Annotated in this window: 38 protein-coding genes; 14 read left to right on the top strand and 24 right to left on the bottom strand. The window is 61.8% G+C overall.

Annotated elements, in window-relative coordinates; genetic code table 11:
- Window positions 1-392: 392 nt before the first annotated feature.
- The 6 genes from AADW18_RS01900 to AADW18_RS01875 form a co-directional block, all read right to left on the bottom strand.
- Complete coding sequence (locus AADW18_RS01900) at window positions 393-731, bottom strand: DUF190 domain-containing protein (RefSeq protein ID WP_337341648.1); 339 nt, start codon at window positions 729-731, stop codon at window positions 393-395.
- A gap of 16 nt (window positions 732-747) precedes the next feature.
- Entirely contained in the window at window positions 748-1,134 is a 387-nt protein-coding gene (locus AADW18_RS01895; protein ID WP_337341647.1) for a CrcB family protein, read from the bottom strand.
- Between the two features lie 17 nt (window positions 1,135-1,151).
- A complete protein-coding gene (locus tag AADW18_RS01890; protein WP_337341646.1) occupies window positions 1,152-1,535 on the bottom strand; it encodes a CrcB family protein in 384 nt (127 codons plus the stop codon).
- Window positions 1,532-2,908 carry a replication-associated recombination protein A gene (locus AADW18_RS01885; RefSeq protein WP_337341645.1) on the bottom strand — a complete coding sequence of 459 codons (1,377 nt, stop codon included), beginning with the start codon at window positions 2,906-2,908 and terminating at the stop codon, window positions 1,532-1,534. The genes AADW18_RS01890 and AADW18_RS01885 overlap by 4 nt, the downstream gene beginning before the upstream one ends.
- A gap of 211 nt (window positions 2,909-3,119) precedes the next feature.
- Window positions 3,120-3,743, bottom strand: a complete 624-nt coding sequence (lolA, locus tag AADW18_RS01880) for an outer membrane lipoprotein chaperone LolA (protein WP_337341644.1) — start codon at window positions 3,741-3,743, stop codon at window positions 3,120-3,122.
- A gap of 213 nt (window positions 3,744-3,956) precedes the next feature.
- A complete protein-coding gene (locus tag AADW18_RS01875) occupies window positions 3,957-6,320 on the bottom strand; it encodes a DNA translocase FtsK 4TM domain-containing protein (RefSeq protein WP_337341643.1) in 2,364 nt (787 codons plus the stop codon).
- A gap of 310 nt (window positions 6,321-6,630) precedes the next feature.
- Here AADW18_RS01875 and trxB point away from each other — a divergent pair, with 310 nt between their 5' ends.
- The 6 genes from trxB (at window position 6,631) to AADW18_RS01845 (ending at window position 10,923) form a co-directional block, all read left to right on the top strand.
- Entirely contained in the window at window positions 6,631-7,584 is a 954-nt protein-coding gene (gene trxB / locus AADW18_RS01870) for a thioredoxin-disulfide reductase (protein WP_337341642.1), read from the top strand.
- The gene (locus tag AADW18_RS01865) at window positions 7,584-8,015 is read left to right on the top strand and encodes a GNAT family N-acetyltransferase (RefSeq protein WP_337341641.1); all 432 of its coding nucleotides are present in this window, start codon (window positions 7,584-7,586) and stop codon (window positions 8,013-8,015) included. Before trxB ends, AADW18_RS01865 begins: the two co-directional genes overlap by 1 nt.
- 1 nt (window position 8,016) lies before the next feature.
- Window positions 8,017-9,180 (top strand): GNAT family N-acetyltransferase, encoded by a 1,164-nt coding sequence (locus tag AADW18_RS01860; protein ID WP_337341640.1) that lies wholly within the window; start codon window positions 8,017-8,019, stop codon window positions 9,178-9,180.
- Window positions 9,181-9,306: 126 nt separating this feature from the next.
- Complete coding sequence (aat, locus tag AADW18_RS01855; RefSeq protein WP_337341639.1) at window positions 9,307-10,068, top strand: leucyl/phenylalanyl-tRNA--protein transferase; 762 nt, start codon at window positions 9,307-9,309, stop codon at window positions 10,066-10,068.
- Window positions 10,069-10,153: 85 nt separating this feature from the next.
- Window positions 10,154-10,372 carry a translation initiation factor IF-1 gene (gene infA, locus AADW18_RS01850; protein WP_079726088.1) on the top strand — a complete coding sequence of 73 codons (219 nt, stop codon included), beginning with the start codon at window positions 10,154-10,156 and terminating at the stop codon, window positions 10,370-10,372.
- Between the two features lie 179 nt (window positions 10,373-10,551).
- The gene (locus AADW18_RS01845) at window positions 10,552-10,923 is read left to right on the top strand and encodes a hypothetical protein (protein ID WP_337341638.1); all 372 of its coding nucleotides are present in this window, start codon (window positions 10,552-10,554) and stop codon (window positions 10,921-10,923) included.
- A gap of 111 nt (window positions 10,924-11,034) precedes the next feature.
- Here AADW18_RS01845 and clpA read toward each other — a convergent pair whose 3' ends face one another.
- Together clpA and clpS are read right to left on the bottom strand one after the other, a co-directional pair.
- Complete coding sequence (clpA, locus tag AADW18_RS01840; protein WP_337341637.1) at window positions 11,035-13,314, bottom strand: ATP-dependent Clp protease ATP-binding subunit ClpA; 2,280 nt, start codon at window positions 13,312-13,314, stop codon at window positions 11,035-11,037.
- Between the two features lie 179 nt (window positions 13,315-13,493).
- Window positions 13,494-13,814 carry an ATP-dependent Clp protease adapter ClpS gene (clpS, locus tag AADW18_RS01835; RefSeq protein WP_337341636.1) on the bottom strand — a complete coding sequence of 107 codons (321 nt, stop codon included), beginning with the start codon at window positions 13,812-13,814 and terminating at the stop codon, window positions 13,494-13,496.
- Window positions 13,815-13,893: 79 nt separating this feature from the next.
- Between clpS and AADW18_RS01830 the strand changes: the two genes are divergently transcribed.
- The 4 genes from AADW18_RS01830 to hflD all read left to right on the top strand — a co-directional run bounded on the left by AADW18_RS01830 (window position 13,894) and on the right by hflD (window position 16,698).
- A complete protein-coding gene (locus tag AADW18_RS01830) occupies window positions 13,894-14,373 on the top strand; it encodes a hypothetical protein (RefSeq protein ID WP_337341635.1) in 480 nt (159 codons plus the stop codon).
- Between the two features lie 16 nt (window positions 14,374-14,389).
- Window positions 14,390-14,866, top strand: coding sequence for an NUDIX hydrolase (locus AADW18_RS01825; RefSeq protein ID WP_337341634.1), 477 nt, complete (start codon window positions 14,390-14,392; stop codon window positions 14,864-14,866).
- 102 nt (window positions 14,867-14,968) lie between these two features.
- A complete protein-coding gene (mnmA, locus tag AADW18_RS01820; RefSeq protein WP_337341633.1) occupies window positions 14,969-16,090 on the top strand; it encodes a tRNA 2-thiouridine(34) synthase MnmA in 1,122 nt (373 codons plus the stop codon).
- Entirely contained in the window at window positions 16,087-16,698 is a 612-nt protein-coding gene (hflD, locus tag AADW18_RS01815) for a high frequency lysogenization protein HflD (RefSeq protein WP_337341632.1), read from the top strand. Before mnmA ends, hflD begins: the two co-directional genes overlap by 4 nt.
- A gap of 131 nt (window positions 16,699-16,829) precedes the next feature.
- On the opposite strand, the gene acnB is transcribed toward hflD, so the two are convergent.
- The 3 genes from acnB to AADW18_RS01800 form a co-directional block, all read right to left on the bottom strand.
- Window positions 16,830-19,415: a bifunctional aconitate hydratase 2/2-methylisocitrate dehydratase gene (gene acnB, locus AADW18_RS01810; RefSeq protein WP_337341631.1), complete on the bottom strand. Its 2,586-nt coding sequence runs from the start codon at window positions 19,413-19,415 to the stop codon at window positions 16,830-16,832.
- Window positions 19,416-19,480: 65 nt separating this feature from the next.
- On the bottom strand, window positions 19,481-19,885 hold the full coding sequence (locus AADW18_RS01805; protein ID WP_337341630.1) for a type II toxin-antitoxin system VapC family toxin: 405 nt from the start codon (window positions 19,883-19,885) through the stop codon (window positions 19,481-19,483).
- Between the two features lie 5 nt (window positions 19,886-19,890).
- A complete protein-coding gene (locus AADW18_RS01800) occupies window positions 19,891-20,136 on the bottom strand; it encodes an AbrB/MazE/SpoVT family DNA-binding domain-containing protein (protein ID WP_337341629.1) in 246 nt (81 codons plus the stop codon).
- Between the two features lie 288 nt (window positions 20,137-20,424).
- On the opposite strand from AADW18_RS01800, the gene acnA reads away from it, so the two are divergent.
- The gene (gene acnA / locus AADW18_RS01795) at window positions 20,425-23,211 is read left to right on the top strand and encodes an aconitate hydratase AcnA (RefSeq protein WP_337341628.1); all 2,787 of its coding nucleotides are present in this window, start codon (window positions 20,425-20,427) and stop codon (window positions 23,209-23,211) included.
- A 201-nt stretch (window positions 23,212-23,412) separates the two neighbouring features.
- Here acnA and AADW18_RS01790 read toward each other — a convergent pair whose 3' ends face one another.
- A complete protein-coding gene (locus AADW18_RS01790; protein ID WP_337341627.1) occupies window positions 23,413-23,856 on the bottom strand; it encodes a nuclear transport factor 2 family protein in 444 nt (147 codons plus the stop codon).
- 144 nt (window positions 23,857-24,000) lie between these two features.
- On the opposite strand from AADW18_RS01790, the gene AADW18_RS01785 reads away from it, so the two are divergent.
- Both AADW18_RS01785 and AADW18_RS01780 read left to right on the top strand, forming a co-directional pair.
- Window positions 24,001-25,686 carry a long-chain fatty acid--CoA ligase gene (locus tag AADW18_RS01785; RefSeq protein ID WP_337341626.1) on the top strand — a complete coding sequence of 562 codons (1,686 nt, stop codon included), beginning with the start codon at window positions 24,001-24,003 and terminating at the stop codon, window positions 25,684-25,686.
- Window positions 25,687-25,936: 250 nt separating this feature from the next.
- Window positions 25,937-26,809 carry a crotonase/enoyl-CoA hydratase family protein gene (locus tag AADW18_RS01780; protein ID WP_337341625.1) on the top strand — a complete coding sequence of 291 codons (873 nt, stop codon included), beginning with the start codon at window positions 25,937-25,939 and terminating at the stop codon, window positions 26,807-26,809.
- 127 nt (window positions 26,810-26,936) lie between these two features.
- Here the strand turns inward: AADW18_RS01780 and AADW18_RS01775 are convergent, their stop codons facing one another.
- The 5 genes from AADW18_RS01775 to AADW18_RS01755 all read right to left on the bottom strand — a co-directional run bounded on the left by AADW18_RS01775 (window position 26,937) and on the right by AADW18_RS01755 (window position 34,352).
- Entirely contained in the window at window positions 26,937-29,129 is a 2,193-nt protein-coding gene (locus AADW18_RS01775; RefSeq protein ID WP_337341624.1) for a response regulator, read from the bottom strand.
- 3 nt (window positions 29,130-29,132) lie between these two features.
- Complete coding sequence (locus tag AADW18_RS01770) at window positions 29,133-30,218, bottom strand: two-component system response regulator (protein ID WP_337342101.1); 1,086 nt, start codon at window positions 30,216-30,218, stop codon at window positions 29,133-29,135.
- A 410-nt stretch (window positions 30,219-30,628) separates the two neighbouring features.
- Window positions 30,629-32,152, bottom strand: a complete 1,524-nt coding sequence (gene lysS, locus AADW18_RS01765; RefSeq protein ID WP_337341623.1) for a lysine--tRNA ligase — start codon at window positions 32,150-32,152, stop codon at window positions 30,629-30,631.
- 87 nt (window positions 32,153-32,239) lie between these two features.
- A protein-coding gene (gene prfB / locus AADW18_RS01760) for a peptide chain release factor 2 (protein WP_337341622.1) occupies window positions 32,240-33,365 on the bottom strand; the annotation gives its coding sequence in 2 pieces (ribosomal slippage) (window positions 32,240-33,289 and window positions 33,291-33,365; 1,125 coding nt in all).
- 108 nt (window positions 33,366-33,473) lie between these two features.
- Entirely contained in the window at window positions 33,474-34,352 is an 879-nt protein-coding gene (locus tag AADW18_RS01755) for a LytTR family DNA-binding domain-containing protein (protein ID WP_337341621.1), read from the bottom strand.
- A 153-nt stretch (window positions 34,353-34,505) separates the two neighbouring features.
- Here AADW18_RS01755 and AADW18_RS01750 point away from each other — a divergent pair, with 153 nt between their 5' ends.
- On the top strand, window positions 34,506-35,693 hold the full coding sequence (locus AADW18_RS01750) for an acyltransferase family protein (RefSeq protein WP_337341620.1): 1,188 nt from the start codon (window positions 34,506-34,508) through the stop codon (window positions 35,691-35,693).
- A 152-nt stretch (window positions 35,694-35,845) separates the two neighbouring features.
- Here AADW18_RS01750 and AADW18_RS01745 read toward each other — a convergent pair whose 3' ends face one another.
- The 7 genes from AADW18_RS01745 to carA form a co-directional block, all read right to left on the bottom strand.
- Complete coding sequence (locus tag AADW18_RS01745; protein ID WP_337341619.1) at window positions 35,846-36,139, bottom strand: hypothetical protein; 294 nt, start codon at window positions 36,137-36,139, stop codon at window positions 35,846-35,848.
- Between the two features lie 74 nt (window positions 36,140-36,213).
- Complete coding sequence (gene recJ, locus AADW18_RS01740; RefSeq protein WP_337341618.1) at window positions 36,214-37,941, bottom strand: single-stranded-DNA-specific exonuclease RecJ; 1,728 nt, start codon at window positions 37,939-37,941, stop codon at window positions 36,214-36,216.
- A complete protein-coding gene (locus AADW18_RS01735) occupies window positions 37,938-38,900 on the bottom strand; it encodes a phosphoglycerate mutase (RefSeq protein ID WP_337341617.1) in 963 nt (320 codons plus the stop codon). Before AADW18_RS01735 ends, recJ begins: the two co-directional genes overlap by 4 nt.
- 7 nt (window positions 38,901-38,907) lie before the next feature.
- A complete protein-coding gene (gene greA / locus AADW18_RS01730) occupies window positions 38,908-39,384 on the bottom strand; it encodes a transcription elongation factor GreA (protein ID WP_337341616.1) in 477 nt (158 codons plus the stop codon).
- 2 nt (window positions 39,385-39,386) lie between these two features.
- The gene (gene carB, locus AADW18_RS01725; RefSeq protein ID WP_337341615.1) at window positions 39,387-42,623 is read right to left on the bottom strand and encodes a carbamoyl-phosphate synthase large subunit; all 3,237 of its coding nucleotides are present in this window, start codon (window positions 42,621-42,623) and stop codon (window positions 39,387-39,389) included.
- A 7-nt stretch (window positions 42,624-42,630) separates the two neighbouring features.
- Complete coding sequence (locus AADW18_RS01720) at window positions 42,631-43,008, bottom strand: hypothetical protein (RefSeq protein ID WP_337342100.1); 378 nt, start codon at window positions 43,006-43,008, stop codon at window positions 42,631-42,633.
- Between the two features lie 154 nt (window positions 43,009-43,162).
- On the bottom strand, window positions 43,163-44,290 hold the full coding sequence (carA, locus tag AADW18_RS01715; protein ID WP_337341614.1) for a glutamine-hydrolyzing carbamoyl-phosphate synthase small subunit: 1,128 nt from the start codon (window positions 44,288-44,290) through the stop codon (window positions 43,163-43,165).
- Between the last annotated feature and the right edge of the window lie 273 nt (window positions 44,291-44,563).

Genomic DNA, 44,563 nt, shown 5'->3' with positions numbered 1-44,563 from the left:
GGTTAGCTTTTGTAGGAGCGGCGTCCCGCCGCGAGCTTTTCCCACCAGATCGCAATAGAAGCGAAGAGCTCGCGCCGGGACGGCGCTCCTACCAAGTCATGAGGCTTCATCCCTGCAGAAGGGGCGGTTAGCTTTTGTAGGAGCGGCGTCCCGCCGCGAGCTCTTCCCATTGCCGCGCAACAAAGCCAAAGCCCGTCCGTTCCCCATTGCGACGCGCTGCGGCGCGCTCGTGATCACTGGCACCGAAGGGCTACCGGGGCGCGGAGCGGCGTCCCGCCGCGAGCTTTTCCCATCAGATCGCAATAGAAGCGAAGAGCTCGCGCCGAGACGGCGCTCCTACCAAGCTATGAAGCTTCGTCCCAGCAGAAGCGCTTTGCATTGAATCATTATCGCTACCGCGATGATCCGCTGTACTTCACCACGCGAACGTTTTCCAGCGTCACCAAGCCATCGCCGACCATCGTTTCCAGAATCGGCAAAAAGGCTTCGATCTTCTCTTCGGCATCGACGATCTCGATCACCATCGGCAGGTCCTCCGAAAGGCGCAGGATCTTGGCGGTATGCAGCCGGCTGGATTGGCCGAAACCCATCGGGCCGCGTAGCACCGTGGCGCCAGCCAACTGCGCCTCGCGCGCTTTCAGCACGATCGCCTCGTACAAGGGACGATGTTCATGGCGATCGCTTTCGCCAATGTGGATGCGAAGCAGTACCGCTTGTTCGGGCAGTGCCATAACACGCCTCCTGTCTCTACCGCGGCATTCGGTTCCAACGCGCGCCGGTGGCGTATCCCAGCCAGACACCCAACAGCCACGCCGGCATCGAGACCAGGATTATGCTCCCAGCCAACCGGTAATCACCGCGCACAGCGCTTGCCAGCACCTCCGCGGTGAACAACGAAAAAGTAGTGAAGCCGCCGCATATCCCGGTCATGACGAATTGGCGATGTGCCGCGGAAGCCATCAACCGGCCATCGACACCGGTGAGCGCGGCATAGAGTCCGATGATCATTGAACCGAACACGTTGATGCCCAGCGTCGACCAAGGGAATAACGCGGTGTCCGCAGTGTCGAACAGTTGCCCAGCACCCCAGCGCGCCATGGCGCCCAGAGCGCTACCTGACGCGACCCATACCATCAGGGGGACGCCGCGCCTCATAGGCGGACCAGCCACCAGCCCAGCGCGCCCGCAGCCACGCCCGTGACCACCGACAAACCCACATAAGCCACTGCCACGCGCACCTGCCCTTCTCGAGCGAGCGACAACGTCTGCAGGCTCAGCGACGACACCGTGGTGTAGCTGCCGATAACGCCGACACCCAACAGCAGCCACGCGCCATTCGAAGGAGCACCGCTAAAAATGGGCGATCCCATCAGCAACGCCAGTAGAAAAGCACCGCTGGCATTGACGACCAATGTTCCCCAAGGAAATGTTTCGCCAACGCGCTGTGCCACCCACCCCGAAATCGTATAGCGCAAGGCGCCGCCCAACGCACCTCCAGCCGCCACCAGCAGCCATTGCTGCCAGTCGGCGCTCATGCGTCCTTGGTGCCTTTGCGCGATCTTTGCAGCGCGTCGCGGCGGGCCTGCCGCAGCCGGGCGAGCTTTTCCTTCAGCTTGATCTCCATGCCCCGCTCCACCGGCTCGTAGTAGACGCGTTCGCCCATGGTTTCGGGAAATGCCGGCTGGTCTAGCGCGATACCGCCTTCCGCATCATGGTCGTACTGGTAACCGGTGCCGTACCCCAGTTCCTTCATCAGCTTGGTAGGCGCATTGCGCAAATGCATCGGGACTTCCTGCGTACCGTACTCGCGCACATCGCGTTTCGCAGCATTGAATGCCATGTAACCGGCATTGGATTTCGCGGTGCTGGCCAGATAGATCACCAACTGCGCCAGCGCGAGTTCACCTTCCGGACTGCCCAGGCGGTCGTAGGTTTCCCAGGCCTCGATCGCCATTTGCAGGGCGCGCGGATCGGCCAGGCCGACATCTTCCACCGCCATCCGGGTCATGCGCCGCGCCAGGTAGATGGGATCGCAGCCGCCGTCCAGCATGCGCGTCAGCCAGTACAGCGCTGCATCCGGATTGGAGCTGCGCACGGACTTATGCAACGCCGAAATCTGGTCATAGAACTGTTCGCCGCCCTTGTCGAAGCGGCGGGTGCGGTCGGCCAGTACTTGCACCAATGTCTGTTGCGTAATCTCGCCGCCCTCGCCCGTTGCCAGTTCCGCGGCGATTTCCAATAGGGTCAGCGCGCGTCGCACATCACCATCGGCGGCGCCGGAGATTTCCCGCAGTGCCTCGTCGGATACGCGCAGACCCAGACCACCCAGGCCGCGCTCTTCGTCCTGCAGCGCATGGCGCAACGCCTGCAGGATGTCGTCGGCCGAAACGGCCTCCATCACGTGCACGCGACAGCGCGACAACAGCGCCGAGTTGAGCTCGAACGAAGGGTTCTCGGTCGTTGCACCGACGAAGATGATCGTGCCGCGTTCGATATGCGGCAGGAAAGCATCTTGCTGCGCTTTGTTGAAGCGGTGCACTTCGTCCACGAACAACACCGTGCGGCGTCCGGTGGCGAAACGCTGAGCGGCTTCGGCCAGTACCTGGCGGACTTCCGGCAATCCCGATAGCACAGCGGAAATCGCCTTGAACTCGGCGTCGGCGTACTTGGCCAACAACAACGCGAGTGTGGTCTTGCCGCAACCTGGCGGCCCCCACAGGATCATCGAATGCACGTGCCCGGATTCGACCGCACGGCGCAACGCGGTACCCGGGGCCAGCAGACGGCGCTGGCCGACCATCTCATCCAGCGTGCGCGGGCGAATGCGCTCGGCCAACGGCCGCAGCGCATCGCGATCTACGCTCAGTAGATCGTCTGGTTCATTGAAAGGCGTCTTGGCTTTGGCCACGCGTCATTCTACCGCCGCGGCGAGATTTCGCAGAGGCTACGCGGAGCGGAGATCCTATGTTGGCCCCATCAACCCTTCCTAGCGCCAGCATCCGCACAGCTTCCTTGTGGGAGCGACATAAGTCGCGACGTTGATGTCTCCGGTCGCGACTTACGTCGCTCCCACAAGGGATTCATCCGCCTTCACAGAGTGGAACTTGCCAGGAATACGGTTACAGATCACCGACTACATCGACGCCTGCCGCGGGCGTGTACTTGAAGGTATTGGCAGCGAAGGACGGGTTGCGCTTCCAACCGCTGAAGCTGATATCGGTGCGCTGGCCGACGGCGTCCACGACTTCCATTCGAGCCAACGTCTGACCCTTGAAGCCCAGGCGGGCGGACTGGAAGCTGACATCGCCTTCGTCCTTGGGCGTCAGTTCCAGCCAGTCCAGCCCATCCTGCTCACCGGTTTCCTTGACGTTGAATTGCTGGTCCAACTTGCCCGGGTCGATCAATGCCGTCAGCGGGCTGTTCTGTTCTTCGGTGCCCTGCTCGCGCACGGTGGCCTGCTGCAGATCGGGGTCGTAGATCCAGACTTTCTTGCCGTCGGCGACTACCAGCTGCTCATAAGGTTTGTTGTATTCCCAACGGAACAGACGCGGCGCCGACAGCGCGACGCGGCCTGTGGTGCTTTCCTTGAGCTTGCCGCCACCGTCGTAGACCTTCTGGACGAACTGCGCGTCCAGGCCCTTGAGGCCCGTGGTGAAAACCTTGAGGTCGTCGCGGGCGCCAGCGAATGCGGTGCTGGCAAACAATGCGGTAGCAAGAACGGCGTAGCGGGCGGTGCGAATCATGCAGGCAATCCGTAATAAGCAGATGGTGTGAGTTTGGCGGGCAAAAACTGAATGGGAGTGGAGGAAAGGCAGATGTGGGGGCGGTGTTCAGCGGGGCGTGAGGCCTGGATTGCTCTTGTAGGAGCGCCGTCCCGGCGCGAGCTCTTCGGGTCAGACGGCATTGAAGCGAAGAGCTCGCGCCGAGACGGCGCTCCTACGACGAGGCAAAGCCGGTCAATTTCTAGGCGGCGGTGGCGCCAGCACCTGCCGGTCGCCATTGTGTTCGGGCGGTGTGACCACGCCGGCGGCTTCCATCGCTTCGATCAAACGCGCCGCGCGGTTGTAGCCGATCTTCAAGCGCCGTTGCACCCCGGAAATCGAGGCGCGCCGGCTTTCGGTAACAATGCGGACCGCTTCGTCGTACAGCGGATCGGATTCGTCTCCCCCGCCACCGCTGGTTTCCGGCAGACCAGTGGGGCCTACCACCACGCCATCGCCCATGGTCTGGATTTCCTCCAGCACGCCTTCGATGTAATCCGCGGTGCCGGTGGCCTTCAGGTGTTCCACCACGCGGTGCACTTCTTCGTCGCTGACGAAGGCGCCATGGATGCGCTCCGGCATTGCCGTGCCCGGCGGCAGATACAGCATGTCGCCCATGCCCAGCAGCGTCTCCGCGCCCGATTGGTCCAGGATGGTGCGCGAGTCGATCTTGCTCGATACCTGGAACGCGATGCGTGTTGGGATGTTCGCCTTGATCAGGCCGGTGATCACGTCCACCGACGGACGCTGGGTCGCCAGGATCAGGTGCATGCCGGCAGCGCGCGACTTCTGCGCCAATCGTGCGATCAGCTCCTCCACCTTCTTGCCGACGATCATCATCATGTCGGCGAATTCGTCGATGAAGATGACGATGAACGGCAACGGTTCCAGCGGACGCGGCGCTTCCGCCAGATCGGGATTGGGTTTGAACAACGGATCCATCAATGGCTGGCCGGCGTCCTGCGCGTCCTTCACCTTCTTGTTGAAACCACCCAGGTTGCGCACACCCACCGCGCTCATCAGCTTGTAGCGGCGCTCCATTTCCGCCACGCACCAGCGCAGGCCGTTGGCAGCTTCCTTCATGTCGGTGACGACCGGCGCCAGCAAATGCGGGATGCCCTGATAGACCGACAGTTCCAGCATCTTCGGGTCGATCATCAGGATGCGCACATCCTTGGCGCTGGCCTTGTACAACAGACTCAGCACCATTGCGTTCACCGCGACGGACTTACCAGAACCCGTCGTACCGGCGACCAACAGGTGCGGCATGCGCGCCAGGTCGGCAACGGTGGGACGCCCGGCAATGTCCTTGCCCAAGGCGATGGTCAGCGGGCTGGGCGACTTGTCGTATTCCTTGGAACGCAGCAGTTCGCTGAGATAGATCATCTCGCGGCTGGTGTTGGGAATTTCCAGACCGATCACCGACTTGCCGGGAATCACGTCGACCACGCGTACCGATTTAACGCTCAGGCCGCGCGCGATGTCCTTGTCCAGCGAATTGACCTGGCTGACCTTGACCCCGGGTGCCGGCTCCATCTCGAAGCGGGTAATGACCGGGCCCGGATACGCGCCGACCACCTGCACATCGATGCGGAAGTCCTTGAGCTTGAATTCGATCTGCCGCGACAGTGTCTCCAGGGTTTCTTCCGAATAACCCTTGGTCTGCGGCTTCGGATCGTCCAGCAGCGACAGCGGCGGAATGCCGGAATCGTCGCCGCCTGTGCCGTGGAAAAGTGGAATCTGCTGCTCGCGCTTGGCGCGATCACTTTTCTCGACAATCGGTGCCGCGGGCGGTTCGATATGGACGGGCTCGCGCTTGGCGCGCGCCACTGCTTCGACCTTGCGGACGGTTTCCCGTTCTTCGCGCAGCACCCGCGTCTGCTGCCATTCGCTGGCCTGCTGGCTACCGCGCCGGAACAGCGCCGGCAGCGCCATTGTCCATTGGCCGATGCGCTCCATCACCGCGAACCACGACAAGCCTGTCGCCAGCGTCACCGACACCAGGAACAGCGCCAGCAGGAACAGATTGCCGCCCAACCCACCGAAACCACTCAGCAGCGACTTGCCGACGAGCGTCCCCAATATCCCACCGGGTCCAGCGGAGAAGTACGCCGCGGACATGCCACGCAAATACAACAAGCCGGTCGCGGAAATCAGGAAACCCACCATGCCTACCAGACGCAGCGCCGGGCCCAGATCGGCATCGCCGTCGCCATCGGTGTCCATGCCGAACAATGCGATCCAGGCGACAGCGCCCAGCACTACGGGCAATAGGAAAGCCACATAGCCGAACAGGTAAAGCAGGATGTCCGCCAGATAAGCGCCAACGCGACCACCCCAGTTCTGGATAGGCGCGGTCAGGCTGCCGGCTTGCGACCAGCCCGGATCTTGCGGTGAAAACGAGAACAGGCTGGCCAATAGATACAACAGCAGAGGTGCGATGGCGATAAGTGCCAGATCTCGCCACAACCGTTGACGACGCGGATTCACGGCCGACTGCTTGCGTGCCGCTGCGTTCGCGCCCTTGGACTTGCCGCTTTCCGGAAGCTGCTTTGCCACCTTCGACCAGACCTTAGAAATATGCCATTAGTAGTTGATAATAAACGAATCGAAGACGAATTTCAGTGACTATCTGCGACGGCTGCCATGATGCGGTCACTTTGGCTTTCCACAGAAAAAACGCCGCAACCGCGGCGCCGCTTTCCAACTGGTTTCGTCATGTCATGCATCAACAGCATTCCATCAGCAAGTCTTGATTCAACGTGACCGCGGCACCACTCTATGGCGTCTGCGATGACGATGGAACGATGTGGTCGCGGAGTAGTTTCTGCACGATCCCAGCACGATTCCTATCTTCCCGCGAGTATACATGAGCACTTCGAAGCACTGCCGCCTGTTGATTCTGGGCTCCGGCCCGGCCGGTTGGACCGCCGCCGTCTACGCCGCCCGCGCCAATCTGAAGCCCGTCGTGATCACCGGTCTGCAGCAGGGTGGACAGCTGATGACCACCACCGAAGTGGACAACTGGCCCGGCGATGCCCACGGACTGATGGGTCCGGACCTGATGACGCGCATGCAAGCGCATGCCGAGCGCTTCGAAACCGAAGTCATCTTCGACCATATCCATACCGCCGACCTCTCGCAGCGGCCGTTCAAGCTGATCGGCGACAACGGCGAATACACCGCCGACGCGCTAGTCATCGCCACCGGCGCCACCGCCAAGTATCTCGGCCTGCCGTCTGAAGAGGCGTTCAAGGGCCGCGGCGTTTCCGCCTGCGCCACTTGCGATGGGTTCTTCTATCGTGACCAGGACGTGGCGGTGATCGGTGGCGGCAATACCGCCGTCGAAGAAGCGCTGTACCTGGCCAATATCGCCCGCAAGGTCTACCTGGTGCACCGCCGCGACACGTTGCGCGCGGAAAAGATCATGCAGGACAAGCTGTTCGCGAAGATCCAGGCCGGCAAGATCGAACCCATCTGGCACCACACCGTGGACGAAGTGCTGGGCGATGAAGCCGGCGTCACCGGTATCCGGGTCAAGTCGATGCAGGATGGCAGCACTCGCGACGTGCCGGTGCATGGTTTCTTCGTGGCGATCGGCCACACCCCCAACACCAGCCTGTTTGAAGGCCAGTTGGCGATGAACAACGGCTACCTGACCATCAAGTCCGGCCTGGACGGCGGCGCCACCAGCACCTCGGTTCCGGGGGTGTTCGCGGCCGGCGACGTGGCCGACCAGCATTACCGCCAGGCCATCACCTCGGCCGGTTTCGGCTGCATGGCCGCGCTGGACGCCGAGCGCTTCCTCGACAAGGACGCCTGATGTTGCGGATCAGCGCCGATCCCACCGAGCTGGATATCGCACTGGTCCACGACTTTCTTTCCCGTCACAGCTACTGGGCGGCGGGGATTCCCAGGGAAACCTTGGAACGAGCGCTGGCCAACTCGGTCTGTTTCGGTGGCTACATCGAGGGCCGGCAAGTGGCGTTCGCGCGTGCGGTCACGGATCAAGCCACGTTCGCCTACCTGGCGGATGTGTTCGTCATACCTGAGCAGCGCGGCCACGGATACGGGCGCGCCATCGTCGAAGCGGTTCTGAAAGACACCCGTTTGCAAGGACTCCGACGCTGGCATCTGGTCACTCTCGATATGCAGCCGCTGTACCGCCAGCTCGGTTTTACCGAACTGGAACACGTTGAGCGGCACATGCAGAAGCATGATCCCGACGTATACCGCCGGGGCGCCGGCGGTTGACATGCCGGTCCGCCGAATAAGCCCCACGCTTTCGGCCATCGCGCCAGCACAGTGGGATGCCCTGCATGACGGCCGCAATCCTTTTGTCAGCCACGCCTTCCTGAGCGGGCTGGAGCAACATGGCTGCCTGCGGGAGGAATGGGGCTGGACGCCGCGTCATCTGACGTTGTGGGAAGGCGAAGAACTGGTGGGCGCCGCGCCGGGCTACCTGAAGACCAATTCGCATGGCGAGTTCGTCTTCGACCACGCTTGGGCGCACGCCTATGCGCAGTACGGGCGGGAGTACTTCCCGAAATGGTTGTGCGCGGTGCCCTATTCGCCCGTGACCGGTCCTCGCTTGCTCGCACCTGGCGAGGCGGTTCGCCGGCTTCTGGTCGACGCTATTGTCGAAGAGACGCGCCAGATGAATGTGTCCTCGGCGCATGTGAATTTTCATACCGGAACGGAACAGGCCGCCTTCGGCGAAGACTGGCTGGCGCGCTGCGATGTGCAATACCACTGGCGCAACCCAGGCGGCTGGCAAAGCTTCGATGATTTCCTCTCCGCGTTCGACCACAAGCATCGCAAGAACATCCGCCAGGAACGCGGCAAAGTGCAACGTGCCGGCGTGAGCTTTCGCGTCGTCCACGGAGACGAGGCCAGCGAAGCGGATTTGGCCGCCGGTTTCGGCTTCTACCTGCGAACCTTCCGCGACTACGGCAACTCGCCGGCATTGACCCTGGATTTTCTGCAACATCTGGCGCACACCATGCCGCGTGCACTGGTGATATTTCTGGCCGAACAGGAAGGCCGCCCTATCGCGGGAGCGCTGTGCCTGCGCGGCGGCGATACGTTGTATGGCCGCTACTGGGGGGCGGATGAGGCCCTGCCCGGACTGCACTTCGAAACCTGTTACTACCAGGGCATCGACTACTGCCTACGCGAAGGACTGACTGTCTTCGAGCCCGGCGCACAGGGCGAACATAAGCTTGCTCGCGGCTTCCTGCCTGCGTTTGTGCATAGCCGACACTGGATCGCCGACCCGGACTTCGCCGAAGCGCTAGGCCGCTGGTGCGCCGAGGAAACCCGTTCCATCCAGCGCTACGCCGCCACGTTGGCGGCGCATTCGCCGTTTAAGGGCGATCACGGTAAAAATTCGCACCATGGCAATGGATATTCCTCATAAGAGCGGCTTCCTGTAGGAGCGCCGTCTCGGCGCGAGCTCTCACTATCAGGTCGCGATAGAAGCAAAAGAGCTTGCGCCAAGACAGCGCACCTACACGGGCTCAGAGGGTTTGGATACGCTGGCGAGATGAGCCAACGCCCTTTCCTGCTTTCGCCAGATCCGAATGCGCCATTCCCTGCGGCGGAATTGGCCCTGCGGCAACCTGATGGCCTGTTGGCGGTCGGCGGCGACCTCTCGCCTACCCGTCTGCTTAACGCCTATCGCCACGGCATCTTCCCTTGGTTCTCCGCGGGCCAGCCGATCCTGTGGTGGTCACCGGATCCCCGCATGGTCTTCCGGACGGAGGGAGTCAAGCTCTCATCACGGTTCCGTCGCGAGTTGCGTCGGTCGCGGTGGTGGATGGCCGCCGACACCGACTTCGATCAAGTGATCCGCGCCTGCGCGTTGTCGCCGCGCGCCGGCCAGAACGGCACCTGGATCACCGAGGAGATGCAGGCCGCTTATCTTGAACTCCATAGGCTGGGCCACGCGCATTCAATTGAAGTCTTTGAGGAAGACGATTCCGGAGCGAGGCAATTGGTCGGCGGCATCTACGGCGTGGCGATCGGCCGCATGTTCTTCGGCGAGAGCATGTTCAGCGCAGTCTCCGGAGGTTCCAAGGTCGCGTTGGCGGCGCTGGCTTACCGGTTGCGTGAATGGGACTGGCCGCTGATCGACGCCCAGGTCGAAAATGACCATCTGATGTCGTTGGGAGCGGAACATTGGCCGCGGGCCAGATTTCTTCAGCAGGTCGCGGAACAGGTGGTGCAGGAAGACAGCCCCGGCCACTGGACGGAGCGATTCGGCCGGATGCCGGCATCATTGCTCTCAACAGCTCATAAAAATTAACGGTATTTTTGCAGCCGTGTGCTGACGGGCGTACAATACCCGGCTTTATGGCCCCGGCCATCCCCGCTGCACACATTAGGCATACATGTCGAAAGACGACTCCATTGAATTCGAAGGCACCGTCACCGAGACGCTGCCCAACACCATGTTCCGGGTCAAACTGGAGAACGGGCACGAGATCATCGCCCACATCTCCGGTCGCATGCGCAAGAACTACATCCGCATCCTGACCGGCGACAAGGTAAAGGTCGAAATGACTCCCTACGACCTGACCAAGGGTCGCATCACTTACCGCATGAAATAATGCTGATAAGTGTTTGATTAGAAAGCGGCCTATGGCCGCTTTCTGCGTTTCCAAGAAGTCTCGGCGGAAGCATGACCTTGGGCACTCTGCCTGTGGTCACTGTCACTTCAGGCAGATTCGGCCGTGCGGCAGCCCTCGTAGGCTGGGCCTGCCAATCCTGGCTGTAGCTTTGAAACCCCATGAAGACATATTTTCACATCGCGACAGCGCTGATGTTGAGCGCCTGCGCTTTCTCGTCGCAGGCCGCTGAGCAAGGCACCCCCCTCATCGATTGCGTCAGCCTGGGTGGTCAACAGGAAATCGTCCGCGCGGGTGGCGGCAACCGCTTCTTCCTAAAAGATGGCGACAGCCACTATGGCGTTGCATTCCGCCACAGCTGCGACTCCATGTCGACCACGTCCAAGGTAGAGATTTCCACCGCTGGCGAGGTCAACCGCCTCTGCTCGCAAGACACCAGGGTCAAGACTGACCGGGACATTTGCGAGGTCAGTGAGATCCAGCAAATCAGCGCGGACGAGTACGCTCGACGCAAGAAGCGCGCGCGACTCTAAAGACCGCATACAGCCTCCAGGCGCATCAATCGGCCGCGGCGGCAGTGTCAGTAGACAGGCGTAAAAAAGGCGGCCATGGCCGCCTTTTCTACCTATGCCTCTTCCAGCTAGCTAGACCGTAGCGGGCAGCAGCCGTTCCGGTTCGGCTTGCGAATCGACCACCAGTTCGCCGTCGCGGACGTCGATGCTCACGCGGCCACCGTCGATCAGCTTGCCGAACAACAGTTCGTCGGCGAGCGGACGCTTCACCTTGTCCTGGATCAGTCGCGCCATCGGGCGTGCGCCCATCAGCGGATCGAAACCGTGCTGGGCCAGCCAGTCGCGTGCGGCCGGGGTGGCCGACAGACTGACGTGCTTTTCTTGCAGCAACATTTCCAGTTCAATCAAGAACTTGTCGACCACTCTTAGAATGTGGTCGAAGCCCAGGCCCTGGAACTGCACCACGGCATCCAAGCGATTGCGGAATTCCGGAGTGAAGCTGCGGCGGATGACTTCCATCGCATCGGTGGAATGATCCTGGCGGGTGAAACCGATCGTCCGCCGCGATGCCTGGGTGGCACCGGCATTCGTGGTCATCACCAGAATGACGTTCTTGAAGTTGGCTTCCCGGCCGTTGGTGTCGGTCAGCACGCCCCGGTCCATGACCTGCAACAGGATGTTGAAGATATCCGGATGTGCCTTCTCCACTTCGTCCAGCAGCAGCACGCAGTGCGGCGTCTTGACGATCTTTTCGGTCAGCAGGCCGCCCTGGTCGAAACCGACATAGCCCGGAGGTGCGCCGATCAGCCGGCTGACCGAATGCGGCTCCATGTACTCGGACATGTCGAAGCGGACCAGCTCGATGCCCAGCTGCAGCGCGAGCTGCTTGGTCACCTCGGTCTTGCCCACGCCAGTCGGACCGGCAAAGAGGAAGTTACCAATGGGCTTGTCCGGATTGCCCAGCCCCGAGCGCGCCAGCTTGATGGAGGCCGCCAGCATCTCGATAGCTGGATCCTGGCCGAAGATCACCATCTTCAGGTTGCGCTCCAGGTGCTGCAACACGTCCTTGTCGGACGAGGACACCTGCTTGGCGGGGATCCTGGCCATCTTGGCCACGATGGTTTCAATTTCCTCGACGTCGATCAGTTCCTTGCGCACATCCAGCGGCAGCAAGCGCTGGCGGGCGCCGGCTTCGTCGATCACGTCGATGGCCTTGTCCGGCAACAACCGGTCGCCGATGTGCTTGACCGACAGGTCCACCGCCGCTTGCAGCGCGTCGTCGGCATAGGTGACGCCGTGGTGCGCTTCGTACTTCGGCTTCAGTCCCTGCAGGATCTCGAACGTCTCGCCAACAGTCGGCTCGACGATGTCGATCTTCTGGAAACGGCGGGCCAGCGCGCGGTCTTTTTCGAAGATGCCGCGGTATTCCTGGAAAGTCGTGGAACCGATGCAGCGCAACTCGCCCGAAGCCAGCGCCGGCTTAATCAGGTTGCTGGCATCCATGGTGCCGCCGCTGGCCGAACCTGCACCAATGATGGTGTGGATCTCATCGATGAACAGGATGGCGCCCGGCAGCTTCTTGATGGACGACAGCACGCCCTTCAGGCGCTTTTCGAAATCGCCGCGGTACTTGGTGCCCGCGACCAGCGCACCCAGGTCCAGCGAGTAGATGGTGGCGTCCAGCAATACGTCCGGCACCTCGCCATCGACGATGCGCTTGGCGAGGCCTTCGGCCAGGGCGGTCTTGCCCACGCCGGCCTCGCCTACATAAAGCGGGTTGTTCTTGCGGCGGCGGCATAGCACCTGGATGGTGCGCTCGATCTCGTCGGCACGCCCTACCAGTGGATCGATCTTGCCGTGACGGGCCAAATCATTGAGGTTGCTGGCAAATTCCGCCAGCGCATCGCCCTTGGCATCGCTTTCCCCGCCCTCTGCTTTGCTTTCGCCGTCGGGCTGGCCTGGCGCCTCATTGTCATCGCCTTGCTTGGCGATGCCGTGCGACAGGTAGTTGACGATGTCCAGGCGGGTGACGTCCTGCTGGGTCAGGAAATAGACGGCGTGCGAATCCTTTTCGCCGAACACGGCGACCAGGACGTTGGCACCGGTCACTTCCTTCTTTCCGGACGACTGTACGTGGTAGACAGCGCGCTGCAGAACGCGCTGGAAGCCCAGTGTAGGCTGGGTGTCGCGGCCGTCGTCTTCGGCCAGCCGGGAGACCGAGGCCTCGATGGCCTGTTCCAGGTCTTCGCGCAGGCGCGCCGAATCCGCGCCCGTGGCTTTCAGGACCGCTTGGGCGGATGGGTTTTCCAACAGTGCGAGCAGCAGGTGCTCAACGGTCATGAACTCGTGACGCGCCTCGCGGGCACGCTTGTAGCACTGGCCGATGGTTTGCTCGAGGTCTTTACTGAACATGATTGCCTCCGGGGCCGATGCCAACAATATGCGGCCTGGCGGGTGGATTTCCATCATTCTGACGGATTGCAGTGTTCAGGATACGTTGCCTTGCGAAGGGCGCGGATGCCCACACACTTTAAACCTATTCAGTCCTGCTGCGCTTGGCTCGCGACGGACCATGAGCAGGTTCTGCAGGCTCAGGATTTCTCCATCGTGCACAACAGCGGATGCTGGTTCATCCGCGAAAACTCGTTGACCTGGGCGACCTTGGATTCGGCCACTTCCCGAGTGTACACGCCGCAGACGCCACGGCCGCGCGTGTGCACATGAAGCATGACCTGGGTCGCCTTCTCCAGGTCCATGGAGAAGAACTGCTGCAGCACCAGGACCACGAAATCCATGGGTGTGTAGTCGTCGTTCAACAGCAGCACCTGATAGAGCGGCGGCGGCGCCACTTCGGGCTTGCCGGTCTCTACCATTACGCCGTAGTCGCGTTCGTTTTCGTTCTTGCGGGGCATCCCGCAATTATACGGATTGGACGGCTCGTGCGGCTTGCACGCACAATTCACTATCGCCGACATGAAGGATTCCATCTGTATGAGCCGCACTCTCTTGATCGCACTGGTCCTGCTCCTGGCGGCCGGACCACTGCACGCGGCGGACGCGGACCCTGCGATCGCGAAGCAACTGAAGGATCTGGAGTACGAATACGAGGTGGACGAAGATGGCGACTACAAATTATTGATGTCCGTCGGTGATACCGGGCGTAGCCAGATCGTGTTCATCCGTTCCGCGGTGGAGGCCTACGGCAAGCAACGGATCCGGGAAATATGGTCCTATGCCTACAAGGCGCCCGGCGACGCGCTGCCCTCAGTGGTCGCCAATCGGCTGCTGGATGCTTCGAATTCGCTGATATTGGGCGGTTGGGTGAAGCAAAGCGGCGCCGCCGTGTATGTAGCAAAGATTTCCGCCAGCGCGGATCTGGAAGAATTGAACGATGCCGTCGCCGCAGCCGCGAGTACCGCGGACGAGATGGAGCTCGAACTGACGGCCGACCCGGCCTCTGACGACTATTGAACAAGGCGAAAAGCACATGAGCTATCGCGAAGGCCGTTTCTGGCAGCCGGATGTGACCGTGGCCACCGTGGTGGTCCGCGATGGGCGGCTGTTGATGGTCGAGGAACGCGCCGGCGGCCGCTTGGTGTTCAACCAGCCTGCTGGGCATCTGGAGCCGGATGAAAGCCTGCAGGAAGCCGCGTTGCGTGAAACCCGCGAGGAAACCGGCTGGGAGGTTCACCTGACCGGTTTCGTTGGTGCTTATCAATGGACAGCCACGAACGACGACGGAAGCCCCGGCCGCCATTACCTGCGATTCGCATTCGCCGCTGAACCGGTCCGCCATGATCCGGATCAACCGCTGGACGACGGCATCGTGCAGGCCGTGTGGCTGACGCCAGCGGAACTGCAGCAGCAGGCGGCGCGCCATCGTAGTCCGCTGGTCTGGCAGGCGGTGCAGGACTATCTGGCGGGCCGTCGTTCGCCGCTGTCGATGCTGCAGCAGATCGCATGAACACGTTTTCCCCAGTGACGCTCGCCCCGTCCCCACATCTCCCGCGCGCGGGAGATGTGAGTTCGTGCCAGGCACCGGCTTCGAAGATGTTTCGGTGAGCGTATGACGTCGACGCCTCGAGTGATTGTCGGTGTTTCGGGCGGGGTAGACTCGTCCGTAGCCGCCATGCGTCTGGTGCAAGCAGGCGAGCCGGCCGCGGGATTGTTCATGCAGAACTGGGCGGATGACGGTACTGGCGAATGCCGGGCCGAAGATGATCGCCGTGATGCGGTGGCGGTGTGCGGCAAGCTGGGCATTCCTTTCCACTTCCGCGATTTTTCATCGGAATACTGGCAAGGCGTATTCGAGCACTTCCTGGCCGAATATGCAGCGGGACGTACGCCCAACCCGGACGTGCTGTGCAACCGTGAGGTGAAGTTCAAGCACTTCCTGGACGCGGCGCGCGAACTGGGTGCCGAACAGATCGCTACCGGTCACTATGCCCAGGTGGTCCAGTCCGGCGGACGCTGGCGGCTCTTGCGCGGCGCCGACCGTAGCAAGGACCAGAGCTACTTCCTCCACCAGCTGGGCCAAGCACAGTTGGCAGCGACCCGCTTCCCCATCGGCGACCTGCGGAAATCCGATCTTCGCCGCATTGCGCGCGAAGCCGGACTGCCGACACACGACAAGAAGGATTCCACCGGCATTTGTTTCATCGGCGAACGTGATTTTCGCGAATTCCTTGGCCGCTATTTGCCCGCCAAGCAAGGCGAGATGCGCGACCCGCAAGGCCAGAAGATCGGTGAGCATCCGGGTGTTTTCTATTTCACCCTTGGCCAGCGCGAAGGACTCCAGATCGGCGGCGTGCGCGGGCGACCTCAGGCGCCGTGGTACGTGGTCGGCAAGGATGTCACCCACAATATCTTGTACGTGGACCAGGACACGCACAGCCCATTCTTGATGTCGCAGCAACTCTGGTCCGAAACCGCCCACTGGATCGCAGGCGCGCCACCCGCGCGGGCTTTCGAGTGCATGGCACAAACGCGTTATCGCCAGGCCGACGAACCCTGCCATGTAACCGTGGCCGACGACGGCACGTTGTCAGTGCGCTTCCCTCACTCCCAACGTGCGGTCACACCTGGACAATCTTTGGTGTTGTATGACGGTGAGGAGTGCCTGGGAGGCGCTGTGATCGCCGCCACCGACGCCCCTCTTGAAAGACGTATCGCGGAGCAAGCTGCTTGAGTCATAAATTTTCCGATCGTGTGCTGGCCTTGGCCGGTTTGGCGCAGGCGCTGCAACAAGTCCGGCGCATTGCCGAAACCGGGCAGTCGGAGGTGTCTGTGGTCAGGGCTTCGCTCGACAGCGTGTTTCGCATTGATGCCGCCACGCCGCTGGATGTCTACGGAAGCGTCCCGGATGTCTCGGCCGGCTTACGGCTGCTGCGGGGTTACCTGGGCAACGAACCACGCGATGAAAGCCTGCTTCGCCTGGCAATGTCGGTGCTGCAACTGGAACGGCGCTTTTCCAATGAGACCGAAATGGTCGCCGCGGTTGGCGATGGCGTTACCGGCATCGCGTCGCAGGCGCGTGAGCTGGGCAGCATCCACCCCGACGTACTGTCCGCATTGGGTGGGCTCTACGCCGATACCATCAGCCATTTGCGGCCGCGCGTCATGGTGCAAGGCAATCCGCATTACCTTGGACAGCCCGGCGTGGTGGCGGAGATCCGAGCCATCCTGCTGGCGGCCGTGCGTTCGGCGGTGCTGTGGCGGCAGCTGGGCGGGAGTTACTGGGACTTCTTGTTTTCGCGCCCGGCCATGAAGGATGCGGTCAACGATTGGTTGCGGTGACATAGAGCGCTTTTCAGCAATTAGGGTCTTTTAAGTAGAACGGAGCTTGCTCCGCTCTACCAGAGCAGCCAAAGCAGAAACAAAAAAAGCCCGGCATTGCCGGGCTTCCTTTTTTTGGGGCCTGATGCGGATCAGGCCGCGACGGTGTCGGCCACGTCCTTGTAGTCCTGGATCTGGTCGAAGTTCATGTAACGGTAGATTTCCGCGCCATTGGCGCTAAGCACGCCCATGTCGGCCATGTACTCGGCCTTGGTCGGAATACGACCCAGACGCGAACAGATGGCGGCCAACTCGGCCGAACCCAGGTACACATTGGAGTTCTTGCCCAGGCGATTGGGGAAATTACGGGTGCTGGTGGAGAACACGGTAGCGCCCTCCTTCACCTGTGCCTGGTTGCCCATACACAGCGAACAACCCGGCATTTCCATGCGCGCACCGGCGGTGCCGAAGGTGCCGTAGTGGCCTTCCTTTGTCAGCTCGGCTGCGTCCATCTTGGTCGGTGGTGCGACCCACAGCTTGGTGGGAATGTCGCGCTTGCCTTCCAGCAGCTTCGAGGCTGCACGGAAGTGACCAATATTCGTCATGCAGGAACCGATGAAGACTTCGTCGATCACTGCGCCCGACACTTCCGACAACGTCTTCACGTCGTCCGGATCGTTCGGGCAAGCGACGATGGGCTCGTGCACGTCGGCCAGGTCGATCTCGATGACAGCGGCGTATTCGGCGTCGGCATCGGCCTTGAGCAGCTGCGGGTCGGCCAGCCAGGCTTCCATTGCCTTGATCCGGCGGCCGATCGAACGCGCATCGGCGTAGCCTTCGGCAATCATCCACTTCAACAGCGTGATGTTGCTGTTGATGTATTCGATGATCGGCTCCTTGTTGAGGTGCACGGTGCAGCCGGCGGCGGAGCGCTCGGCCGAAGCATCGGACAACTCGAACGCCTGCTCCACCTTCAGATCCGGCAGACCTTCGATTTCCAGGATGCGGCCGGAGAAGATGTTCTTCTTGCCCTGCTTGGCGACCGTCAGCAGACCGGACTTGATGGCGTACAGCGGGATCGCGTTGACCAGATCGCGCAAGGTCACCCCCGGCTGCATTTCACCCTTGAAGCGCACCAGCACCGATTCCGGCATGTCCAGCGGCATCACACCGGTAGCCGCGGCGAACGCCACCAGTCCCGAACCTGCCGGGAACGAAATGCCCACCGGGAAGCGCGTGTGCGAGTCGCCGCCAGTACCGACCGTGTCGGGCAGCAGCATGCGGTTGAGCCAGCTGTGGATCACGCCATCGCCCGGGCGCAGCGAAATACCGCCGCGGTTGCTGATGAAGGCTGGAAGTTCATGATGCGTCTTGACATCGACCGGCTTCGGATAAGCCGCGGTGTGGCAGAACGACTGCATTACCAAGTCAGCGCTGAAGCCCAGGCAGGCCAGGTCCTTCAATTCATCGCGAGTCATCGGGCCGGTGGTGTCCTGCGAACCCACCGAAGTCATCTTCGGTTCGCAATAGGTGCCCGGGCGCATGCCCTTCCCTTCCGGCAGACCGCAGGCACGGCCCACCATCTTCTGTGCCAGGGTGAAGCCCTTGCCGGTATCGGCAGGAACCTGCGGCAAGCGGAACAGTGTCGAAGGCGGCAGGCCCAGCGCTTCGCGCGCCTTGCTGGTGAGACCGCGGCCGATGATCAGCGGAATACGGCCACCGGCGCGTACTTCGTCGAACAGCACGTCCGACTTCACCTGAAATTCCGCGATGACCTGGCCGTCTTTCAGCGCCCTGCCGTCGTACGGGCGGAGTTCGACCACATCGCCCATGTTCATTTGCGACACGTCGAGTTCGATCGGCAGAGCACCGGCATCTTCCATGGTGTTGTAGAAGATGGGGGCAATCTTGCTGCCCAGGCACACGCCGCCGAAGCGCTTGTTCGGGATGAAGGGAATGTCTTCGCCGGTGAACCACAGCACCGAGTTGGTGGCCGACTTACGGCTGGAGCCGGTGCCGACCACGTCGCCGACATAGGCGACCAGGTGACCCTTCTCTTTCAGCGATTCGATGAAAGCGATGGGACCGCGCTTGCCATCTTCTTCCGGGGTGATGCCGTCGCGCTTGTTCTTCAGCATCGCCAAGGCGTGCAGCGGAATATCCGGACGCGTGGTCGCGTCGGGCGCGGGCGACAGGTCGTCGGTGTTGGTTTCGCCGGTCACCTTGAACACGGTGACGGTCAGGCTTTCCGGAACTTCGGGACGGCTGGTGAACCACTCCGCATCGGCCCAGCTCTGCAGCACCGCCTTGGCATTGGCGTTGCCTTTCTCAGCTTTCTCCTGCACATCGTGGAAAGCGTCGAACATCAGCAGGGTTTTCTTCAAGGCTCCGGCAGCGATGGTGCCGACCTGGGCATCGTCCAGCAGTTCAACCAGCGGATGGATGTTGTAGCCGCCCAACATGGTGCCCAGCAGCTCGGTGGCGCGTTCGCGGGTGATCAGCGAGCACTTCTCGGTGCCAAATGCGATGGCAGCCAAGTAGGACGCCTTGACCTTGGCGGCATCGTCCACACCGGCGGGAACACGGTGGGTGATGAGTTCTACGAGGAAGTTTTCCTCGCCGGCCGGGGGCGCCTTCAGCAGTTCGATGACATCCGCAGTCTGCTGCGCCGACAACGGCAGCGGCGGGATGCCCAGCGCGGCGCGCTCGGCAACGTGGTGGCGGTAGGCTTCCAGCATGGTTGGCTCCGGTTTGCGGGGTGTAAGTTGTGGGGTGAGTACGGGGTAGCGTTTCGACAGCAACGTTATTCGGCAACAGGCACGATCAGCTTCAATCCCTTGAAGTAATCGCGGTAGAAACGATCGTCACGTGTGATCAGGCCATTGCACTGAAGCAACGCATGGGCGCCGATCAGGAAATCGGGAACCGCGCGCCCCTGGGTGGCGTGGCGCTGGCGGTAACGGCGCTGCATCTCGCCTGCGCGCAACGCGGACTTGGCTTCCAATGGGCTGAAACGGATGCTCATTTCCTCCAGTACCGCCAGCGCTTCGGATCCGTCGCGCAAGGCGCTACAGACTTCGGCCAGGGCCGCATCGCTGATCACCACCGGACCGACGCTCAGGCATTGACGCAGGCAGGCCTCGGCAGCATCCGCCTGCGGACCATTGGCCAGCAGATCGATCAGCACAGAGGAATCAATGGCGATCACGGAGCTCAGGCGTCCGTGGGTTCGCCGGGCGCGCGGCCGCGGATGGTGCGCAAGGCTTCATCGGTACTATCGAAACCGTCCAGCTTGAAACGGCCGCGCGCACGGGAAATCGCGTCGTCCACGCTCTTGCGCAACACAATGCGGCTGCCTTCCAGTTCGACCTTCAATACGCTGCCCTTGGTCAGGCCCAGCGCGTCGCGTACGGCCTTGGGAAGAGTGATTTGCCCGCGTTCGGCAACGGTGGCTTCCATTTGAGGGCTCCTCGGTATGCGCGCATAATACATACTTTTCCATGCATACTCAAATTCGATGGAGCGAAAAGGACGATACTCCCCGCATGGATTGCCATAGCCAAACCACCGTTTCTATCGTGCCTTCCACCGGCTACATGCGTTCGATGCGACCTCTGGACAGCACACTTGGCCGGTCATCGAATTGGCGGATAATCGGCGCAACCATTCACAAGACGGCTGGATCACGGTCGCTACGCTGCGGCTATCCGTCTTCTTCCCTCTCCCAAAGCTACAGGAGCCTCCGCAATGAGTGATTCCTTCGCCACTCGTTCCACGCTGGACGTCAACGGCACGTCATACACCTATTTCAGCCTTCCCAAGCTAAGGCAGCGCCTGGCTCCGGCGGCGGCGGCAGGCCCGGCGTTCGCCCACCTGCCCTACTCCATGAAGATCCTGCTGGAGAACCTGCTGCGCTGCGAGGATGGCGTCACCGTCACGCCCGAGCACATCCAGGCGGTAGCTCATTGGGACGCGAAGAAAGAGCCGGATACCGAAATCGCCTTCATGCCAGCCCGTGTGGTGCTGCAGGATTTCACCGGCGTGCCCTGCGTGGTCGACCTGGCAGCGATGCGCGATGCGGTAGTCAAGCTGGGCGGCCGCCCCAACCAGATCAACCCGCTGATTCCATCGGAACTGGTGATCGATCATTCGGTGCAAGTGGATTCGTTCGGCAGCGCCGACTCGCTGGACCTCAACGGCAAGATCGAGTTCGAACGCAACAAGGAACGCTACGGCTTCCTGCGTTGGGGCCAAAAAGCGTTCGATAACTTCAAGGTGGTGCCGCCGAACACCGGCATCGTCCACCAGGTGAATCTGGAAAACCTGGCGCGGGTGGTGATGACCACCGAACGGGACGGCGAACGCTTGGCCTATCCGGACACCGTTTTCGGCACCGACTCCCACACCACGATGATCAACGGCATCGGCGTGCTGGGCTGGGGCGTGGGCGGCATCGAAGCGGAAGCGGCCATGTTGGGACAGCCTTCGTCGATGCTGATCCCGCAGGTGGTCGGCTTCAAGCTGACCGGCCGGTTGCCGGAAGGCGCCACGGCCACCGATCTGGTGCTGACGGTGACGCAGATGCTGCGCCAGCTGGGTGTGGTGGGTAAGTTTGTCGAGTTCTATGGCGATGGCCTGCAGCACCTGCCGCTCGCCGATCGCGCCACCATCGGCAACATGGCGCCCGAGTACGGCGCCACTTGCGGCATCTTCCCGATCGATGAGGAATCGCTGACTTATTTGCGGCTGTCTGGCCGCGATGAGGACCATATCCGCCTGGTAGAGGCCTATGCGAAAGCGCAGGGCCTGTGGCATGACGCCAACACCCCGCATGCCGAATACAGCACGAGCTTGCATCTGGACATGGGGGATGTACGGCCCTCGCTGGCAGGTCCCAAACGGCCGCAAGACCGCGTACTGCTGACCGACGTGCAGCGGAATTTCCGCGACAACCTGGTGCCTTTCGCCGCGACGCGCGAAAAGAATGGCGTGGCCGAAGCGCGGCTGGAAAGCGAAGGCGGCGGCACCGCTATCGGCAACAAGGAGGTGCTGCCCAAAGGCCGCGCACAGATTCAGATCGATAGCCAGAGCGTGGAATTGAAGGATGGCGCGGTGGTGATCGCGGCGATCACTTCATGCACCAACACGTCCAATCCAGCGGTGATGCTGGGCGCAGGTCTGCTGGCGCGCAACGCTGCCGCCAGGGGGCTGACCCGCAAGCCCTGGGTCAAGACATCGTTGGGGCCAGGTTCGCTGGTGGTGACCGACTACCTGAAGAAAGCCGGCTTGCTGGATGAACTGGAGAAGATCGGCTTCTACGTCGTCGGCTACGGCTGCACCACCTGCATCGGCAACTCTGGTCCGCTGCCTACCGAAGTCAGCGCGGGCATTGCCGCCGGCGACTTGGTGGTGACCTCGGTGTTGTCGGGTAACCGCAATTTCGAAGGGCGCATCCACGCCGAAGTGAAGATGAACTACCTGGCTTCGCCGCCGCTGGTGGTCGCTTACGCCATTGCCGGCACTACCGACATCGACCTGACCAGCGAACCCTTGGGCGTCGGCAGCGATGGGCAGCCGGTGTATCTGAAGGATATCTGGCCCAGCAACAAGGAAATCGGCGACTTCATCGCCAAGACCATCGGGCCGGAAATGTTCAAGAAGAACTACGCGGATGTGTTCAAGGGCGATACCCGCTGGAACACCATCGCGTCGCCCGATGGCGAACTGTATGCCTGGGATGGGGACTCCACTTACATCAAGAATCCACCCTACTTCGAAGGCATGACCATGGAAGTCGGCAGCATCGCCGACGTTCATGGCGCGCGCGTGCTTGGCCTGTTCGGCGATTCCATCACCACCGACCACATCTCGCCGGCCGGCAATATCAAGAAGGATTCACCCGCAGGCCGTTTCCTTATGTCACGCGGCGTGCAGCCGGCGGACTTCAACAGTTACGGCTCCCGCCGCGGTAACGACGATGTGATGGTACGCGGCACGTTCGCCAATATCCGCATCAAGAACCTGATGTTCGGCGGTGAGGAAGGCGGCAACACTTTGTATTTCCCGCAAGACGGCGGCGCACCCGAAAAGCTGTCCATCTACGATGCGGCGATGAGGTACAAGGCCGACCGGGTTCCGCTGGTGGTGTTGGCCGGCAAGGAGTACGGCACCGGCTCGTCGCGCGACTGGGCAGCCAAGGGCACCAACCTGTTGGGGGTCAAGGCGGTATTCGCCGAAAGCTTCGAGCGCATCCACCGGTCCAACCTGGTCGGCATGGGCGTGCTGCCTTTGCAGTTCATCGAAGGCCAGAACGCAACGACGCTCGGGTTTGACGGGTCGGAAGTCTTCGACATCACCGGCCTGCAGGATGGCGCCTCCAAAGTCGCCACCGTATCGGCCAAGAAATCCGATGGTCGGGAGGTGCGATTCCAAGCCAAGGTGATGCTGCTGACGCCCAAGGAAGTGGAATACTTCCGTCATGGTGGGCTGTTGCATTACGTACTTCGTCAGTTGGCCACGCAGCGGGCAGCGTAGCGGGGTTTACTTGTAGAGCGGAGCTGCGCCCCGCGGTTTTGTCGCGCCGATAGCGAAGAGGTCGTCGCAACGGCAGGTGGTAGCGAATAGCCGATTGTTCGGCTGTTGTTGATTGCTGGAAAAAAAGCAGCGGAGCAAGCTCCGCTCTACGCCCGCTATTCGTTATGGTTTGCTATCGGCGCGGCAAGATCGCGGCGCGCGCTACTCGGTTTGCCAATCGGCGTAATAGACACGCCACTCGCCATCCTCTTCCCGCCATCCACTGGTGATGGCGTAGGTCTGTGCCCGCTCCGGCAAGAAACGCCCGCCACCGCCGGTCAACAAGACCGAGCATTTGACGGTGGCGTGATCGCCTTGCAGCTGTATATCCAATGGGCCGCGAGTCACGCCAAGGGATGCGTTGCCCAACATCTGCAGACGCAACAGATTGTGCAGCGCAGCACGATCCATTCCATTCTTCCCGGCAAAGTCCGTGCTGACACCGGCCAGGAAATCATCCGTGCGCCTCTCCTCGACCGCCGTCTGCATCTGTTCGAATTGCTGTTTCAGCCGTTGCTCCGGCGAGGTTTGACTGCAAGCAGCCAACAGCCAGCACAGCAGCCACGCGGCACTCCAAGCCAACGGCCGCCGATGGATAGCGTCCATTAAGTGACATATCCGATTCACGTTTTTCAATCGCTTCGCCTTTTCCATCCGTAACGGTATGCTCCCCCTGTAGCACCCACCCGGCGCCCGAGTTCACGGGCGTCGGAACCAAGCCAAAAAAAGACCCTGGGGAGGGAGCAGAAGATGAGTCAGGAGCGTCCATGGTTCAAGAGCTATCCGCAAGGCGTCCCACACGAAGTGGATCTGGACGAATACCGCTCCATCGTTTCGGTGCTCGACACGGCGATCGAAAAATTCCGTGACCGGCCTGCCTTCACCAATTTTGGCAAGGCTTTGACCTATGGCGAAATCGATACGCTGAGCCGTCGCTTCGCCGCTTACCTGCTTGGCGAGCTGAAGCTGAAAAAGGGCGACCGCGTCGCCATCATGATGCCCAATTGCCTGCAGTATCCCATCGCCATTTTCGGCGTATTGCGCGCAGGCTTGACGGTCGTCAACGTCAATCCGATGTATACCCCGCGCGAGTTGAAGCACCAGTTGAACGATTCCGGTGCGGTCGTGCTGCTGGTGGTCGACAATTTCGGCAAGACCGTACAGGAGGCCATGACGGGCACGCCGCTCAAGCACGTGATCACCACCGGCCTCGGCGATCTGGTCGGATTCCCAAAAGGAACGGTGATCAATTTCGTATTGAAGTACGTCAAGAAGCTGATCCCCGATTACGACATTCCCGGCACAGTCCGCTTCAAGGACACGCTGACCCTCGGCCAGTTGCACACATTGCCGGAGGTGGAAATCGATCCGGACGATATCGCCTTCCTGCAGTACACCGGCGGCACCACCGGCGTATCCAAGGGCGCCATGCTGACGCACCGCAACCTGGTGGCGAACATGCAGCAGGCCGGTGTCTGGATCGGCAATGGTCTGGACTACGGCAATGAAGTCATCATCACCGCATTGCCGCTGTACCACATCTTCGCGTTGACGGCGAACTGCCTGGTTTTCATGAAACTGGGCGGCCTCAATCACCTGATCAGCAATCCGCGCGACATGCCCGGATTCGTCAAGGAACTGCAGGGCACGCGCTTTACGGCGATCACCGGCGTCAACACGTTGTTCAATGGATTGCTCAACACGCCGGGTTTCGACAAGGTCGATTTCTCGAGCCTAAAGTTGACACTCGGTGGCGGCATGGCCGTGCAACGCGCCGTGGCGGAGAGGTGGAAGAAAGTCACCGGCGTGCCCCTGATAGAGGCCTATGGACTGACCGAGACCTCACCTGCAGCCTGTATCAATCCCATGGATTTGAAGGAATACAACGGCGCCATCGGCCTGCCTGTTCCGTCTACCGACATCTGCCTGAAGGATGACGACGGCAATCTGGTCCCCTTGGGGGAAGTCGGCGAGCTTTGCGTCAAGGGTCCGCAGGTGATGAAGGGCTACTGGCAGCGCCCGGAGGAGACCGCCAAGGTCATCGATGACGACGGCTGGCTGCATACCGGTGATATGGCCAAGATGGACGCGGAAGGATTTTTCTACATCGTCGACCGCAAGAAGGACATGATCCTGGTGTCCGGCTTCAACGTGTACCCCAATGAGGTCGAAGACGTCATCGCCGGTCTCGATGGTGTGCTGGAAGTGGCTGCGATCGGCATCCCGGACGAAAAATCCGGCGAAGCGGTCAAAGTGTTCGTGGTCAAGAAGGACCCTTCCCTCACCGAAGATCGGATCAAAGCCTATTGCCGCGACAATCTCACCGGCTACAAGCAGCCCCGGTACATCGAATTCCGCACCGAACTGCCTAAAACCAACGTGGGCAAGATCCTTCGCAAGGAGCTGCGAAACCCGCCTCCCGCCGGACCGAAGTGAGTCAAACCAAGGCCGGCGCAATGCCGGCCTTCTTAATTGGCCGGCGTCAACTTTAGGGCTATTTTCTAGACGTACGTCACAGTTTAAGAAAATGGTCGGGCATAGACATGTCTAGTGCCGGAATGGCCGCGAATGAGCCGTCTTTTAACTCTTCGTTCAGGTGTAGGATCGGCGCGTGCTGTCACACATCACACTTTTAATGTCGAACCCGCAGCCGACTCTGCGACCTACCCTGCCAAGGAAAATCCAAATGAACAACATCGAAAAACTGCAACGCACCCGTTCCTTCCCCACCATTCGCGTCGAGTCGGAACCCAGCGGTGACTCCCACTGGATGTACATGCATGCCGACGCCGCGCCGGGTGTGCGGCCGTGCTTCCGCAGCCAGATGCTGGACGACGTGCTTAGCTTCATGAATTCAATCACGCTGCGCGAATCACAGCGCCAGTCCGGCAAGTTGCGCCACCTGGTCGTCGCTTCCGCGGCGCCGGGCGCTTTCAATCTGGGCGGTGATTTGGGACTGTTCTCGCAACTGATCCGTGAGAACAACCGCGATCGCCTGCTCGGCTACGCGCGCCGCTGTATCGACGGCGTGCATCATCTCAATACCGGCCTGGGCGGCGACGTCCGCACTATCGCGCTGATCGAGGGTGACGCATTGGGCGGCGGCTTGGAAATCGCCCTGGCCTGCCACACCATCGTGGCCGAAGAAGGCGTCGACATGGGGCTGCCGGAGGTACTGTTCGGTCTGTTCCCGGGCATGGGCGCCTACTCGTTCCTATGCAAGCGCGTATCGCCGCAGGTAGCCGAGAAGATCATCCTGGACGGCAACATCTACACCAGTGATGAGCTGTACCGCCTGGGTGTTGTGGACGTGCTGGTACCGAAGGGCCACGGCGCGGCCGCGGTGCAGGAACTGATCAACAAGCACCAGCGCGCACCGCATGCGTATCTCGCCATGAATGCATCGCGCAACCTGGCACAGCCGGTGGGTTACGACGAACTGATGGGTATCACCGAAGTGTGGGTGGATACCGCGCTGGCCTTGGGCGATAAATCCTTGCGCATGATGGAGCGCATCGTACGTGCACAGGAAAAGCGCTCGGGGGCGCGTGCGGCTTAAGAGCCTGAGAGCTATCACCCAAGAGAAGTCGGTCGCATCATTCGACCTCTCGTTTTAAATCATCAGGGGGAGTTCCCACCGGCAAGTACCGGTGGGACAGTGGCTAACGAGCCATCACGCCTCGCGCTCAATTGCGCTCGCTGTCTTGTTCGACGGCGGCGGTACGTACGCGTTCACGTGCTTCAAGCGCAGCGCGGCCATGGCTCAAATGCGAATTGAGCGTGGCCAATCGCTGGCGCCATTCACGGTTGATCTGCCAGTCCGCCAGCCGCATCAGTTCGCCACTGGCCGACGCCAGCTTGACCAGGCCCAAGTTGCTGGCGACGCCCTTCAGGGCATGCGCATGTTCACGCAGATGCTCACCGTCGCCCCGCTCCATTGCGTGCGCCATGGCGCCGATGCAGCCGTCGGCATCGTTGAGGCATTGGCCAATGAACTCACGCTCGAAGGCCTCGCCCATTCCCAACGCGGTCAACTCGTCCAGCACGCTGACATCCAGCACTCCGTCCGACATCGGGCTTTCATTGCGCGGGGTCGGCATGTTGGCGCCGATCGATGCACGATTGTTGTTGGCGAGATCGGCCAAGGCGTCCAGCAAGCGGGTTGCCATGACGGGTTTGGCCAGGAAAGCGCGCGCACCGGCTTGTTCGCAACGTTGAATCGATTCGGGCGTGACATCGGCGCTCAGGATCAGCACCGGTGTGCGGCTGCCGCTGCCGGCTTCCATCACACGCAGCTGCTTCAACAGATCCAGGCCACTGATGCCCGGCATGTGCAGGTCGCAGATCACCGCGTCGTATTCGGCGGATTCCAATGCGTTCAACACGTCTTCGCCACCGTTCACGCTGGTCACCTTGTGACCGGCTTTCTGCAATAACCGCTGCAATACCATGCGGTTGGCTTCATGGTCGTCCGCGACCAGTATCTGCATATTGCGGACACGTGCGCGATGACGCAGGAAGGGGTCGGAGAAGGCAATGATGTTTTCCGCGCCTTCCGGAATGGCCGAATCCTCGAGCCAACCCACTGGTGCCTGCACCGATGGCGCCGCGACCGGAACCTGGACCAGGGCGAACGGCAGCTCCACCCAGAAGCAGCTTCCCCGTTGCTCAGTGCTCTCAAAGCCGATGCGGCCGCCCATGGCCTCGGTCAGGCCCTTGGCGATGGTGGTGCCCAACCCCGTGCCGCCATACCGGCGCGACAGACCTGCGTCGGCCTGCTCGAACGCTTCGAACAAACGCGTCCGCACTGCCAGCGGAATGCCGATGCCGGTGTCGGTCACGGTAAAGCGCAGACGGATCTGCTCGCCTTCGGACGGCGCGATGGCGACGTCTAGCCGGACTTCGCCGAAGTCGGTGAACTTGACGGCATTGCCCGCCAGGTTCAGCAGGACCTGCCGCAGGTGGCCGGCGTCGCCGCGCAGCTTCGCGGGAACCGCTCCATCGATACGCGCTTCATACCGCAACTGCTTGGCGCGTGCCTGCGGCAACAGGATCAAGCCGATACTTTCCACCAGTTCCTGCAGCGAGAACTCAACCAGGTTGAGCTTCAGCTTGCCCGCCTCGATGGCCGAGATATCCAGCACATCCTCCACCAGCGCCAGAAGGCTGCGCGTGGAGGCTTGGATGGTGGACAGGCACTCGCGCTGCTCGCTGTCCAGTCGCGTCGTCGCCAGCAGCTCCGACATTCCCGACAAACCGTTGAGCGGAGTGCGGAATTCGTGGCTCATATTGGCCAGGAACCGGCTCTTGGCTTCGTTGGCGCGGCGTGCTTCCTCGGTGGCGCGGGTCAGATCGCGCAGCAGGCCGGACAGATACATCGGCACCGCGATCAAACCCAGCAACAGACCGATGCCCAAGGTCAGATTGCGCTGCCAGTAGTCGCTCAGTACCAGTACGCCGCCGAACGCCACGCAGGCCATCGCCACCGCGATGACCAGGTAACGATTGCCATAGCGCAGACCGTTGCCCACCGTGACCCACATCAGCACCACATAGGCCCAGGCCAACGCCTCGCCCATGCCGACCATGGCGGCAGCCATCAGGCCGTAATCGGCCATCATGCCCAGGGCGCGGTGCACATGGGATTTACCCGGCCGCGCTAGCAGCCACGCAAATATACCCAAGCCGTTCGCCAGACCCGACAACACGATCGCCAGGACGACAGCGTATTCACCGGGTGCCAGCGCGGCACGCGAGGATGGCAACAAGGCGTAGGCCAGGATCAGTGAGATCAGGCCGATGCGGACCAGTGCCTGTCCATGCTCGCTGTCAGGGCGATTGGCCAGACGGTTTTTTACCCAAGCGGACAGGTTGTTCATGGCTCACTCCATCCCTGGACGGCTCTGCACCGTCGAGAAACGATCGCATATGTCGTCCAGCCGGACTCGGCCGCGGATCAGCGCATCCACGCAACCTGGATCGAACAGACGGCCACGCTGGGCGTACAGGTAGGCCAGGGCCGCGTCTTTCTCCCAGGCCTTCTTGTAGGGGCGCGGCGAGATCAAGGCGTCGAATACGTCTGCCACTGCCACGATCCTGGCTTCCAGCGGGATTTCCTCACCCACCAAACCGTCAGGATAACCACTGCCGTCGTAGCGCTCGTGATGACGCAGCGCGATCAGCGCGCCGGTCTGGATGAAACGGTTCTGGCTGCCGGACAGCAGCTCATGGCCAATCTTGGGATGGCGACGCATGACTTCGGTTTCTTCCGCAGTCAGCGGGCCGGCTTTCATTAATACCGAATCGGGGATGGCGATCTTGCCCATGTCATGCAGCGGCGCTGCCATTTCGATGGCACGGACCTCGTCTTCCGGCAGTCCCAGCTGTTCGGCGATCAATCCGGCGACGTGTGCCATGCGCTCCAGGTAGGCGCTGGTGCCGCTGTCGCGGAATTCGATGGCGCGCGCCAGGCGCGACAGCGTTTCGCGTTCGCGCTCTTCCACCTCATGCATGCTGGAGAGCAGCCGTTGCTCCAGCGACAAAGCGCGTTGCTTGACGTTTTCCGACTGTTGTCGCAGCTGAAGCAGGTTGCGGCAACGTGCACGCAGTTCGCGCGGCCGTACGGGCTTTACCAGGAAATCGATGACGCCGGCTTCCAGGGCGGCCTGGCGTATCGGCTCATCGCCAACCACCGTGACCAGGATGATGGCGATGTCGCGGTGCATCGGCAGCCGACGGAACCGGCGGGCGAATTCCAGCCCATCCATTCCCGGCATGCGGTAGTCCAAAAGCAGCAGATCCGTGCGGTTCTGTTCGCACCAGCTCAAGGCTACCTGGGGATCGCCGAAGTCATGCACGGTCAGTTCCGAGGCGATGTCCTCGATAACGTGGCGCAGCATCGTGCGCGCAGACGTCTGATCGTCGACGATGACGATGTTCAATGCGCTTCCTACCCCTTGAGACCACATCAGGTGGCTGTCGGGCAAGGATACTCCGCTGTTGGCTACGCTGACATCTAACATGGGATGTGTGCCTTTCCTGTCCGGCGACCGGTGGAAATCCGCCGGTCCGCTGTGCTCGTAGACGCGCGCTTGAGCATCCTGCTTCGCGCCGCGCCCCAATCGATATTGACTAGGGTCCGGTCATAGTCCACGCAGGAAACATGCCACTCCGGCAAGCGCACCGAGCAAGTCGGGTGAGGCGGGTGGAATTCGCCGGTTACACGGCTTTTCCAGGGCAATTTGGCGGCGTCTGGAGCGCACCATAAGCCAGGAGCGCCCCGGGGGCAACGCACGGGGCGAGGTACGGAAAACCGGCGCACCTGCCCTGAGGATCAACTTTTGCCCCAGCGCGTCACATTTTTGACGCCACGGCTGGGCTAGCCCTGGTTCTCAGGACGCATGTAGGGGAACAGGAGCACGTCACGGATCGAATCCGAGCCGGTCAGCAGCATGACCAGGCGATCAATACCGATGCCCAGGCCCCCCGTGGGCGGCAGGCCGACCTCCAGCGCGCGTATGTAGTCGGCGTCGAAATGCATGGCCTCGTCGTCGCCGCCCTCCTTCGCTTCTACCTGGGCCAGGAAGCGGGCTGCCTGATCTTCCGGATCATTCAGCTCGGAGAAGCCGTTGGCCAGCTCCTTGCCGTTGATGAACAGCTCGAAACGGTCGGTATAGCCTGGCTGGCCGTCGTTGGCGCGGGCCAGCGGTGACACTTCCACCGGATGGTCGGTGATGAAAGTGGGCTGGATCAGCGTGTGCTCCACCGTTTTCTCGAAGATCTCCAGCAGCAACTTGCCCCAGCCGTAGGACGGCTTGACGTGGATCTTCAGGCGTTCGCAATGGCGCACCAGCGCATCGCGGTCGGTGCAGTCGGCGGCACTGATTTCCGGGTTGTAGTGACGCACGGCTTCATCCATGCGCCAGCGGCGGAATGCCGGCTCCAAGTCGATCTCGCTGCCTTCCCAAACCACCTTGCCGGTGCCCAGAACTTCATGGGCAACATCACGGATCACTGTCTCGGTGAGGTCCATCACTTCGTTGTACGTGGCATAGGCTTCGTACAACTCCAGCATCGTGAATTCCGGGTTGTGCCGGGTGCTGACACCTTCGTTGCGGAAATTGCGATTGATCTCGTAGACCCGTTCTATACCACCCACGACCAGTCGCTTGAGGTAGAGTTCCGGCGCCACGCGCAGGTACAGATCCATGTCCAGCGCATTGTGGTGCGTGGTGAACGGCTTGGCGGCGGCGCCGCCGGGGATGTAATGCATCATCGGCGTTTCCACTTCCAGGAAACGTCGCGTGTCCAGCCATTCGCGAATGGCGCGGATGATCTTGGAGCGCTTGATGAAGACCTCGCGCGCCTCGGGGTTGACGATCAGGTCGACATAGCGCTGGCGGTAGCGTTGTTCCACGTCCGACAGACCATGCCATTTGTCCGGCAGCGGGCGCAGCGACTTGGTCAGCAAGCGCAGCGACTCGGCGCGGACCGATAACTCGCCGGTCTTGGTCCGGGTCAACGCGCCTTCCACGCCGATGATGTCGCCGATATCCCAGCTCTTGAACGATTCGTAGACCTCGCCCAGTGCATTCGCTTGCAGGAACAACTGGATACGGCCGGATTCGTCCTGGATCTGCACGAAGCTCGCCTTGCCCATTACCCGCTTGGCCATCAACCGGCCGGCCATCCTCACTTGACGATGCGCGGTTTCCAGCGCCTCGGCCGTCCACAGGTCCTTGTCGGCGTATTCGGCCTGTAGGTCGCCGGCGTACTCGCTGCGGCGGAAATCGTTGGGAAATGCCACTCCCTGCCCGCGCAGCGCCTTCAGTTTCGCGCGACGCTCGGCGATGAGGCTGTTTTCGTCGACTTGGGGTTGCGGCGTTGAATTCTGGTCGGTCATGGGGGCTGGGGTTTCTTGGTGCCGAGTGGCGCGGCTGGGACGTGTGGTGCAGGAAAAGCAGCGGAGCGAACTCCGCTCTACGAGAGCTTAAGCGTCGATCCGTTTGGATCCGGCCTCCAGGCCGGATTTCAGGCTGGCTTCGACGAACTCATCCAGGTCGCCGTCCAGTACCTTCTGCGTGTCGGTGCGTTCCACACCGGTGCGCAGGTCCTTGATGCGGCTTTGGTCCAGCACGTAGTTGCGGATCTGGCTGCCCCAGCCGATATCGGACTTGGTGGCTTCCACCGCGTCGCGCTCGGCATTGCGTTTCTGGATTTCCAGCTCGTAAAGCTTGGCCGCCAACATCTTCATGGCGTTGTCGCGGTTCTGGTGCTGGCTGCGACCGGTCTGGCAGGCCACCACTATTCCGGATGGGATGTGGGTGATACGCACGGCCGATTCGGTCTTGTTGACGTGCTGGCCGCCGGCGCCGGAAGAGCGGTAGACGTCCGTTCTCAGGTCGGCCGGGTTGATCTCGATATCGATGTTGTCATCGACTTCCGGCGACACGAACACCGAAGTGAAGCTGGTGTGGCGACGGTTGTCGGAGTCGAACGGCGATTTGCGTACCAGCCGGTGCACGCCGGTTTCAGTCTTCAGCCAACCGTAGGCGAAATCGCCTTCCACCCGCACGGTAGCGGACTTGATGCCGGCCACGTCGCCGCCGCTGACTTCCATCAGCTCAGTCTTCCAGCCGCGCGATTCGCACCAGCGCAGGTACATGCGCAGCAGCATTTCCGCCCAGTCCTGCGCTTCGGTACCGCCAGCGCCTGCCTGGATGTCGACGAACGCATTGGACGCATCCATCTGGCCGGAGAACATGCGCTGGAATTCCAGCTTCTCCACATGGGTCGCGAAACGGTCCACATCGGCCACTACGGCCACCGCGGTGTCTTCGTCGTTTTCGCTTTCCGCCAGTTCCAGCAACTCGCTCGCTTCGGTCAGGCCGTCGGCGACGCTGGCGATGCCGCCGACTGTCTTGTCCAGCAGCGAACGTTCCCGGCCCAGGGTTTGGGCGTATTCGGGATTGTTCCAGATGTCGGGGTTTTCCAGTTCGCGGTTGACTTCTTCCAGACGCTCACGCTTGGCGTCGTAGTCAAAGATACCCCCGGAGCGAAATCAGCCGTTCTTGCAGGTCGGCGATGCGCTGGCGGATGGGATTGAGTTCGATCATGGTGCGGCGGGGGCGGTGTCGTAAAGGTCGGCAAGGATACCAGAGGCATTCGCTCCAGACCGCCTGGCAAGGCTTTCCCAAGGATTCCGGCGCGCCTGCCTGGGCCGATCAGTCGTTGCCGACCCGGTCGCGCAACTCGCTTCGATAGCGGCGGCTGCAGGGCAAATTCGTGCCGTCCTTCAGGTACAGGCGCGCATCGCCGCTTTCCAGGGGTTCGATGGAGACCACATGATCCAGGTTGACCATGTAGCTGCGGTGGATCCGAGCGAAACGCTGTGGATCCAGCTTGGCCTCCGCGCCGGCGATAGTGCTGCGCAATGGATAATCATGGCCGCGCACGCGCAGGTTGACGTAGTTGCCGGCGGCTTGCAGCCATTCGATGTCGGCCGCGGCCACCAGGAAATCACGTCCCAGCTTCCGGACCAGGAAGCGTTCCGGGCGTTCCACCGGCTCCACCGGAGGCCCTTCATCCGGTACGTCCAGCAGGCTGGCTTCGCCCCGCCAGCGCCGCAGCAGGAAGCGGTAGACCTCGATGCCCACCACCATGCTGGTGAAGCTGCGGACGTCCTTCAGGTATTCGTAAAGGAATTCCCGGCCCCAGGGACCAAAGTCATAACTTTCGCCCTGCCATCGGTAGGCCAGCACCCGCAGCGCCACCATGCCGGCCACGTGTATCAATGAGAACGCCAGGCTGGCCAGCAGGTACCAAGGCAGTTGCCGCCGCCAAGTGTCCCAGTGCAGCGGGAATCGGCGGGTGAACACCACCAGCGCAGGCACCAGTGCCAGCATCAGGATCGCGCTGGAGCCCTCCCACACCGCCGGCTCCCAACTGGCGAACGTTAGCCCCGCGCGGCGGACGTCCATCAACGTGGTGATGCTGTTGCCCACTGCGTTGACAAGCATCAGCGCCACCCAGAAGCCAACTTCGAATGTGCGGCGCCAAGGCAGGAAACGGCGATAGGCAGCGTCGGAGATGGCGTCGGTCATCCGCGCATTCTAGGTGAGTGGACGGCGCGGCCATCCGGCGTTCGTCCCTGATGTCCACGATTCGTCCCTTCGCGCCCGCCATCGATCACTTTGCGGTCGCACGGCTGCATGGCGCGCTTTGAAATGAGGCGGTCCTTCTTCGTTGGAATTGCCATGGAACGCCGTCACGATCTCGATTGGGTGCGGGTTTGCGCGTTCGGCCTGCTGGTGCTCTATCACGTAGGGATGTACTACGTGACCTGGGATTGGCACGTCAAAAGCCCACAAGCTGGCTCTGTGCTCGAACCTTTCATGTTGCTGAGCAGCCCATGGCGGCTGTCGCTGCTGTTCCTGGTCTCCGGCGCGGCCAGCGCGTTCCTGCTCGCCAAGCAACCGAAAGGTTTCCTGGGCTCGCGCTCTTGGCGCCTGCTGCTGCCGTTGATCTTCGGCATGCTGGTCATCGTGCCGCCACAGGCCTACTACGAGCTGCTGGATTCGCGCTATCCCGGTGGCTACCACGATGGCTATCTGGCGTTCTGGGGCCGGTATCTCACCGGCGACAGCACCTTCTGCGACGACGATGGCTGCCTGATCCTGCCCACCTGGAACCACCTATGGTTCGTTGCCTACCTGTGGGTGTACACGGTAGCTGTCTGGCTACTCGACCGACTGATACCGAAAGCCTCGGGCTCGCTGGGAAAGTGGCTCACGGCACGGCTATCCGGCTGGGGCGTGCTGCTGTGGCCGGTGGTGGTGCTGGCCGCCATTCGGATTGTGCTGGTGGACCGATTCGAGGCCACCCACGCACTGGTCGACGATTGGTACAACCATGCCCAGTACTTCAGCGTATTCCTGCTGGGCTATCTGATGGCGCGCGCTACCGGCTTCTGGGAAGCCCTGCAGCGATTCCGTTGGCTCGCCCTGCTGCTGGCCGTCAGCAGCTATGGCTTCATCATCTGGTACTTCTACGCCAGCGGCTACAGCGATACCAACCCTCCGCCGGATGCGTTGCGAACCGTGCAACGTGTGGCCTGGGGTGTAAACCAGTGGTGCACCATCGCGGCGATCTTCGGTTTCGCTTACCGCTTCCGCCATGCCGACAGTGCGGCATTGCGGTACCTGGTGCCGGCGGTATTCCCGGTATACATCCTCCACCAGACGGTGATCGTCCTGGCGGCGTACAACCTCAGACCGTTCGGTATTCCAGCCTTGCCAGAAGGCCTCCTGTTGGTGGCGCTGACCTTCGCTGTCTGTTTCGCTTGTTACGAACTCGTCCGCCGTATTGGTTGGTTGCGGCCATTGTTCGGATTGAAATTGGGAGCCCGCCCGCCGAAAACCATGCAGGTGTCCACGGTGGGCTGAGCGTTGAGAAGCCAGCACTTAACGCCACATTCGTCCACAGGCAGAATCACGTAGAGCGGAGCTTGTTTAGTCCCCTTGTGGCTCCGCTGCTGTAACACCATGACTCCGGATAGGCTCAGCCGAGCAAGCTCGGCTCTACAAGAAGCTTTCGATCAAGGTCTAGATTCCCGTATCAGGAGAACCATTTTCTTCATGCATACAGCACATGTAATGAGCGACAGCATTCCGATACCCGTCAGCCCATGCACAGCAATCAACTGCTTCAGCGACAAGTACACGACGGTCCCATGCTGATTGAACTCATATACATGCCCTGTTGCGACGTAAGCCGCTCGAGGAGCTTCAGAGACATACATGTTCAACAGGTGAGGAGAAGCAAAGAAGACCAGCAAAACGCCGATCGAAAACGATAAAAACACAGCAAGCTTTGCTTGAAGTTGATTCATTCCATGCTCTCCACACTCGACGCGGAAACGTGCCTTCCCCCGCACCGGCTACAGTACAGTCGACACCTAGCGCCCTAAATCGGCAACCAATGCCGGATCACCAATTGAATCCCGCGCCGATCCTGATAGTCATCGGTATCCAGCTGATAAGCCGCATGGATGCGTAGCGGCGGCGGTTGATCGGTCCAGCCGTTGAAATGGATAGCATTGAGCGGCGCGGGCCGTTGTGCGGTGCGCAAGGAGAATTTCAGGTGGCGTTCGCCGACCACGCGCCAGTCCAACACGTCGAATTCGCCATCGAACAAAGGTTCTGGAAAGCCCTGCCCCCACGGCCCTGCCGCGCGCAGCGCATCGGCGTGGAGGCGATCGAATTCGTGGGGTAGCAATTCGCCGTCGCTAGGCAATTCGGCTCGCAGCATGGCGTCGTCCAGCAACGCCTCCGCGTGCTGCCTGAAGGCGGCTTCGAACTCAGGCAAAACGCTTTGGTCCAACGTCAGGCCAGCGGCCATAGCGTGACCGCCGAACTTGGCGATCAGCTGCGGGTGCACCGCGTCGATAGCGGCCAAGGCGTCCCGGATATGAAAGCCCGGAATCGAACGCGCCGAGCCGCGCAGAGTTGTGCTGCCCGGTTCCGCCGGTGCGAAAGCGATCACCGGCCGATGCAGCTTCTCCTTCATCTTCGACGCCACCAGGCCGACCACGCCGGGATGCCATTCGGGATCGAACAGGCACAGTGCGATCGGCGCCTGAAGATCGTCCTCACCTGCCAGGCGCGCGATCGCGGCTTCGGCTTCCTCGGTCATCTGTTGTTGTACGCCACGACGCTCGGCGTTGATGCCATTGAGCACCTGCGCCATTTCATTGGCCTGGGTGCTGTCGTCGCACAACAGGCATTCGATCCCCAGCGCCATGTCTTCCAAACGGCCTGCGGCATTGAGTCGTGGTGCGACAGAGAACGCGATATCGGATGCACTCAACTGACTGGCAGTGCGTCCGGATACCTCGATCAAGGCGCGCAGTCCCGCACATCCCTGCCCGGTGCGCAAACGGCGGAGTCCGGCCGCGACCAGGGCGCGATTGTTGACGTCGAGCGGCACCAGATCGGCAATGGTGCCTACCGCGACCAGATCCAGCAGCGGCATCAGATCAGGTTCTCCCGCGGCAAAAGCGCCCGCCTCGCGCAGCCGCCGGCGCAAGGCGAGCAAGACGTAGAACATCACGCCTACGCCTGCCAGCATCTTGCTGGGGAACGCGTCGCCACGCAGATTGGGATTGACGATGGCGTCGGCCGGCGGCAATGCGTCGCCCGGCAGATGGTGATCGGTAACCAGCACCTGCCAACCTTTCGATTTGGCCGTGGCAATGCCGGCGTGGCAGGCGATGCCGTGGTCCACGGTGACCAGTAGATCGGGCTCCAAGCCGACAAGCTCTTCGACCAATGACGGCGACAGCCCGTAGCCATGGACCATGCGGTTAGGCACCGCGGGACTGACGCGTTTCGCTCCCAGCATACGCAGACCACGCACGCCCACAGCGCAGGCGGTAGCACCATCGCAATCGAAATCGCCAACGACCACGATGTGCTTGTCTTGGTCGATGGCATCGGCCAACAGCGCCGTCGCGGCCACAAGTCCGCCCAGCGAATCCGGCGGCAACAGTTGCGCCAACCTGGGCTGCGCCTGCTCCAGATTCAAGGCGCCACGCGCCGTATAGACACGGCGCAGCAACGACGGGACAGAGTCGGGCCACTCGCCACCAAGCACGGCTTCGCGCCGACGGATACTTGGACCTGCGCGTGTCATACCGGGACTTCGTCGGGACGAAGCGTATCCAGGCGCGGCATGGGGCGGCGCCAGAAGCGCCAGCGTTGATCGCGCCGCAGGATGAAGATCGCGCCGTCCTCGAAATCCAAAGTGAGCGCATCCAGTTCGCGCTTGCCTAGCGCGGCCAGCAACGGCAGCAGTGCGTCGCGACACAGCAGGTCCAGATTGCGCAGCTGACGCAGATCGATCAGTGCATCGACTTCTTCGCTCTCGGCGGAAGTCGGGGCTACGCCCGCGGCGCTGGCCAAGGCACGCAGCAACACTTCGTTGCCCTTGATCTGACGGAACGAGGTACGCACGACGTCCGGCAGGACGCCGCCGCCCCAGAACCACAGCGAGTTCACCGGCGGCTTTCCTTCCGCCACACGCCGCACATTCCAAGGGTGGTTGTGCAGCGTCACCTGCGCCTCGGTCAGCAACGCGCGCCAACGGCGGCCGGCATCGCCGTCCGGCAGATGCGCGAAGAGATCATCGCCCAGTACATCGTCCACCGGCGCGAATGCGGGTAACGGAGCATCCTTCGGAACACGCAGGTACCAACGCGATGGATGTGGAGCATCCAATGGAAAACCCGCATCGCCGAACAGCGGCCGCAACGCAGGCAACAGTTGCGTCAGGTCTTCCTCGGTCAAGGCAAGTGCGTCGCCGTGAGCCAGCATCCGCGCACCCGTCATGTCCGGCGCCACGCGTGCGGGGTCGGCGCGCAACCACGCCGACGATGCAGCGTCGCCCGCATCCAGTTGCCGGGTCAATGCCGCTACCGGCCAATGACCGGGTAAATAATCGGGGATAAGCTGAAACTGCCGTCGCAGCTGCGCGCGCTCGCCTTCCTCGCCACGGCTGCGGTCGGACCGGCCAAGCGCCTTCGCAACGGCGGTCGGCAGCGCCTGCCCGACCAACCGGGTGCGTGCAGGCAGCAGCAGCGTGGCCGATGCCATCGCGTTTTCAGTCGTCGTAGGAGACGTTGATGATTTCGTATTCGCGCTGGCCAGCCGGGGCGTCGATGGTGACCGAATCGCCTTCGTGCTTGCCGATCAATGCACGGGCCAACGGCGAGGAAATCGCAATCAGTCCCTGCTTGATGTCCGCTTCCAGATCGCCGACCACCTGGTAGCGTTTCTCTTCATCGGTATCCACATCGGCCAGCGTCACGACTGCACCAAACACAACGCGTGAGCCCGCGTTGAGCTTGCTCACGTCGATGATTTCGGAATGCGACAGCTCGCTTTCCAGCTGTTTGATGCGGCCTTCGATGAAGCTCTGCTGTTCGCGGGCGGCGTGGTATTCGGCGTTCTCTTTCAGATCGCCGTGCGCGCGCGCTTCTGCGATCGCGGCAATCACTTGCGGCCGCTTCACGCTCTTAAGCTGTTCCAGTTCCTGGCGCAGACGTTGTGCGCCTTTCATGGTCAACGGTGCTCTCACCCTTATAGCTCCTTGTGCAGTTCTTGCAACGCCAGGACCGGGCCGGTGCCACGGTACTCCAGCGAATGCACCAGCGCCTTGGCGCCAGCGACGGTGGTCGAATAAGTGACGCGATGTTGCAAGGCTTCGCGCCGAATGGAGAAGGAGTCAGCGATAGCCTGACGGCCTTCCGTGGTGTTGACGATATACACGATTTCGCCGTTCTTGATCAGATCGACAATATGCGGGCGCCCTTCAACCACCTTGTTGATCAGTTCGCACTGCAGGCCGTTCTGGCGCAGCCACGCACCGGTGCCTTGGGTAGCCACCAAGGTGAAGCCGCGTTCGACCAGCGCCTGGGCCACGGGCAGCACTCGTTTCTTGTCCGGGTCACGAACCGAAACAAAAGCCTTGCCCGGCACCGGCGCCTTGATGCCACCGGCTTCCTGCGCACGCGCCATGGCCGCGCCGAAACTCCGGCCCACGCCCATGACTTCGCCCGTTGAACGCATTTCCGGCCCAAGAATCGGATCCACGCCCTGGAACTTGGCGAACGGGAAGATCGCTTCTTTCACCGAGAAGTAGTCGGGCACGATTTCCTTGATGGCACCCTGCTCGGCCAGCGACTTGCCCGCCATACAGCGCGCCGCGATCTTGGCCAGCGGCATGCCGGTCGCCTTCGACACGAACGGCACCGTGCGCGAAGCACGCGGGTTGACCTCCAGCAGGAAGATAGTGTCGTCGCCCTCATCATTGGTCTGGATGGCGAACTGTGTGTTCATCAGGCCGACCACGTTGAGCGCCTTGGCCAGCTCCACGACCTGGCGCCGCAGTTCCGCCTGTGTTTTGGCGGAAAGCGAATAAGGTGGCAGTGAGCACGACGAGTCCCCGGAATGCACACCGGCTTCCTCGATATGTTCCATCACGCCACCGACCAGCACTGCACCGGTCTGGTCTGCGATGACGTCCACGTCGACTTCCACCGCATTGTCCAGGAAGCGGTCCAGCAACACCGGCGAATCGTTGGACACCTTGACGGCGTCGCGCACGTAGCGCGCCAGATCGGATTCGCCATAGACGATTTCCATCGCGCGGCCGCCCAACACGTAGGACGGGCGCACCACCAGCGGATAGCCGATTTCGCGAGCCAGTGTCAGCGCCTCATCGGCGTTGCGTGCGGTGCGGTTGGGCGGTTGCTTCAGGCCCAGCTTTTCGACCAGCTGCTGGAAGCGCTCGCGGTCCTCGGCCAGGTCGATGGAGTCCGGCGACGTACCAATCACCGGCACGCCGTTGGCTTCGAGGGCCTGTGCCAGTTTCAGTGGAGTCTGGCCGCCGTACTGCACGATCACGCCCTTGGGTTGTTCCAGCTCGACGATCGACAACACGTCTTCCAGCGTCAGCGGTTCGAAGTACAAACGGTCGGAAGTGTCGTAGTCGGTGGAGACGGTTTCCGGATTGCAGTTGACCATGATGGTTTCGAAACCATCGGCACGCAGCGCCAGCGCAGCATGCACGCAGCAATAGTCGAACTCGATGCCCTGGCCGATCCGGTTGGGGCCGCCGCCCAGGATCATGATCTTGTCGCGCTGGGTCGGTTCGGCCTCGCATTCGTCCTCGTAGGTCGAATACAGATAGGCGGTGCTGGTGGCGAACTCGGCCGCGCAGGAATCCACGCGCTTGTAGACCGGCTTCACGCCCAAGGCTTTGCGCAGCACGCGTACCGCGGTCTCGTCGGTGTCGACCAGTTGCGCCAATCGCGCATCGGAGAAACCTGCGCGCTTCAGCTTGCGCATGCGTGCGGCGTTCAACGACGCCAGACCGTCGACGGCGAGCTGTTTCTCGTCGGCAATCAATTCTTCCATCTGATCCAGGAACCACGGATCGATGAACGACAGTGCGTGCACCTGCTCCACCGTCATGCCGGCGCGGAACGCATCGGCGACGTAGAACAGGCGCTCAGGGCCCGGCGCCTTCAGTTCGCGACGTAGCGCGGCCATGTCGTCTTCGTCCGACAGGTTCAAGCCGGTGGGGTCCAGGCCAACCTTGCCGGTCTCCAGGCCACGCAGCGCTTTCTGCAGCGATTCCTGGAAGGTACGGCCCATCGCCATCACTTCGCCCACCGACTTCATCTGGGTGGTCAGGCGCGGATCGGCGGCCGGGAATTTCTCGAAAGCGAAACGCGGAATCTTGGTGACGACGTAGTCGATGCTCGGCTCGAACGAAGCCGGGGTGAGGCCGCCGGTGATTTCGTTGCGCAGCTCGTCCAGCGTATAGCCGACCGCCAGCTTGGCGGCCACCTTGGCAATCGGGAAACCGGTGGCCTTGGATGCCAGCGCCGATGAACGCGACACGCGCGGATTCATCTCGATGACAACGACGCGACCCGTCTGTGCGTTGATGCCGAACTGCACGTTCGAGCCACCCGTATCCACGCCGATCTTGCGCAGCACCGCGATGGAGGCATCGCGCAGGCGCTGATATTCCTTGTCGGTCAAGGTCTGCGCTGGGGCGACGGTGATCGAGTCGCCGGTGTGCACACCCATCGGGTCCAGGTTTTCGATGGAGCACACGATGATGCAGTTGTCCGCGGTGTCGCGGACCACTTCCATCTCGAACTCCTTCCAGCCGAGCACGGATTCTTCCACCAGCACTTCGCCGACCGGCGAGAGCTCCAGGCCGCGCTTGACGATGTCCTCGAACTCTTCACGGTTGTAGGCGATGCCGCCGCCGCTACCGCCCAAGGTGAAGCTGGGACGGATGATGGTGGGGTAACCCACGCGCGTCTGAATATCGACTGCCTGCTCGAAACTGCGTGCGACCTCGGCTTTCGGGCATTCCAGCCCGATCTCCTGCATGGCGACGCGGAACAGCTCGCGGTCTTCGGCCATCATGATCGCTTCGCGCTTGGCGCCGATAAGCTCCACGCCGTACTTCTCAAGCACGCCGTTGTCGGCCAGGTCCAGCGCGCAGTTGAGCGCGGTCTGTCCACCCATGGTTGGCAGCAGCGCGTCAGGCTTTTCCTTGGCGATGATCTTCTCGACCGTCTGCCAATTGATCGGCTCGATATAGACCGCGTCGGCCATTTCCGGGTCGGTCATGATGGTGGCCGGATTGCTGTTGACCAGCACCACCCGGTAACCCTCGTCGCGTAGTGCCTTGCAGGCCTGGGCGCCGGAGTAATCGAACTCACAGGCCTGGCCGATGACGATCGGCCCGGCGCCGATGATCAGGACGGTCTTGATGTCGGTACGTTTTGGCATTTCGTCCTCAGTAAAGTCTTTTCTGCCACGCGTCAGGCGCGAGCCAGGTGATCTGGTCGGGTGATCGTGCGTCGACCGCTCCCGTATTAACCGCGGCGAGCACGGCTTGTTGCATCGAGGTCCAACTATCGGCTGACGCGCCGATGCGTGCGCCGATCCGGTTGTTGTGAGCATCCATGGCGCGGCTCGGACTGCCTATGCCATCGTGTTCCATCAGGCGTGTGACCCAATCGACGCACCGCGAAGAAAGCGTATAGGCCACTACGGCGCTGGCAAGCGAATGCCGGTAGGCATCGGCCGGTCCGTTGCGACCTCCAGGCAGATCTGCGGCCAGGTAGCGCGGGTACACCGCCACCGCCACGAATAGCGGATAGATCGCCATCAACGCTCCGACCAACAATGGTCCGCGCCAGCGCCGTAGCGCCGTTCTCGGCCGCAAGGTAGGAGCGATGGCGGCCATCACGCCTTTGGCAACTCCACCCGCAACTCGGCGCCTTTCAGCGCCGCAGGTGCGATTGAGCGAAAGCCAGCACAGCGGCTCATCGCGCCGCTTCCATCGACTGCACGAAACGATCGAACAATGGCGCCACGTCGCGCGGTCCCGGTGAGGCTTCCGGGTGTCCCTGGAATGAGAACGCCGGTGCGTCGGTCAAGGCGATGCCCTGATTGGTGCCATCGAAGAGCGAGCGATGGGTGACGCGCACGTTGGCTGGCAACGTCGCTTCGTCGACGGCGAAGCCATGGTTCTGCGAAGTGATCATCACCCGGCCGGAATCCAGGTCGATGACCGGATGATTGGCGCCGTGATGGCCGTGACCCATTTTCACCGTCTTGCCGCCGGCGGCCAGCGCCAACAGCTGATGGCCCAGGCAGATACCGAAGGTGGGAATCTTCTTGTCGACGAATTCGCGAATGGCGGTGATGGCGTAGTCGCAAGGTTCCGGGTCGCCCGGGCCATTGGACAGGAACACGCCATCGGGCTTCATGGCCAGCACGTCGGCGGCGGACGTCTGGGCGGGCACCACGGTGACGTCGCAGCCGCGCTCGGCCAGCATGCGGAGAATGTTGTACTTCACGCCGTAGTCGTAAGCCACCACTTTGAATTTTGGCTCGCTCTGCGCGCATTTACCGGTATCCAGATCCAGCTGGCCGTCCTTCCATGGATACGCTTGGGTTACCGACACCACCTTCGCCAGGTCCATGCCCTTCAGGCCGGGGAACTTGCGCGCAGCTTCCAGTGCCTTGTCGACGTCGATGTCATTGCCCGCCATCAGGGCTCCGTTCTGCGCGCCACGGTCGCGCAACAAACGGGTCAGCTTGCGAGTATCGATGCCGGCGATGGCTACGATGCCGCGGGCCATCAACCATTCCGGCAGCGGCGTCTGGTTGCGCCAGCTGCTGGGGCGGCGTGGCACGTCGCGCACGATCAGGCCGGCGCACCAGACTTGGCTGGCTTCGTCGTCCTGGTCGGTACAACCGGTATTGCCGATATGGGGATAGGTCAGAGTGACCAGCTGGCGGGCGTAGGAAGGATCGGTGACGACTTCCTGGTAACCGGTCATCGCGGTGTTGAACACCACTTCGCCGACCGAAAGGCCGGTCGCGCCTACGGAATCGCCCTCGAACACGGTGCCGTCTTCGAGTACGAGAATTGCGGGTTGAGTCACGGGGTTCGCCTTGGGGTGAAGGAACCCTGCCCCTCCGACTTGCGGCTGCAAGAAACCGCGAACGCGGTATTTCTCCGGTCCGGGGCGGTAGGTAACAGGCGAGCGAGAATTGTACTGGCGTAGGGGGGCTAGCGCCAGCCGTTTTTTGAACGGGAGCCTGTAGGGGACCTTGCAGGAACCTTGCAGGAGCGACGTGAGTCGCGATTGAGCAATAAAGATAAAAAATAAAGCCGACACACCTAGCGACAGCAAACGCGGGCCAGGGGCCCACAA

The sequence above is a fragment of the Pseudoxanthomonas sp. CCNWLY206-1 genome (assembly GCF_039710385.1).
Taxonomy (GTDB): Bacteria; Pseudomonadota; Gammaproteobacteria; order Xanthomonadales; family Xanthomonadaceae; genus Pseudoxanthomonas_A.
This window is presented reverse-complemented; position numbering and strand designations above follow the sequence as displayed.

What these genes read in the sequence shown, in the direction of transcription:
- AADW18_RS01800 (WP_337341629.1), bottom strand. Translation starts at nt 20,136, where the DNA reads ATGGAAGCCACCGTTGCCGAACGCGGGCAAATCACTCTTCCCAAGGCC.
- AADW18_RS01895 (WP_337341647.1), bottom strand. Translation starts at nt 1,134, where the DNA reads ATGGTATGGGTCGCGTCAGGTAGCGCTCTGGGCGCCATGGCGCGCTGG.
- AADW18_RS01830 (WP_337341635.1), top strand. Translation starts at nt 13,894, where the DNA reads ATGAGCCGCACTCTCTTGATCGCACTGGTCCTGCTCCTGGCGGCCGGA.
- AADW18_RS01735 (WP_337341617.1), bottom strand. Translation starts at nt 38,900, where the DNA reads ATGGCATCGGCCACGCTGCTGCTGCCTGCACGCACCCGGTTGGTCGGG.
- lolA (WP_337341644.1), bottom strand. Translation starts at nt 3,743, where the DNA reads ATGATTCGCACCGCCCGCTACGCCGTTCTTGCTACCGCATTGTTTGCC.
- AADW18_RS01865 (WP_337341641.1), top strand. Translation starts at nt 7,584, where the DNA reads ATGTTGCGGATCAGCGCCGATCCCACCGAGCTGGATATCGCACTGGTC.
- clpA (WP_337341637.1), bottom strand. Translation starts at nt 13,314, where the DNA reads ATGTTCAGTAAAGACCTCGAGCAAACCATCGGCCAGTGCTACAAGCGT.
- AADW18_RS01745 (WP_337341619.1), bottom strand. Translation starts at nt 36,139, where the DNA reads ATGAATCAACTTCAAGCAAAGCTTGCTGTGTTTTTATCGTTTTCGATC.
- mnmA (WP_337341633.1), top strand. Translation starts at nt 14,969, where the DNA reads ATGACGTCGACGCCTCGAGTGATTGTCGGTGTTTCGGGCGGGGTAGAC.
- AADW18_RS01775 (WP_337341624.1), bottom strand. Translation starts at nt 29,129, where the DNA reads ATGAACAACCTGTCCGCTTGGGTAAAAAACCGTCTGGCCAATCGCCCT.
- recJ (WP_337341618.1), bottom strand. Translation starts at nt 37,941, where the DNA reads ATGACACGCGCAGGTCCAAGTATCCGTCGGCGCGAAGCCGTGCTTGGT.
- AADW18_RS01890 (WP_337341646.1), bottom strand. Translation starts at nt 1,535, where the DNA reads ATGAGCGCCGACTGGCAGCAATGGCTGCTGGTGGCGGCTGGAGGTGCG.
- carB (WP_337341615.1), bottom strand. Translation starts at nt 42,623, where the DNA reads ATGCCAAAACGTACCGACATCAAGACCGTCCTGATCATCGGCGCCGGG.
- trxB (WP_337341642.1), top strand. Translation starts at nt 6,631, where the DNA reads ATGAGCACTTCGAAGCACTGCCGCCTGTTGATTCTGGGCTCCGGCCCG.
- AADW18_RS01750 (WP_337341620.1), top strand. Translation starts at nt 34,506, where the DNA reads ATGGAACGCCGTCACGATCTCGATTGGGTGCGGGTTTGCGCGTTCGGC.
- acnB (WP_337341631.1), bottom strand. Translation starts at nt 19,415, where the DNA reads ATGCTGGAAGCCTACCGCCACCACGTTGCCGAGCGCGCCGCGCTGGGC.
- AADW18_RS01755 (WP_337341621.1), bottom strand. Translation starts at nt 34,352, where the DNA reads ATGACCGACGCCATCTCCGACGCTGCCTATCGCCGTTTCCTGCCTTGG.
- AADW18_RS01785 (WP_337341626.1), top strand. Translation starts at nt 24,001, where the DNA reads ATGAGTCAGGAGCGTCCATGGTTCAAGAGCTATCCGCAAGGCGTCCCA.
- lysS (WP_337341623.1), bottom strand. Translation starts at nt 32,152, where the DNA reads ATGACCGACCAGAATTCAACGCCGCAACCCCAAGTCGACGAAAACAGC.
- AADW18_RS01860 (WP_337341640.1), top strand. Translation starts at nt 8,017, where the DNA reads ATGCCGGTCCGCCGAATAAGCCCCACGCTTTCGGCCATCGCGCCAGCA.
- AADW18_RS01770 (WP_337342101.1), bottom strand. Translation starts at nt 30,218, where the DNA reads ATGTGGTCTCAAGGGGTAGGAAGCGCATTGAACATCGTCATCGTCGAC.
- infA (WP_079726088.1), top strand. Translation starts at nt 10,154, where the DNA reads ATGTCGAAAGACGACTCCATTGAATTCGAAGGCACCGTCACCGAGACG.
- clpS (WP_337341636.1), bottom strand. Translation starts at nt 13,814, where the DNA reads ATGCCCCGCAAGAACGAAAACGAACGCGACTACGGCGTAATGGTAGAG.
- AADW18_RS01790 (WP_337341627.1), bottom strand. Translation starts at nt 23,856, where the DNA reads ATGGACGCTATCCATCGGCGGCCGTTGGCTTGGAGTGCCGCGTGGCTG.
- AADW18_RS01845 (WP_337341638.1), top strand. Translation starts at nt 10,552, where the DNA reads ATGAAGACATATTTTCACATCGCGACAGCGCTGATGTTGAGCGCCTGC.
- AADW18_RS01900 (WP_337341648.1), bottom strand. Translation starts at nt 731, where the DNA reads ATGGCACTGCCCGAACAAGCGGTACTGCTTCGCATCCACATTGGCGAA.
- AADW18_RS01780 (WP_337341625.1), top strand. Translation starts at nt 25,937, where the DNA reads ATGAACAACATCGAAAAACTGCAACGCACCCGTTCCTTCCCCACCATT.
- aat (WP_337341639.1), top strand. Translation starts at nt 9,307, where the DNA reads ATGAGCCAACGCCCTTTCCTGCTTTCGCCAGATCCGAATGCGCCATTC.
- acnA (WP_337341628.1), top strand. Translation starts at nt 20,425, where the DNA reads ATGAGTGATTCCTTCGCCACTCGTTCCACGCTGGACGTCAACGGCACG.
- AADW18_RS01825 (WP_337341634.1), top strand. Translation starts at nt 14,390, where the DNA reads ATGAGCTATCGCGAAGGCCGTTTCTGGCAGCCGGATGTGACCGTGGCC.